The 54,616-nt window shown below is 72.7% G+C and carries 56 protein-coding genes and 2 pseudogenes (1 of these 58 cut by a window edge); 30 read left to right on the plus strand and 28 right to left on the minus strand.

Features of this window, described 5'->3' with window-relative positions; translation table 11 throughout:
* Positions 1 to 93 precede the first annotated feature (93 nt).
* Positions 94 to 726: pseudogene (locus ABZ193_RS19970) on the minus strand (alcohol dehydrogenase catalytic domain-containing protein); the annotation flags it as partial.
* 84 nt (positions 727 to 810) lie between these two features.
* Between ABZ193_RS19970 and ABZ193_RS19975 the strand changes: the two are divergent.
* Entirely contained in the window at positions 811 to 1,392 is a 582-nt protein-coding gene (locus tag ABZ193_RS19975) for a helix-turn-helix domain-containing protein (RefSeq protein WP_354710945.1), read from the plus strand.
* A gap of 15 nt (positions 1,393 to 1,407) precedes the next feature.
* Here ABZ193_RS19975 and ABZ193_RS19980 read toward each other — a convergent pair whose 3' ends face one another.
* The 4 genes and pseudogenes from ABZ193_RS19980 to ABZ193_RS19995 all read right to left on the minus strand — a co-directional run.
* On the minus strand, positions 1,408 to 2,283 hold the full coding sequence (locus ABZ193_RS19980) for a DUF5829 family protein (protein WP_354710946.1): 876 nt from the start codon (positions 2,281 to 2,283) through the stop codon (positions 1,408 to 1,410).
* Between the two features lie 81 nt (positions 2,284 to 2,364).
* The gene (locus tag ABZ193_RS19985) at positions 2,365 to 3,507 is read right to left on the minus strand and encodes an NAD(P)/FAD-dependent oxidoreductase (RefSeq protein ID WP_354710947.1); all 1,143 of its coding nucleotides are present in this window, start codon (positions 3,505 to 3,507) and stop codon (positions 2,365 to 2,367) included.
* Positions 3,508 to 3,625: 118 nt separating this feature from the next.
* On the minus strand, positions 3,626 to 3,763 hold the full coding sequence (locus ABZ193_RS19990) for a hypothetical protein (RefSeq protein ID WP_354710999.1): 138 nt from the start codon (positions 3,761 to 3,763) through the stop codon (positions 3,626 to 3,628).
* A 109-nt stretch (positions 3,764 to 3,872) separates the two neighbouring features.
* Positions 3,873 to 4,271: pseudogene (locus ABZ193_RS19995) on the minus strand (class I SAM-dependent methyltransferase); the annotation flags it as partial.
* 431 nt (positions 4,272 to 4,702) lie between these two features.
* On the opposite strand from ABZ193_RS19995, the gene ABZ193_RS20000 reads away from it, so the two are divergent.
* The 6 genes from ABZ193_RS20000 (at position 4,703) to ABZ193_RS20025 (ending at position 11,418) form a co-directional block, all read left to right on the plus strand.
* Positions 4,703 to 4,930 (plus strand): hypothetical protein, encoded by a 228-nt coding sequence (locus ABZ193_RS20000; protein WP_237336556.1) that lies wholly within the window; start codon positions 4,703 to 4,705, stop codon positions 4,928 to 4,930.
* A 298-nt stretch (positions 4,931 to 5,228) separates the two neighbouring features.
* Positions 5,229 to 6,338: an iron ABC transporter permease gene (locus ABZ193_RS20005; protein ID WP_354710948.1), complete on the plus strand. Its 1,110-nt coding sequence runs from the start codon at positions 5,229 to 5,231 to the stop codon at positions 6,336 to 6,338.
* Positions 6,335 to 7,147 carry an ABC transporter ATP-binding protein gene (locus tag ABZ193_RS20010; RefSeq protein WP_354710949.1) on the plus strand — a complete coding sequence of 271 codons (813 nt, stop codon included), beginning with the start codon at positions 6,335 to 6,337 and terminating at the stop codon, positions 7,145 to 7,147. Before ABZ193_RS20005 ends, ABZ193_RS20010 begins: the two co-directional genes overlap by 4 nt.
* The gene (locus tag ABZ193_RS20015; protein ID WP_354710950.1) at positions 7,140 to 8,135 is read left to right on the plus strand and encodes an ABC transporter substrate-binding protein; all 996 of its coding nucleotides are present in this window, start codon (positions 7,140 to 7,142) and stop codon (positions 8,133 to 8,135) included. Before ABZ193_RS20010 ends, ABZ193_RS20015 begins: the two co-directional genes overlap by 8 nt.
* On the plus strand, positions 8,132 to 9,790 hold the full coding sequence (locus ABZ193_RS20020) for an ABC transporter ATP-binding protein (protein ID WP_354710951.1): 1,659 nt from the start codon (positions 8,132 to 8,134) through the stop codon (positions 9,788 to 9,790). The genes ABZ193_RS20015 and ABZ193_RS20020 overlap by 4 nt, the downstream gene beginning before the upstream one ends.
* Entirely contained in the window at positions 9,787 to 11,418 is a 1,632-nt protein-coding gene (locus ABZ193_RS20025; RefSeq protein ID WP_354710952.1) for an ABC transporter ATP-binding protein, read from the plus strand. Before ABZ193_RS20020 ends, ABZ193_RS20025 begins: the two co-directional genes overlap by 4 nt.
* 1 nt (position 11,419) lies before the next feature.
* On the opposite strand, the gene ABZ193_RS20030 is transcribed toward ABZ193_RS20025, so the two are convergent.
* Positions 11,420 to 12,325, minus strand: coding sequence for a LysR family transcriptional regulator (locus ABZ193_RS20030; protein ID WP_354710953.1), 906 nt, complete (start codon positions 12,323 to 12,325; stop codon positions 11,420 to 11,422).
* Between the two features lie 106 nt (positions 12,326 to 12,431).
* On the opposite strand from ABZ193_RS20030, the gene ABZ193_RS20035 reads away from it, so the two are divergent.
* The 3 genes from ABZ193_RS20035 to ABZ193_RS20045 are packed head-to-tail and all read left to right on the plus strand — an operon-like array spanning position 12,432 to position 17,217.
* Entirely contained in the window at positions 12,432 to 13,520 is a 1,089-nt protein-coding gene (locus ABZ193_RS20035) for a tartrate dehydrogenase (RefSeq protein WP_354710954.1), read from the plus strand.
* Complete coding sequence (locus ABZ193_RS20040) at positions 13,517 to 15,154, plus strand: hydantoinase B/oxoprolinase family protein (protein WP_354710956.1); 1,638 nt, start codon at positions 13,517 to 13,519, stop codon at positions 15,152 to 15,154. The genes ABZ193_RS20035 and ABZ193_RS20040 overlap by 4 nt, the downstream gene beginning before the upstream one ends.
* A complete protein-coding gene (locus ABZ193_RS20045) occupies positions 15,151 to 17,217 on the plus strand; it encodes a hydantoinase/oxoprolinase family protein (protein ID WP_237336548.1) in 2,067 nt (688 codons plus the stop codon). Before ABZ193_RS20040 ends, ABZ193_RS20045 begins: the two co-directional genes overlap by 4 nt.
* 10 nt (positions 17,218 to 17,227) lie before the next feature.
* On the opposite strand, the gene ABZ193_RS20050 is transcribed toward ABZ193_RS20045, so the two are convergent.
* The gene (locus ABZ193_RS20050; RefSeq protein ID WP_020421693.1) at positions 17,228 to 17,965 is read right to left on the minus strand and encodes a GntR family transcriptional regulator; all 738 of its coding nucleotides are present in this window, start codon (positions 17,963 to 17,965) and stop codon (positions 17,228 to 17,230) included.
* 112 nt (positions 17,966 to 18,077) lie between these two features.
* On the opposite strand from ABZ193_RS20050, the gene ABZ193_RS20055 reads away from it, so the two are divergent.
* The 6 genes from ABZ193_RS20055 to ABZ193_RS20080 are packed head-to-tail and all read left to right on the plus strand — an operon-like array spanning position 18,078 to position 22,636.
* Entirely contained in the window at positions 18,078 to 19,349 is a 1,272-nt protein-coding gene (locus tag ABZ193_RS20055) for an MFS transporter (protein ID WP_020421692.1), read from the plus strand.
* A 23-nt stretch (positions 19,350 to 19,372) separates the two neighbouring features.
* The gene (locus ABZ193_RS20060; RefSeq protein ID WP_354710958.1) at positions 19,373 to 20,344 is read left to right on the plus strand and encodes an NAD(P)-dependent oxidoreductase; all 972 of its coding nucleotides are present in this window, start codon (positions 19,373 to 19,375) and stop codon (positions 20,342 to 20,344) included.
* Between the two features lie 5 nt (positions 20,345 to 20,349).
* A complete protein-coding gene (locus tag ABZ193_RS20065) occupies positions 20,350 to 21,342 on the plus strand; it encodes an acyclic terpene utilization AtuA family protein (RefSeq protein ID WP_354710959.1) in 993 nt (330 codons plus the stop codon).
* Positions 21,335 to 21,661, plus strand: coding sequence for a DUF4387 domain-containing protein (locus tag ABZ193_RS20070; RefSeq protein ID WP_354710960.1), 327 nt, complete (start codon positions 21,335 to 21,337; stop codon positions 21,659 to 21,661). Before ABZ193_RS20065 ends, ABZ193_RS20070 begins: the two co-directional genes overlap by 8 nt.
* Entirely contained in the window at positions 21,651 to 21,833 is a 183-nt protein-coding gene (locus ABZ193_RS20075) for a hypothetical protein (protein WP_354710961.1), read from the plus strand. Before ABZ193_RS20070 ends, ABZ193_RS20075 begins: the two co-directional genes overlap by 11 nt.
* On the plus strand, positions 21,830 to 22,636 hold the full coding sequence (locus ABZ193_RS20080; RefSeq protein WP_354710962.1) for an alpha/beta hydrolase: 807 nt from the start codon (positions 21,830 to 21,832) through the stop codon (positions 22,634 to 22,636). The genes ABZ193_RS20075 and ABZ193_RS20080 overlap by 4 nt, the downstream gene beginning before the upstream one ends.
* 9 nt (positions 22,637 to 22,645) lie before the next feature.
* On the opposite strand, the gene ABZ193_RS20085 is transcribed toward ABZ193_RS20080, so the two are convergent.
* From ABZ193_RS20085 to pdhA, 3 genes are read right to left on the minus strand one after another with little or no spacing between them, the layout of a single operon-like run.
* Complete coding sequence (locus ABZ193_RS20085; RefSeq protein WP_354710963.1) at positions 22,646 to 23,908, minus strand: dihydrolipoamide acetyltransferase family protein; 1,263 nt, start codon at positions 23,906 to 23,908, stop codon at positions 22,646 to 22,648.
* Positions 23,905 to 24,906, minus strand: a complete 1,002-nt coding sequence (locus ABZ193_RS20090; RefSeq protein ID WP_020421685.1) for an alpha-ketoacid dehydrogenase subunit beta — start codon at positions 24,904 to 24,906, stop codon at positions 23,905 to 23,907. The genes ABZ193_RS20085 and ABZ193_RS20090 overlap by 4 nt, the downstream gene beginning before the upstream one ends.
* Positions 24,906 to 25,994 carry a pyruvate dehydrogenase (acetyl-transferring) E1 component subunit alpha gene (gene pdhA, locus ABZ193_RS20095; RefSeq protein WP_354710965.1) on the minus strand — a complete coding sequence of 363 codons (1,089 nt, stop codon included), beginning with the start codon at positions 25,992 to 25,994 and terminating at the stop codon, positions 24,906 to 24,908. Before pdhA ends, ABZ193_RS20090 begins: the two co-directional genes overlap by 1 nt.
* Before the next feature lie 132 nt (positions 25,995 to 26,126).
* Between pdhA and ABZ193_RS20100 the strand changes: the two genes are divergently transcribed.
* The 3 genes from ABZ193_RS20100 to ABZ193_RS20110 all read left to right on the plus strand — a co-directional run bounded on the left by ABZ193_RS20100 (position 26,127) and on the right by ABZ193_RS20110 (position 27,589).
* Positions 26,127 to 26,561 carry an Lrp/AsnC family transcriptional regulator gene (locus tag ABZ193_RS20100; protein WP_354710966.1) on the plus strand — a complete coding sequence of 145 codons (435 nt, stop codon included), beginning with the start codon at positions 26,127 to 26,129 and terminating at the stop codon, positions 26,559 to 26,561.
* 62 nt (positions 26,562 to 26,623) lie between these two features.
* Positions 26,624 to 27,256: a class I SAM-dependent methyltransferase gene (locus ABZ193_RS20105; RefSeq protein ID WP_354710967.1), complete on the plus strand. Its 633-nt coding sequence runs from the start codon at positions 26,624 to 26,626 to the stop codon at positions 27,254 to 27,256.
* A gap of 204 nt (positions 27,257 to 27,460) precedes the next feature.
* The gene (locus ABZ193_RS20110; protein ID WP_354710968.1) at positions 27,461 to 27,589 is read left to right on the plus strand and encodes a hypothetical protein; all 129 of its coding nucleotides are present in this window, start codon (positions 27,461 to 27,463) and stop codon (positions 27,587 to 27,589) included.
* A 51-nt stretch (positions 27,590 to 27,640) separates the two neighbouring features.
* On the opposite strand, the gene ABZ193_RS20115 is transcribed toward ABZ193_RS20110, so the two are convergent.
* Positions 27,641 to 28,480 carry an SDR family oxidoreductase gene (locus ABZ193_RS20115; RefSeq protein ID WP_354710969.1) on the minus strand — a complete coding sequence of 280 codons (840 nt, stop codon included), beginning with the start codon at positions 28,478 to 28,480 and terminating at the stop codon, positions 27,641 to 27,643.
* A 2-nt stretch (positions 28,481 to 28,482) separates the two neighbouring features.
* Complete coding sequence (locus tag ABZ193_RS20120; protein WP_354710970.1) at positions 28,483 to 29,841, minus strand: cytochrome P450; 1,359 nt, start codon at positions 29,839 to 29,841, stop codon at positions 28,483 to 28,485.
* Positions 29,842 to 29,924: 83 nt separating this feature from the next.
* Here ABZ193_RS20120 and ABZ193_RS20125 point away from each other — a divergent pair, with 83 nt between their 5' ends.
* From ABZ193_RS20125 to ABZ193_RS20135, 3 genes are read left to right on the plus strand one after another with little or no spacing between them, the layout of a single operon-like run.
* Positions 29,925 to 30,542 (plus strand): TetR/AcrR family transcriptional regulator, encoded by a 618-nt coding sequence (locus ABZ193_RS20125; protein WP_354710971.1) that lies wholly within the window; start codon positions 29,925 to 29,927, stop codon positions 30,540 to 30,542.
* Between the two features lie 46 nt (positions 30,543 to 30,588).
* On the plus strand, positions 30,589 to 31,755 hold the full coding sequence (locus ABZ193_RS20130; RefSeq protein WP_354710972.1) for a serine hydrolase domain-containing protein: 1,167 nt from the start codon (positions 30,589 to 30,591) through the stop codon (positions 31,753 to 31,755).
* Between the two features lie 33 nt (positions 31,756 to 31,788).
* The gene (locus ABZ193_RS20135) at positions 31,789 to 32,574 is read left to right on the plus strand and encodes a MerR family transcriptional regulator (protein WP_020421676.1); all 786 of its coding nucleotides are present in this window, start codon (positions 31,789 to 31,791) and stop codon (positions 32,572 to 32,574) included.
* 30 nt (positions 32,575 to 32,604) lie between these two features.
* On the opposite strand, the gene ABZ193_RS20140 is transcribed toward ABZ193_RS20135, so the two are convergent.
* On the minus strand, positions 32,605 to 32,796 hold the full coding sequence (locus ABZ193_RS20140) for a hypothetical protein (protein WP_020421675.1): 192 nt from the start codon (positions 32,794 to 32,796) through the stop codon (positions 32,605 to 32,607).
* A gap of 109 nt (positions 32,797 to 32,905) precedes the next feature.
* Here ABZ193_RS20140 and ABZ193_RS20145 point away from each other — a divergent pair, with 109 nt between their 5' ends.
* Positions 32,906 to 33,709, plus strand: coding sequence for a LuxR C-terminal-related transcriptional regulator (locus ABZ193_RS20145; RefSeq protein ID WP_354710974.1), 804 nt, complete (start codon positions 32,906 to 32,908; stop codon positions 33,707 to 33,709).
* 56 nt (positions 33,710 to 33,765) lie between these two features.
* Here the strand turns inward: ABZ193_RS20145 and ABZ193_RS20150 are convergent, their stop codons facing one another.
* From ABZ193_RS20150 to ABZ193_RS20175, 6 genes are all read right to left on the minus strand, one after another.
* Entirely contained in the window at positions 33,766 to 34,413 is a 648-nt protein-coding gene (locus tag ABZ193_RS20150; protein WP_020421673.1) for a response regulator transcription factor, read from the minus strand.
* A gap of 105 nt (positions 34,414 to 34,518) precedes the next feature.
* The gene (locus ABZ193_RS20155) at positions 34,519 to 34,959 is read right to left on the minus strand and encodes a pyridoxamine 5'-phosphate oxidase family protein (RefSeq protein WP_354710975.1); all 441 of its coding nucleotides are present in this window, start codon (positions 34,957 to 34,959) and stop codon (positions 34,519 to 34,521) included.
* 166 nt (positions 34,960 to 35,125) lie between these two features.
* Positions 35,126 to 35,845 carry a dienelactone hydrolase family protein gene (locus ABZ193_RS20160; RefSeq protein WP_020421671.1) on the minus strand — a complete coding sequence of 240 codons (720 nt, stop codon included), beginning with the start codon at positions 35,843 to 35,845 and terminating at the stop codon, positions 35,126 to 35,128.
* On the minus strand, positions 35,842 to 36,249 hold the full coding sequence (locus tag ABZ193_RS20165; RefSeq protein WP_354710976.1) for a DUF1003 domain-containing protein: 408 nt from the start codon (positions 36,247 to 36,249) through the stop codon (positions 35,842 to 35,844). The genes ABZ193_RS20160 and ABZ193_RS20165 overlap by 4 nt, the downstream gene beginning before the upstream one ends.
* Positions 36,246 to 37,055: an SDR family NAD(P)-dependent oxidoreductase gene (locus tag ABZ193_RS20170; protein ID WP_354710978.1), complete on the minus strand. Its 810-nt coding sequence runs from the start codon at positions 37,053 to 37,055 to the stop codon at positions 36,246 to 36,248. Before ABZ193_RS20170 ends, ABZ193_RS20165 begins: the two co-directional genes overlap by 4 nt.
* A 25-nt stretch (positions 37,056 to 37,080) precedes the next feature.
* Entirely contained in the window at positions 37,081 to 37,857 is a 777-nt protein-coding gene (locus ABZ193_RS20175; protein WP_354710979.1) for an HPF/RaiA family ribosome-associated protein, read from the minus strand.
* A gap of 136 nt (positions 37,858 to 37,993) precedes the next feature.
* On the opposite strand from ABZ193_RS20175, the gene ABZ193_RS20180 reads away from it, so the two are divergent.
* The 5 genes from ABZ193_RS20180 (at position 37,994) to ABZ193_RS20200 (ending at position 41,982) form a co-directional block, all read left to right on the plus strand.
* Positions 37,994 to 38,464: a GyrI-like domain-containing protein gene (locus ABZ193_RS20180; RefSeq protein WP_237336533.1), complete on the plus strand. Its 471-nt coding sequence runs from the start codon at positions 37,994 to 37,996 to the stop codon at positions 38,462 to 38,464.
* Between the two features lie 75 nt (positions 38,465 to 38,539).
* On the plus strand, positions 38,540 to 39,937 hold the full coding sequence (locus tag ABZ193_RS20185; protein WP_237336532.1) for a fatty acid desaturase: 1,398 nt from the start codon (positions 38,540 to 38,542) through the stop codon (positions 39,935 to 39,937).
* Complete coding sequence (locus tag ABZ193_RS20190; protein ID WP_020421665.1) at positions 39,937 to 40,128, plus strand: ferredoxin; 192 nt, start codon at positions 39,937 to 39,939, stop codon at positions 40,126 to 40,128. Before ABZ193_RS20185 ends, ABZ193_RS20190 begins: the two co-directional genes overlap by 1 nt.
* Before the next feature lie 2 nt (positions 40,129 to 40,130).
* Positions 40,131 to 41,345 (plus strand): FAD-dependent oxidoreductase, encoded by a 1,215-nt coding sequence (locus ABZ193_RS20195; protein WP_020421664.1) that lies wholly within the window; start codon positions 40,131 to 40,133, stop codon positions 41,343 to 41,345.
* A gap of 1 nt (position 41,346) precedes the next feature.
* Positions 41,347 to 41,982, plus strand: a complete 636-nt coding sequence (locus tag ABZ193_RS20200; RefSeq protein WP_354710980.1) for a TetR family transcriptional regulator — start codon at positions 41,347 to 41,349, stop codon at positions 41,980 to 41,982.
* A gap of 8 nt (positions 41,983 to 41,990) precedes the next feature.
* Here ABZ193_RS20200 and cydD read toward each other — a convergent pair whose 3' ends face one another.
* From cydD to ABZ193_RS20215, 3 genes are read right to left on the minus strand one after another with little or no spacing between them, the layout of a single operon-like run.
* Positions 41,991 to 45,359, minus strand: coding sequence for a thiol reductant ABC exporter subunit CydD (gene cydD, locus ABZ193_RS20205; RefSeq protein WP_354710981.1), 3,369 nt, complete (start codon positions 45,357 to 45,359; stop codon positions 41,991 to 41,993).
* Positions 45,356 to 46,369, minus strand: a complete 1,014-nt coding sequence (cydB, locus tag ABZ193_RS20210) for a cytochrome d ubiquinol oxidase subunit II (RefSeq protein WP_020421661.1) — start codon at positions 46,367 to 46,369, stop codon at positions 45,356 to 45,358. Before cydB ends, cydD begins: the two co-directional genes overlap by 4 nt.
* Before the next feature lie 9 nt (positions 46,370 to 46,378).
* Positions 46,379 to 47,797, minus strand: coding sequence for a cytochrome ubiquinol oxidase subunit I (locus ABZ193_RS20215; RefSeq protein ID WP_354710982.1), 1,419 nt, complete (start codon positions 47,795 to 47,797; stop codon positions 46,379 to 46,381).
* Positions 47,798 to 48,035: 238 nt separating this feature from the next.
* Between ABZ193_RS20215 and ABZ193_RS20220 the strand changes: the two genes are divergently transcribed.
* A complete protein-coding gene (locus tag ABZ193_RS20220) occupies positions 48,036 to 48,608 on the plus strand; it encodes a CBS domain-containing protein (protein ID WP_020421659.1) in 573 nt (190 codons plus the stop codon).
* Between the two features lie 73 nt (positions 48,609 to 48,681).
* Here the strand turns inward: ABZ193_RS20220 and ABZ193_RS20225 are convergent, their stop codons facing one another.
* Both ABZ193_RS20225 and ABZ193_RS20230 read right to left on the minus strand, forming a co-directional pair.
* Positions 48,682 to 48,882: a hypothetical protein gene (locus ABZ193_RS20225; RefSeq protein ID WP_027936394.1), complete on the minus strand. Its 201-nt coding sequence runs from the start codon at positions 48,880 to 48,882 to the stop codon at positions 48,682 to 48,684.
* Between the two features lie 186 nt (positions 48,883 to 49,068).
* Positions 49,069 to 49,332, minus strand: coding sequence for a 2TM domain-containing protein (locus tag ABZ193_RS20230; RefSeq protein ID WP_235716258.1), 264 nt, complete (start codon positions 49,330 to 49,332; stop codon positions 49,069 to 49,071).
* A 157-nt stretch (positions 49,333 to 49,489) separates the two neighbouring features.
* On the opposite strand from ABZ193_RS20230, the gene ABZ193_RS20235 reads away from it, so the two are divergent.
* The gene (locus ABZ193_RS20235; protein ID WP_354710983.1) at positions 49,490 to 51,214 is read left to right on the plus strand and encodes a GAF domain-containing sensor histidine kinase; all 1,725 of its coding nucleotides are present in this window, start codon (positions 49,490 to 49,492) and stop codon (positions 51,212 to 51,214) included.
* Here the strand turns inward: ABZ193_RS20235 and ABZ193_RS20240 are convergent.
* The 4 genes in view from ABZ193_RS20240 to ABZ193_RS20255 are tightly spaced (at most 18 nt apart) and all read right to left on the minus strand, a layout consistent with a single transcriptional unit that may run on beyond the window.
* The gene (locus tag ABZ193_RS20240; RefSeq protein ID WP_237336524.1) at positions 51,211 to 52,134 is read right to left on the minus strand and encodes a carbamate kinase; all 924 of its coding nucleotides are present in this window, start codon (positions 52,132 to 52,134) and stop codon (positions 51,211 to 51,213) included. The genes ABZ193_RS20235 and ABZ193_RS20240 overlap by 4 nt on opposite strands.
* Positions 52,131 to 53,126, minus strand: coding sequence for an ornithine carbamoyltransferase (gene argF, locus ABZ193_RS20245; protein ID WP_354710984.1), 996 nt, complete (start codon positions 53,124 to 53,126; stop codon positions 52,131 to 52,133). The genes ABZ193_RS20240 and argF overlap by 4 nt, the downstream gene beginning before the upstream one ends.
* A gap of 15 nt (positions 53,127 to 53,141) precedes the next feature.
* Positions 53,142 to 54,362 carry an arginine deiminase gene (locus ABZ193_RS20250; protein ID WP_237336522.1) on the minus strand — a complete coding sequence of 407 codons (1,221 nt, stop codon included), beginning with the start codon at positions 54,360 to 54,362 and terminating at the stop codon, positions 53,142 to 53,144.
* Positions 54,363 to 54,380: 18 nt separating this feature from the next.
* On the minus strand, positions 54,381 to 54,616 hold the end of the coding sequence (locus ABZ193_RS20255) for an amino acid permease (RefSeq protein ID WP_237336521.1). 1,177 nt of this gene lie beyond the right edge of the window; only the last 236 of its 1,413 coding nucleotides appear in the window; the start codon falls outside the window, past its right edge — the gene reads right to left on this strand; it ends in the stop codon at positions 54,381 to 54,383.

Below are 54,616 nucleotides of genomic sequence, written 5' to 3' on the forward strand. Positions count from 1 at the left end.
AGGGCGTACCCCTCCCAGGGGATGAGTTCACGCAGCACCCGCATCGCCGTCACCGCTCGCTCACGTACCAGATCGGCCTCGACGGAATCAGCAGCCATAGGTCACCGGCTCGGCCCCCAGGGCTCGCAGGGCCTCGGCCGAGGACGCCGACCCCGTCCCGATCACCCGCGCACCCGCTCGGCGCGCGAGCTGGACAGCGAACACGCCGACCCCGCCTCCCGCGCCACCGACGAGCACCGTGTCACCCGGGCCGGGGCCGACCACGGCCAGCGCCGCGGCCGCCGTCCGGCCCGCGATGGCGAGGGTGGCGGCGGTGCGGTCGTCGACGCCCTCCGGGGTGCGGTGCGCCTCGCCGCCCACCGCGATGGTCCCCGCCTCGTCCACCACGACGTGGTCGGCGACCGCGCGGGACAGGGCGCCGCCGAACACCCGGTCGCCGACCGCGAACTCGCGCACGCCGTCGCCGACCTGGTCCACGACCCCGGCGTAGTCGGTGCCGAACCCGCACGGCAGGCTCAAGCCGAATCGCGCCGCGGTCTCCGCGTCCGAGGTCATGAACCAGTCCATCGGGTTCAGGCCGGCCGCGGCGACCCGCACGCGGATCTGCCCCGGACCGGCCACCGGCACGGGCACCTCGCGGACGGTCAGGGCCTCCGGTCCGCCGAACGACTCGAACTGAACCGCCCGGCTCGTCGTCACCGGCGTGGTGACGTTCGGTTCTGCCATGCTCACCTGTCTCCTGTCGCGGCTCAGCAAGCGGACTATGCTCCGTTTCAACACCAGGCTAGCACAAGTGGAGCGTGATCCGTTTTGGCCGCCGAGGAGACCCGCAGACCGCGCGCGGACGCGGCCCGCAACCGGCAGCAGCTGCTGGAGGTCGCGACCCGCTTGTTCGCCTCGTCGGAGACCGAGCCGTCGATGCGCGCGATCGCCAGTGCGGCCGGGGTCGGCATCGCCACGCTCTACCGGCACTTCCCGACCCGGGAGTCGCTGGTCGACGCGGTCTACCGGGACCAGGTCACGCGGCTCACCTCCGGTGCCCGTGAGCTGCTCGCCGAACTCGACCCGCCCGCGGCGCTGCGACGCTGGATGGACCTGTTCGGCGAGTGGATCGCCACCAAGAACGGGATGCTCGACACGCTGCTCGCGATGATCGAGTCGGGGGAGATCGGGCACGCCCACACCCGGACCGAGCTGCTTGGGGCCATCGACGAGATCCTGGACGCCGGTCGCGCGAGCGGGCAACTCCGTGCCGACGTCCCCGCCGAAGACATCGCCGCCGCACTGATCGGCATCTTCACCGTGGCCGGTTCGCCCGGGCACAAGGCGATGGCAGACCGGCTGCTGAACCTCCTGATGGACGGGCTCCGGCCTTCCTCGCGGCGGCGTTGATCCGCATGCGGATCCCTAGTCCCGGAACTCGAACGTCCAGTGCGCACGCGGTCCCGGCCCGACCACCAGTTCGGAGTCGCCGATCCGCTCCACGTGGCGGTGATTCACCGCCTCGCTGAGCGAGAACTCGACACTCCGCAACCCGATTTCGGCCAGTGGCACGACATCCAGCCGGATCGTGGTGCCGCCGCGCGTGGCGACCGTGCCGTGCGGGGTGGTCCGGACCGCGAAACCGCCGGCCCGCAGCAGCGGCACCGTGTCGGCGTGGTCGCCCGCGGTGATCCCGATCCGGATCGCGGTGACTTCGCGCATCAGGTGGCCGGCGTAGTCGTCCGGCAGGACGCGTTCCCGTCCCACGTCGCCCGGGTACGAGGCCGGCTCGGTGTTGCTCCGCGGGTCGGCGAAGAACTCCGGCCGGTACTCCATGCCCCACGCGCCGAAGGCGTCGTAGGTGGTGATGCCGCTGGTGAAGACCACGTCGAACCACGGGACCGGGACCCCGTCGCCGAAGTCGCGCGTCTGCAGGGACAGGACCGGTCCGTCGCCCAGTGCCCGCAGTCGCTCGGCCGCGGCCCCCAGGTCGCCGTCCCGCTCGGCCGAGACCGCCAGCCCGCCTGCGCCGAGGACACCGTTCTGGCCGGCCAGGTCGCCGACCCCGAACAGCTCCAGGTACGTTTCCCGGCCCAGCACGTAACGGGCGGTCCACGTCTGCCCACCGCCGGTGGTGGTCCGGACCTGGAAGTTGGCGAATTCGCGCAGGAACTGCGAATTTTCGACCGCGTCCGCCGTCTCGCGGTCGATCACCCCGTACGCGTGGTTGAAGTACAGCAACTGCCTGTCCCCGGCGGCGGTCGCCGTGGCGCCGGCGGTTCCGGCGAACCCCACGACCATCGCGCAAAGCATGCTGAGAATTCTTCGATGTCTCCCCATGCCGACGACAGTAGAACCGTGTTGCCGGAATCGTTCCGGCCGTCACCCGTTTTGCGCAGTACCGGTCCGGTCCTCGAACAGGGCGGCCAGGCTCTGCGGGACGCTGTCGCCGAAAACGCTTTCCAGGACGGCGCTCTCGTCGGGTGGGTTGGCGGCCCGCGTGAACATCGCCTGTTCGTACTCGGCCAGTGCGGTTTCGACGTCGTCGTGGGCGGCGAGCGCCTGGGCGAGTTCGGCGCCGTCCAGCATGGCCAGGTTCGCGCCTTCGCCGTTGGGTGCGGCGAGGTGCGCGGCGTCGCCGACGAGCGTCGCTCCCGGCACGCGCTCCCAGCGGTGCCCGGTGGGCAGGGTGTGGTGCGGGCGCAGGACCGGGGCGGTGTCGCTGTCGGTGATCAGCGCGGTCAGTTCCGGCGCCCAGCCGTCGAACTCCCGCGCGATCCGCGCGGTGGCCGCCGCGGGGTCGGCGAAGTCCACGGCGGCGAACCAGTCCAGCGGCCGGGTGAGTTCGAGGTAGCCGTGCAGGGTGTCGCCGCGCTCGCGGTGGGCGAAGATCGCCGCGTCGGGGGTGGGGCCGTGCGCGATCATCGATCCGCCGCCGACCGCCTTCGCCGTGGCGGGGTGCCGCGTGTCGGCGTCGAACAGGTACGTCTCGACGAACGCGGTGCCGGTGTACTCGGGTGTGGCGCCGGTCAGCAGCGGCCGGACCCGGGACCACGCGCCGTCGGCGCCGACCAGCAGGTCCGTGACGACGATGCGGCCGTCGGTGAAGGTCACCTCGTGCCGCCCGTCGCCGAGGGTGCGGGCGCCGCTCGCCTTGTGTCCCCAGTGGACGGTGCCGGCTGGCAGCGCGTCGAGCAGCATCCGGCGCAGCTCACCGCGCTGCACCTCGGGGCGGCCGCCGGTGCCGTCGTCGGACTTCTCGAACAGCACGGCGCCGGTCCGGTCGAGGATCCGCATCGCCTGGCGGCCCTCCAGCACGAGACCGCGGAACTCCGCCATCAGGCCGGCGGCCTGCACCGCGAGCTGACCGTTGTAGTCGTGGATGTCGAGCATCCCGCCCTGCGTGCGCGCCATCGGCGACGGCTCCGCCTCGTAGACCTCGGCCGGGATGCCGTGGACGTGCAGCACGCGGGCGAGGATGAGCCCGCCGAGGCCGGCGCCGATGATCGTGACTGGGCTGCGCATCGGGAACTTCCTCCAGTGTCGGGAACGTCGTCGTCGGCGACACTGGCGGGGTTCGCTGGCACCGGGCGCACAGCACGCTGACAGCGGGCGCACAGCACGCTGGCAGCGGCGCGTCCGCTCAGCCGGCGGACCGGCGGATGAGCAGGACGTTGTCGGTGACCGTCGCGGTCTGTCCGTCGGGCCCGGTCGCTTCGCGCTGGGGGCGGTCGGCCCGCTCGACGATCCAGGTGGCGGGCAGCCCGAGTTCGGCGTGCACTTCGGCGGGACTGGGGATGTGGGTGCCCTGGTCCTGGTTCCAGGACCAAGGGGGCGATGGACCCGTGGTCGACGACGAGGAGCCGGCCACCTGGGCGCAGGGCCTGAGCGGCGGCGCGCAGGATCGCGGCCCGGGGCAGGGCGAAGGGCGTGTGGAAGTACTGCGCCGAGACGAGGTCGAAGGAGCCGTCCGGGAAGGTGTGCGCCAGGTCGTGCCGCTCGGCGGTCACGAGGTCGCCGAGGCCGGCTTGCTGGGCGAGCCGGAGGATCTGCGCGACGGCCGTTGGGGAGATGTCCACCGCCGTGACCCGCCATCCGCGGCGGGCCAGCCACATCGTGTCCCCGCCCGCGCCGCATCCGAGGTCGAGTGCGGCGCCGGCGGGCAGATCCGCCGCCACCTCGGCGAGGCGTGGATTGACCCGCGAGCCCCAGAGTGCGGTGTCCTGGCGGCGGTCCCGGTAGAGGTTCTCCCAGAAGTACTCGGGGTGCTGGCTGAGATCGTGGGTCATGGCGTTCTCCCAACTGGCTTGAAAATGAGTCTCATTGCAGAATAGGCTCCGCGGGTGACCAAGAGGGGGAGCCGCCGCGATGGACAGCGCCGAGTTCTACGACCGGACCGGTGAGTACGTGGCGGTCCTGCTGCCACAGGCGTGGCGTGAGCCGGGGCCCGCGCTGGCAGAGGCGCTGGCCGGGCTGAATCCGGCGACCGGGGTCCTGGTCGATGTCGGGGCCGGCACGGGGATCGGGACAACGATGCTGGCGGCCGCGTTTCCGGGCGCGGAGATCGTGGCGATCGAGCCGCATCCCGGTCTGCGCACGGCGCTGCTCGCGCGGATCGTGGACGACGAGGATCTCGCGCAGCGTGTCATGGTGCCGGCTGCCGACGTGCTGACCGCGCGCGTGCCGGACCGGGTCGCCGGGCTGATCGCGAGCCGGACGCTTGTCCTACCTCCGCGCTGCCTCCGCCGAACCGGCCGGGCCGGACGCCGTCACCTGGCACATGTCCTACACGGTGTCCGACGGCGATCGCCAGGTCGCCCAGCTGAAGGCGTCGGACCACTGGCACGTCTTCACGCCCGGGCAGATGGCCGACGAACTCGCCCCGGCCGGCCTGCGGGCGGAACCGGCGGAGGGGTCGCACGGCCTGCACGTCATTACGCGCCGATGACTCCGTAACCCGTGCCCCGGAGCGTGGCGGAGGTGGTCGGCGCGGTGGACCTCGCCACCTCGCCCGCGCACTCGTCGGCCTGACGTGCCGGTTCGTCGCCGCGGGCCGCGGCTACGAGGTGACCTGCCTGCACGTCAACACCGCCGTTGACGGCCGCTCGGAGCCGCGCTCCAGTGCGGCTGTCCACTTCGAACTCCCGGCCCCCCTTGTGATCAGGCTCGCACGACATCGTTGAAAACGATTGTCGATGTCGGTTATGCTCCGTCCGTCCCCGCCACTGACCGATCGGCCCCCACTCGTGCTCGTTCGCCCGCGCCCACCCGTCGCGCTGGATCGCCGCCTGCGTGCGTCCGTCCACCGCTCCCGCCTCGCGTCGCGGATCACCGTCAGCGCCCTCGTCGTGGCGATCCTGCTGCTGGTCGTCGTGTCCGGGGCGGTCGGCACGGTCGACGTCGGGGTGACCGACGCGGCCCGGATCGTGGTGGGGCACCTGCTGCCGGGCATGCCGTGGATGTCCGACGGCAGCCTGACCCCGCTGCAGGACCAGGCGGTGTGGCAGTTCCGCCTGCCCCGCGCGCTGCTGGCCGCGCTGTCCGGCGCCGGACTCGCGCTGGCCGGGGCGATCATGCAGGTGATCGTGCGTAACCCGCTCGCCGAGCCCTACCTGCTCGGCGTGTCCTCCGGCGCCGGGGTGGGCGCGGTTCTCGTCATCACTCTCGGGTCGGCGGCGGTCGGCGGGCTGCCGCTCGGGGCCGCGGCCTTCGCCGGCGCGCTGGTGGCGAGCCTGGCCGTGGCGCTCACCGCGCGGCACCGCGGCATCCTGTCCCCGACGCGGATGATCCTCTCCGGCGTGGCCCTGGGCTCCCTGTTCAGCGCCGTCACGAGCTACCTGACGCTGACCACCGAGGCGCAGAACGTGTTCAGCGTCCTGTTCTTCCTGCTGGGCAGCGTGTCCGCCGCGTCGATGAGCTCACTGGCCGTCCCCGCGGTGGCGTTCGTGGCCGCGTGCCTCGTCGTCGGGTTGCGCACCCGGGCGATGAACGCGCTGCTCAGCGGCGACGAATCGGCCACCGCGCTCGGGGTGGACGTGAACCGGCTGCGCGCGGTCCTGCTGGTCACCGCGGCGCTGTTGACCGGCTCGATCGTGTCGGTCAGCGGCGGAATCGGCTTCGTCGGCCTGGTGGTCCCGCACGTGGCCCGGATCCTCGTCGGCGCCGACCACCGGCGGATGCTGCCGGTCGCGGTGCTCGGCGGCGCCGCGTTCCTGATGCTCGCCGACCTGCTCTCGCGCACGGTCGCCGCGCCGGCCGAGGTGCCGATCGGCATCCTCACCGCGGTGGTGGGGGCGCCGTTCTTCCTGTGGCTGATGCGCCGGGACACGGCGGCGCGGGCGGGACTCGACCGATGAGGGTGCGCCTCGACCACGTCGGTGTCAGCCTGGCGGGCCGCGCCGTGCTGCGCGACGTCAACCTGGAGGTGCCCTCCGGCCGGTTCCTCGGGCTGGTGGGCCCCAACGGCAGCGGCAAGTCGACGCTGCTGCGCACGCTCTACCGCGCGGTCGCGCCGGAGTCCGGCCGGGTGCTGCTCGGCGAGAAGGACGTGTGGCGCACCGGCCGCCGCGAGGTCGCCAGGACGGTGGCGGTCATGACCCAGGAGACCTCTACCGAGTTCGACATGACGGTCCTGGACGTCGTCCTGCTGTCCCGGGTGCCGTTCCAGCGCGGGTTCGGCCGCGACACCGACGCCGACCTGGACCTGGCGTGGACCGCGCTGGACACGGTGGGCGCCACGGACCTCGCCGACCGGCCCATCGGCCGGCTCTCCGGCGGGCAGCGCCAGCGGGTGATGCTCGCCCGCGCCCTCGCCGCCGACACCCCGGTGCTGGTCCTCGACGAGCCGACCAACCACCTCGACATCGCCTTCCAGCTGGAGCTCATGCGCCTGGCGGCCGGCCTCGGCCGCACGGTCATCGCGGCGCTGCACGACCTCAACCTCGCCGCCACCCACTGCGACGAGATCGCGGTCCTCGACGCCGGCCGCCTCGTCGCCGCCGGGCCGCCCGCCGAGGCCCTCGCCCCGCGGGTGGTCGAGGAGGTCTTCCACGTCGGGGTCACGCGCCTGACCCACCCGGGCACCGGCGGCCCGGTCCTGGTTTTCGACCATCCACACCGGACTGGTCCCTGCCCCGGTACGAACAGAGATGAGATCCATGCCTAGAACCGCGCCCCTGATCGCGCTCGCCCTCGGCGCCACCCTGGTCGCCGGGTGCGGCTCCGCGGTCACCCCGAACGCCTCGCCGGACACCGCCCAGGCGGTGACGATCACCAACTGCGATCGGCAGATCAGCGTGCCGTCGACCCCGGCCGCGGCCGTCGGGCTGAGCCCGTCCCAGACCGAGCTGCTGCTGCGGCTGGGGCTGGCGGACAAGCTCGTCGGGCAGGCGCAGACGGACACCGCGCCGCTGCCCGCCGACGTCGCCGCCCAGGCCGCCGCCGTGCCGGTGCTCAGCGAGTCCGGGCCGCCGAGCCGGGAACAGCTGCTCAACGTCAAACCGGACTTCGTGTTCTCCCCGACGATGTACGAGTTCACCGCCGAGCAGGGTTTCGCCGGCCTGGACCAGCTCGCGCAGGCCGGCGTGACCGCCTACGTCGCCACCGGCGGCTGCGCCCAGCGGCGCATGACCGGCACCGTCGAGGACATCTTCACCGACCTGGACAACCTCGGCCGGATCTTCGCCGTGCCCGACCGCGCCGGCACCCTGATCGCGCAGAGCCGCGCCAACCTGTCCGAAGTGGACGCCGCGATCGCCGGCCGCGCGAAGCCCACCGTGGCCCAGGTGTACCTGGAGGGCACCACGGTGACCGCGATCGGCGCCGGCATCGAGTACGACATCATCCGCCGGGCCGGCGGGAGCAACGTGTTCTCCCCGCAGGACCCGCGGTTCGCCAAGTTCTTCGCCGCCCAGATCACCCCGGAGGCGCTCGCCGCGGCCGACCCGCAGGCGATCGTGTTCGCCGTCAACTCGCCTGAGCACGAGCAGGCCACCCGCGACTACCTGACCCGCACGTTCCCGAACGTGACCGCGGTGCGGGAGGGCCGGCTGATCGCGATCGACGCCGCCGACACCTACCCGGGCACCCTCGGCAACGTCTCGGTGGTGCGCGAAATCGCCCAGCAGCTGCACCCGGGCGCCTTCGCGTCGTGATCCACCGCGGGCTGCTGCGCCTGGCGGGGGTCGTCGCCGGACCGGTGGCGCTGCTGGCGGCGCTGGCCGTGCTGGTGTCGGCCGCCCACGTCGCCGCGGCCGTGCTGACCGCCGCCGTCCTCGCCGACCTGACCGGCGGGGACGTCGCGGCGGTGCCGGCCACCCTCGCGGTGCTGGCCGGGGTGGTCGCCGTGCGGGCGGTGCTGGTGTGGGCGCGCGAGGTCGCCGCCGCCCGGTTCGGCATCGCGATCCGCACCCGGCTGCGGGCCACCCTGCTGCGCCGCATCGCCGAGCTGGGCCCGGCGTGGGCGCAGGGGGAGCGGGCCGGTGCGGTCGCGCACACGGTCGTCGACGGGGTGGAAGCCCTGGACGCCTACTACAGCCGCTACCTGCCCCAGCTCCTGGTTACCTGCCTGGTCCCGGCCGCGGTCACCGGGTGGCTGTTCACGGTGTCGGCGCCCGCCGCCACTGTCTTGGCCGTGGCGGTGCTGTGCGCGGTGGCGGTGCCCCGGTTCTGGGACGCCCGGCTGATGCGCACCGGACGTACCCGGTGGCGGGCCTACGAACAGCTCGCCGCCGGTTATCTGGAAGCGACCAGGGCGATCGCGGTCCTGCGGATGTTCGGCGCGGGGCGGCGCACCGGCGACCTCCTCGCCGCGCGCGGCGGGGACCTGCACCGGTCGACCATGTCGCAGCTGCGGGTGTCACTGGTGGAGGCCGGTGTCAGCGCGCTCGCGCTGCACCTGGGCACCGCCGCCACCATCGTCGTCGCCTGCGCCGGGGTGCTCGGCGGCGCGGCGCCCGCGGGTTCGGTGCTGCTGTTCCTGCTGTGCGCCAGGGAATGCTTCCGGCCCGTGCTGGACCTGTCCGCGCACTGGCACCTCGGGTACCAGGGCCTGGGCGCGGCCGCCGGGCTGGAGGAGATCCGCACGGCGCGACCGGCCGTCGCCGACACCGGAACCCGCACCGAACCGGCCCGCCCGGGCGCCGGAGTGCGGCTGCGCGAGGTCACCTACCGCTACCCGAACGGCGCCGGTGTGCACGAGGTGAGCTTCGACTGCGCGCCGGGGAGCACCACGGGGATCGCAGGCCCGTCCGGGGCGGGCAAGAGCACGCTGGCGCGGCTCCTCGTCCGGCACGCCGATCCCCAGCACGGCCGCATCGAGCTGGACGGCACCCCGCTGACCGGTTACACCCTCGCCGCGCTGCGGGCGAGCATCGCCGTCGTCGGCCAGCACACCTACCTCTTCCACGGGACCGTGGAGGAGAACCTCCGGCTCGCCCGGCCCGGCGCCACCACGGCGGAGGTCCGCACGGCCGCTCACGTCGCCGACGCGCTGGGGTTCATCGAGGCGCTGCCCGACGGGTTCGCCACGGTGCTCACCGAGAACGGGTCGCGGCTCTCCGGCGGGCAGCGGCAGCGGCTGGCCATCGCCCGCGCCGTGCTGGCCCGGACCCCGGTGCTGCTCCTCGATGAAGCGACCTCGGCGCTGGACGTCGACACCGAGCACCGCGTCCTGACCCGGCTCGCGCGACACTGCCCGGACGTCACCCGGATCGTGATCGCCCACCGGGAAACCGCGCTGCGCGACGCCACCACTCTGGTCACGATCGAATCCGGCCGCGTCGCCAGTGTCGCCGGGGTCGCGGCGTGAGCGGCCCGCTCCGGCGGCTGCTGCCGGTCATCGCCGAGCAGAAGGCCGCCTTCGCCTGGACACTGGCGGCCAACGTCGTCGTCCAGCTCGGCACGCTGTCGCTGGCGGTGGCCGGCACCTGGCTCGCCGGCCGGATCGCCGCCACCGGCTCGGCGCCGCTGACGGCCGTTGCGTTCGTCCTGTTCGGACTCGCGGTGCTGACCGCCGCGATGACCTGGCGCGAATCCTGGGTCTCCCACGACCTGGCCTACCGGTTGATCGCCACCCTGCGCGCCCGCGTGTTCGGCGCCTTCCGCGTCAGCCTGCCCGACCGCGCGAAACCGCGGCGGAGCGGGGACCTCGTGTCGGTCGCGTTCGCCGACCTCGACCGGCTGGAGTGGCTCTACGCCCACACCGCCGCCCAGGCGCTCACCTGTGCGGTGCTGATCGCCGCCACCACGACCCTGTCGTTGCTCGTCACCCCGTGGCTGCTGCTGGTGTGGGTGCCGCTGGTCGCCGTGACCGCGGCGCTGCCGTGGCTGACCGGCCGGGTGGCCACCCGGCAAGGCGCGGAGCTGACCGGCGCGGTCGCGGCGCTGAACGCCGAGCTCGTGGACACCGTTCACGGGCTCGGCGAGCTCACCGCGGCCGGGGCGCTGGAACGGCGGCTCGGGGCGCTCGGGCGGCTCACCGGCACCCTGGCCGCCGTGCAGGCCAGGATCGGCTTCCGGGCCGGGGTGGAACGCGCGGTGCACGACGCGACGGCCGCACTTGCCGGGATCGGCGCCCTCGCCGTGTGCGCGGCCAACCTCGCCACGGTCGGCCGTCCACTCGCGCCGGTCGCGACGGTCCTCGCCGTGGCGGCGATCGGGCCACTGGCCCAGATCTCCGACCTGCTGCGCAACCTCGGCACCCTGCGCGCCGCGGCGACGCGGATCACCGGCGTCCTGGACCGGCCGCCCGCCGTGGACGAACCCCGGTCGCCTCAGGCGTTGCCGCCACGCGAGCACGCGACCGGATTGGTGTTCGACGCCGTCACCTTCGGGTACGGCGACGGGCCGCCCGTGCTGCGCGACGTGTCGCTCGCCGTGCGGCCGGGGGAACGCGTCGCGCTCACCGGCCCCTCCGGCGCGGGCAAGACCACGTGCGCGCTGCTCGCCGTCCGCATGTGGGACCCCGACGGCGGTCGCATCACGCTGGACGGGGTTGCGCTGACCGACCTGGCCGACGACGACCTGCGCGACGCGATCAGCATCGTGCCCCAGGAGCCGGGACTGCTGGCCGGCACGATCGCGACGAACATCCGGCTCGGCCGCCCCTCGGCCGCCGACCACGAGGTGGCGGAAGCGGCGCGACGGGCGGGAATCCTCGACCCCCGGGCCGGCCTGCCGGACGGCCTGGACACCCCGGTCGGCGAGGCCGGGGCCGGGCTGTCCGGCGGGCAGCGGGCCCGCGTCGCGGTCGCCCGCGCGCTGCTGATGAACCCGCGCATCCTCATCCTCGACGAGGCGACGGCCAACCTCGACCCCGACGCCGACCAGGCCATCACCACCGCACTCGCCGCCACCGGGGAGGACATCGGCATCCTGGTCATCGCCCACCGCCCGGCCACGCTGGCGCGCTGTGACCGGACGATCCACTTGCCCTGACTCAGCGCGCCCCGGCGATCCGGTCCGGCAGCCGGGCCGCCAGGTGGTCGATCAGCTCGCTGACCCGCCGGGGCACGTGGACGTCGTCGGCGAGGAGGGCGTAGATGTCGGCCGGCGGGGTGGGGACTCCGGGCAGCACGCGGACGAGCTCGCCACTGTCCAAATACGACCGGACCTGCCACTCCGAGCGCATGATCACCCCGTGCCCCTGCAGCGCCCAGTCGGTGACGACGTCCCCGTCGTTGCTCGACAGGCGGCCGCGCACCCGCACCTGCCTCGGCCTGCCCGCGGTGCCGAACCGCCACAGGTCGAAGTCCCCTTCGTTCTCGCGCAGCACGATGCAGTCGTGGTCGGCCAGGTCCTCGACCCGTTCGGGCATGCCCTTGCGGTCCAAGTAGGACGGTGCGGCGCAGGGCACCCGGCGGTTGCGGGCCAGCCGCCGCATCCGCAGTGTCGAATCCGGCGGGGTGCCGACGTGGACGGCCATGTCGAACTCGCGCCGGTGCGGGCGCAGCGGCAGCGCCGTGGTGTGCAGCCGGACGTTCAGCTGGGGGTGCCGGGCGGTGAACTCGCCGAGCAGGGGCGCCACGTGCGCGCGTCCGAGCCCGAGGGTGGCCTGGACCACGACCGAGCCGCGCAGGTCGGCCGAGCGGTGCGTGATCAGGTCGTCGAGCTCGCGGACCTGGTCGAGGATCGTCTCCAGGCGGGCGGCGTAGAGCTCGCCCTCGAAGGTCAGCACCAGCCGGCGCGTGCCGCGGTGCACCAGGCGCGCGTCGAGCCGTTGTTCCAGCGCCCGCAGGCGTTTGCTGACCGCGGGCAGCGAAGACCCGAGCTCGCGCGCGGCGGCGGTGAGCGTCTCGCTCGCGGCGACCACGTGGAAGAAGCGGAGATCGTCGATCGAGCTCATCCGCGCCCCTTTCTTTCCCTGAGCGAAAGGATAGGTTGCCCGGAGAGCTCTTGTCGTGGGGTGCGGCGCCGATCAAGGTGAAGGGCCCGAGCACAAGGAGCCTGCCGTGTCCCACCGTTACCGCATCGCCGTCATCCCGGGGGATGGCATCGGACGTGAGGTCGTGCCCGAGGGCCTGCGGTGCCTGCGCGCCGCCGCCCGCGCCCACGGCTTCGGCCTCGACGTCACCGAGTTCGACTTCGCCAGCGCCGATTACTGGGTGCGCCACGGCGAAATGCTGCCGCCGGACTGGCGGGAAGTGCTCGGCGGCTTCGACGCGATCTTCTTCGGCGCCGTGGGCTGGCCCGACGTCGTGCCCGACCACGTGTCGCTGTGGGGGAGCCTCCTGCGGTTCCGGCGCGGGTTCGACCAGTACGTCAACCTCCGGCCGGTCCGGCTGCTGCGCGGGGTGCGCAGCCCGCTGCGGGACCACGGACCGGGCGACATCGACTTCGTCGTGGTCCGCGAGAACACCGAGGGCGAGTACTCCAGCATCGGCGGCCGGATCTTCGAGGGCACCGACCGCGAAACAGTGGTGCAGGAGACCGTGATGACCCGGACCGGAGTGGACCGGGTGCTGCGGTACGCGTTCGAGCTGGCCGCCGCGCGCCCGCGCAAGCACCTGACGTGGGCGACCAAGAGCAACGGCATCTCCATCACCATGCCCTACTGGGACGAGCGCGCGGCCGCGATGGCCGGGCGGTACCCCGACGTGACCGCGGACTCCGACCACATCGACATCCTCACCGCCAAGTTCGTCCTGCGGCCCCAGGACTACGACGTCGTCGTAGCCAGCAACCTGTTCGGCGACATCCTGTCCGACCTCGGCCCGGCGTGCGCCGGGACGATCGGCATCGCGCCCAGCGCCAACATCAACCCCGACCGCACCTGGCCCAGCCTGTTCGAGCCGGTGCACGGCTCGGCCCCGGACATCGCGGGGCGCGGGATCGCCAACCCGGTCGGGCAGATCTGGAGCGGCGCGATGATGCTCGACCACCTGGGGGAGCCGGCCGCGGCAGCGCAGGTCGTCGCCGCGATCGAGACCGTGCTCGACGAGCGGCCGGAGGTGCGCACTCCCGATCTCGGCGGCTCCGGGACGACCGAGAAACTCGGCGCGGCGATCGCCGACGAGATCACAGCGGCGGTGATGTCATGACCCGGCCCGTCACCGACCCGGTCGGCCTGGAGGTCCGCTGGGACCGGCTGGCCGCCGCGACCGACGAGGCAGCCTCCACCATGCTGCGCACGGCGTTCTCCACCATCATCCGCGAGTCCAACGACTACACCGTCGTGGTGATGGACCGCCGCGGGCGCACCATGGCGGAGTCGCGCGCCGGGATCCCCGGTTTCGCGGCCCTCATGAGCTCCCTGACCGGGCTGGTCCTGGACCGGTTCCCGGCCGGGGACTGGCAGGACGGCGACTGCGTCATCACGAACGACCCGTGGATCGCGACCGGGCACCTGCCCGACATCGCCATGATCACCCCGATCTTCCACCGGGGCGCGCTCGTCGGTTTCGCCGGCACCGCCGCGCATTCCCCCGACATCGGCGGCACACCGACGATGGGCGCCACCGAGCTGATCTCGGAGGGCATCCTGATCCCGCCGCTGCGGCTGTTCCGGGCCGGCCGCGTCGAGCAGGGGGTCAAGGACCTGCTGCTCGCCAACGTGCGGCTGCCCGGCGCGTTGTGGGGCGACCTCGAAGCCCAGGCCGCCGCGCACGCGGTGTGCCGTCGGCGGGCGCAGGAGTTCCTGAGCGACTTCGGCGAACCGGACTTCGAGCGGTTCGCCGCCGAGGTGCACGCGCTGGCCGACACCGCGCTGCGGACGGCCATCCGTGAGCTGCCGGACGGCGTGTACCGGGCGGGCGTGGACGCCGACGGCGTCGAGGGGCACCCGACGCACATCGAGTGCGCCGTCATCGTGAGCGGGGACCGGATCACGATCGACTACACCGGGACCTCGGCCCAGGTGCCGTTCTCGACCAACTCGACCCTGAACTACACCCGCGCCTACTCGGTGTACCCGCTGAAGATCCTCCTCGACCCGGCCACCCGCACGAACTGGGGCTCCTACCGGGCGATCAGCGTGACCGCACCGGAGGGCACGATCGTCAACCCGACGTTCCCGGCGCCCGTCGTCGCGCGCCACCTGACCGGCCACCTGCTCTCGTGCGCGATCTATCAGGCGCTCGCGCCGGTGCTGCCGGACCGGGTCGTCGCCGACAGCGGGGGCGCGCCCGCCCTGCGCGTCCGGTTCGCCGGCGTCGACGACGACGGACGTCCCTTCGCGCAGATGCTGTTCGCCAACGCCGGCATGGGCGCCTCGCAGGACAAGGACGGCCTGTCCACGACCGCCTTCCCGACCAACTCCGGCAGCGGCAGCGTCGAGGCGCTCGAAGCGACTTCCCCGCTGCGGTTCGTGCGCAAGGAGCTGCGGGCGGGCTCGGGTGGCCGGGGACGGCGCCGCGGCGGGCTGGGACAGGACATCGAGGTGCACAACCCGACCCGACGCCCGGTGCAGATGGTGCTGCTCGGCGACCGCGAGCGGCACCCGGCCCTCGGGCTGGCCGGCGGGGAGCCGGGCGCCGCCGCACACGCGGTGCTGGACACCGGCGAACGCGTGCCGCTGAAGTCGGTGTCACAGCTGGCCCCCGGGGCGTCGGTGCTCATCTCGTTCCCGGGCGGCGGCGGGTTCGGCCCGCCGGAGGACCGCGAGCCGCACCTGGCCGAAGCCGACGAACTCGGCGGCTACACCACCGCCGACGCGCGAGAGGAGACCCGTCGATGAGCCGCACGGCCCGGATCGGCGTGGACGTCGGCGGGACGTTCACCGACCTGCTCCTGCACGACCCGGCGCGCGACCTGACGTGGCCCGGCAAACTGCCCACCACCCCGTACGCGCCCAACGAGGCGATCACCGCGGGCATCGCCCGCCTGCTGGCCGAGACCGGCACCCCGGCCGGCGACGTGGCCGGGGTGGTGCACGGCACCACGCTGGTGACCAACACGCTGCTGGAACGCACCGGCGCCGTCGTCGGGCTGCTCACCACTCGCGGTTTCCGCGACACCCTGGAGATGGGCCGGGAGATCCGGTTCGACACCACCGACCTGCACGCCCGCCCGGCTCGTCCGCTGGTCCCGCGGCACCTGAGCCGCGGGGTGGCGGGCCGCATCGCGGCCGACGGCGCCGAGCTGGAGCCGCTGGACGAGGACGAGGTGCTCGCGCGGGTGCGGGAGTTCCGCGCGCAGGGGGTCGAGGCGGTGGCGGTGGCGCTGCTGCACTCCTACCGCGACGACAAGCACGAACGGCGGGTCCGGGAGCTGCTCGCGCGCGCCCACCCGGACGTGCCGGTCACCCTGTCCAGCGCGGTCGCGCCGGTGATCGGCGAGTACGAGCGGGCGAGCACCGCCTGCCTCAACGCCTACGTGCAACCGCTGATGGCGCGCTACCTCGACGCGCTGCGGGACGACCTGCTGGCGATGGGCGTCGACGCGCCGCTGCACATCATGCTCTCCGGCGGCGGGGTCACGACGCTCGACGACGCGAAGGAGTTCCCCGTCCGCCTGCTGGAATCCGGGCCGGCGGCGGGCGCGATCGCCGCCGCGGCCGTGGCCCGCCGGCTCGGTGAACCGGACGCGCTGTCGTTCGACATGGGCGGCACGACGGCCAAGATCGCGATCGTCAGCGGCGGCCGGGTGCGCCGCAAGCACGACTTCGAGGCCGGGCGGGTAGACAAGTTCAAGCCGGGTTCGGGACTGCCGGTCCGGCTGACCGTCGCCGACATGATCGAGATCGGCTCGGGCGGCGGGTCGATCGCCGCCCCGGACCCGCTGGGGCTGCTCAAGGTCGGGCCGCGCAGCGCCGGGTCCGTGCCGGGGCCCGTGGCCTACGGCCGGGGCGGCGAGCACCCGACGGTCACCGACGCCGATCTCCTGCTCGGCTACCTCGACCCGGCCACCTTCCTCGGCGGGGAGATGCGGCTGCGCACCGCCGAGGCCGGCAAGGCGGTGGACCGGGACGTGGCCGGGCCGCTCGGTCTCGACCGGACCGGCGCGGCGGCCGGCATCGTCGAGGTGGCCACGGCGAGCATGGCCGCCGCGGCGCGGATGCACCTGTCCGAGCACGGCCGCGACCCGGCCGGGTTCGCGCTCATCGCGTTCGGCGGGGCGGGCCCGGTGCACGCCTACGGCCTGGCCAAGCAGCTGAAGATCGGCCGGATCATCGTGCCGATGCGGGCCGGCGTCATGTCCGCCTACGGGTTCCTCGTCGCCGCGCCCACGGTGGACCAGGTGCGCAGCCTGCCCTCGCCCCTGGCCGAGGTCGAGTGGGGCCGGGTCGACGGCCTCTACGACGAGATGTCCGCGCACGCCACCGCGGTGCTGCGCCCGGAACACCCGGAGCTGGTCCGCTTCCGGCGGTCGGCGGACATGCGGTACGTGGGGCAGGGGTTCGACATCGAGGTCGGGCTGCCCGGGGCGGATCTCACCCGGATCGACGCCGGACGCCTGCACCGCGATTTCGAGGAGACCTACCGCGCGACGTTCGGGCGCTGCCTGGACGGCCCGGTGGAGGTCGTCAACTGGCGGCTGACGGCGCGGCTGCCCGGGCACGACGTGGTGCTGCGCTGCGACCCGGTCCCGGGTGAGTCTCGCCGCGGGGAGCGCGAGGTGTGGATTCCCGGGCACGGCCGGCTGCGGGCGGGCGTCTGGGACCGGTACCGCCTGCGGCCGGGCACCGAGATCGCCGGGCCCGCGGTGTTCGAGGAGCGCGAGTCGTCGTGTTGCTTCGGACCGGAGTGCCGCATCCGGGTGGACGCCGACCTGACGCTCCTCGTCGACGTCGGCCAGTGATCTGCGGGCGTCAGTGCTGTGCCGCGGGCATCGTCGCCGGGGCGCCGGCGAGCAGGTCACCGAGACCGCCGCGGGCGTCCTCGATCACGAGGGCCTCCGCGGCGGCCGAGTCGCGGGCCCGCAGCGCCCGCACGAGCGCGCGGTGGCTGGAGTAGCGGTCCAGCCCGAACGTGTCGTCCTGGTTGATGCGGTCGATCAGCTTGGTCCGCCGCTCCGCCCAGGAGAACACCCGGGTCTGGTCGAGCAGGCGCACGAGCACCGGGTTGCCCGCGCAGGATTCGACGACCTCGTTGAACCGCTGCATGGTGTCGAGCAGCCGGCCCAGCTGTCGGGAGATGTCCTCCCCGGCCTGGTGCCGCTGCTGGATGACGATCAGCAGGTCGTCGGCGTCGTCGAGGATGGCGTCGAGCCGGTCCAGCTGCTCCTCGGTCGCGTGGCGCGCCGCGAAGCGGGCGACCATCCCGCGCAGCGCGACCTCGACCTCGGCGAGGTCCTGCACCGCGGCGTTGGCGACCTCGGCGACCTTGACGGTGCGGGGCCCGGTCCGTTCCAGCAGGCCGTCCTGTTCGAGCCGGCGGATCGCCTCGCGCACCGGGGTCGGGCTGACCGACAGGCGCTCGGCCAGCCCGCGCTCGGTCACCTTCTGCCCCGGGCGCAGCTCGCCGGTCGTGACCGCGTCGCGGATCGCGCGGTACGCGCGGTCGGACAGCGTGTCGCTCGTCAGGCCCGTCAGCTTCTCACCCGCCATGTGATCACCCTATCTGCCATCGCACCGATCATTTGCAACTATTGACCATCTTGCTATAGCAACGTACCGTCGGGCTCGCCACAAGGCCGTGGCGACAGGGAAGGTGGTGGCGATGACGCTGGCTACGCGGCGCACGGGAACCGGTCGGCGGATCACGTTCTTCGTGGCCCTGGCGGTGTTCGCGCAGGAGTCGACGTGGAACCTCTACGAGTCGCAGGTCCCGCCGCTGCTCGGCGCGCACCTCGGCAGCGCCGCGCTGATCGGCCTGCTGATGGGCATGGACAACCTGCTCGGCATCTTCGTCCAGCCCTGGATGGGCAACCGGTCCGACAACACGCGGACCTCGTGGGGCAGGCGCATCCCGTACCTCGTCGTCGGGATGCCGGTCGCGGCCCTGCTGTTCGTCGCCATCCCGTTCACCGCGGGCTCGCTGCCGCTGCTGATCCTGGCGATGTTCAGCTACGCGCTGGTGGCGAACTCGTTCAAGCCCATCGCCGAATCCCTGCTCCCGGACTTCATCAGCCCCGCGCGCCGCAGCCGGGCCAACGCGGTCGTCAAGATCGCCGCGAGCATCACGGTGATCGTCGCGGCGCTGATCAGCATCTTCCTGGTCGACGAGCACCCGAACCTGTCGTTCGCGATCCCCGCGGTGCTGATGGTGGTCTCGGTGGCCGTGCTGGCGGCGAAGGTGCGGGACAGCCGGTCCCCGGCCTACCTCGCGGCGCTGGAAGAGGACCGCGCGGGACACGAGGAGGCGGCGGCCAAGGTGCGGGTGCGCGACATCGTGCCCGACATCGTGAAGGACCGCGACCGCAGCCGGCTGCTGATCATCGTGTCGATCTTCCTGTTCGGCGGCGCCTGGGCCGCCTCGCGCTCACTCGTCACCTCCTACGGGATGGAGGCGCTGCACCTGTCCCGCGGCGACGCGGGCGGGCTGACCCTGCCCAGCGGGGTGGCCTTCATCCTGGCCGCCTACCCGGTGGCGATGCTCGCCGAACGCTTCGGCCGGCTGCGCGTGATGATCGCCGGGATGACGGTGTTCGCGGCCGCCATGGTGCTCGGCACCGTCGTCCAGACGCCCACCGGCACGGTCGTCGCGCTGTGCGTGGCTTCCGCGGGCGCCTCCGCGTTCCTGGTCAACGCGGTGGTGGTCCTGTGGAACCTCGCGCCGTCCGACCGGGTGGTCGGGACCTACACCGGTCTCTACACCGTCGGCTGGGCCGGTGGCGGGTTCCTCGGCCCGGCGCTGGTCGGCGGCATGGTCGACCTCACCGGCTGGCCGTTGATGCTGCTCGACGTCGCGGTCGTCGCCCTCGTGTCCGTGCTGGCGGTCGCCCGCGTCTGGGCGCTGCAGCGGCGTTCCGCGACCGGCCGCGCCGTCTGACCACTCTGGAGAAAGAGGAAACCGTGCTCCGCGTCCTGATCACCACGGACTACCTCCGTCCCGGCGACGAGGTCGACCAGTTCCTGCGCCGCGCCGGGCTGGCGACCGAACACCTGCCGATGACCGGCAAGCGGGATCCCGAGCGGCTCGCGGAGGCGCTCGCCGGGGTCGACGCCGCGCTGGTGGCCAACGAGCCGATGACGGCCGACGTCCTCGCGCGGGCGCCGCGGCTGCGGGTCGTCGTGCGCACCGGCGTGGGCTACGACTCGATCGACGTGGACGCCGCGGCCCGGCTCGGCATCAGCGTGAGCAACCTGCCCGGGATCAACGCCAACGCCGTGGCCGAGTACACGATGGGACTGCTGCTCGCCGGGGCGCGGCGTCTCGTCCAGTCCGCGTCCGGCGTGGCGCGCGGTGGCTGGCCCCGCGAGGACGGGCACGAGCTGCGCGGCGCGACCCTCGGCCTCATCGGGTACGGGGCGTCGGCACGCGCCGTGGTTCCGCTGGCCCGCGCCTTCGGCATGACCGTCGTGTGCACCACCGGGGTGCCCGACCGCCTGCGGACCGACCCCGCGGTGCGGTTCGTGGAGCTGCCCGAGCTCCTCGCCGTCGCCGACTACGTCTCGGTGCACACCTCGCTCACGGAACGAACTCGCGGTCTGCTGGGGGAAAAGGCCTTCCGGCGGATGAAGCCCACGGCGCTGCTGGTCAACACCGCCCGCGGGCCGATCGTCGACGAGGACGCGCTCGCGAAGGCCGTGCGCGCCGGGGACATCGCGGGCGCCGCGCTCGACGTCGCGACCGAGGAGCCGCTGCCGCCGGACAGCCCGCTGCGCGACGTCGACGGCATCGTCGTCTACTCCCACCTGGCCGGGCAGACCGCGCAGGCGCGGGCCGCCGCGGGGCGCCAGGGGGCCGAGGAACTCGTGGCAGCGCTGCAGGGCCGGCCGCGGTTCGCCGTGAACGCCGCCCTGATCACCGAAGGAAAGAAATGAGGAGCATGGGCAACGAACCGGTGAAGTCCGTCCGCGTCCTGACACCGAGCGGCATGCTCGGCGCGGGCTGGGATCACGCCACGATCGAGCGCGGCATCGCGCTCGGCGCCGACGTGATCAGCATCGACGGCGGATCCACGGACTCCGGCCCCCACTACCTGGGGTCGGCGACGGCCAAGACGACGGCCAAGGCGGTGGCCCGCGATCTGCGCAGCCTGTTCACCGCCGCCGCGGACGCGGGCATTCCCGTGATCGTGGGCTCGTGCGGCACCAGCGGCACCGACCGCGGGGTGGACTGGGTCGCCGGCATCGCCGCCGAGGTGATGGCGGAGGAAGGCCTCGACCTGCCGGTCGCGAAGATCTACAGCGAGCAGAATCCGGCCGATCTGAAGGAACACCTCAACGCGGGCCGGGTCCACCCGTTGCCGCCGCTGGGAGAGCTGCGGGCCGAAACCCTGGAAAGCTGCACCCACATCGTCGGCGCGATGGGACACGAGCCGATCGTCGCGGCGCTGCGGGCGGGTGCCCAGGTCGTGCTCGCCGGCCGCGCCACCGACACCGCCGTGGCGGCCGCCTACCCGCTCATGATGGGCATGCCGGCCGGACCAACCTGGCACGCCGCCAAGATCGTCGAGTGCGGCGGGCAGTGCACCACCAACCCGCGCGGCGAGTACGCCTTCGACCTGCGCCTCTACGGGCACAACGCGGTGCTGGACGACCTCGAGCCGGAGAGCGGGCCGCCGCGCGAGGTGGGGGTGATGCTGCTGGTCAACGCGCCCGACCAGGCCACCGCCACGGCCGTGGCGAAGGTGGCCAACCCGTTGATGCTGCACCTGCCCGCGCCCGGGATGGACTACCTGCCCAGCTTCGCGTTCGCGTCCTCGCCCGCCGAGGTCGAGCGCGGCGCGGCCTACGAGTTCGTGCTCAACCACGTCGTCGACTGCGACGACCCGCTGAGCCTGTTCCGCATCGAACTGGGGGAGAACACCCGTGCCTGACACCACTCTCGCCGACCTGGCTCACGAGGTCCGGTCCAAGAACGCCGGCCCGTTCTGGGTGACCATGGAGGTCTTTCTGCGCGACGCCGAGGGCTACCGGATCGCCGCCGACGAGTCGTTCCTCAACGAGCGGGTGATCGCGCAGCTGTACCGCGTCGAGGAGAGCACCGTCCAGATCTTCTGCATCCCCTCGCTGAACGTCGTGAAGATCTCCTTCCCACGCCCGGTCAGCCAGGGCTCGCTGCGGGACCGCGACATGCACGCGGGCCAGCACCACGTCCCGCTGGCCCGCATGCCGGTCGGACGCGATGATCGCTGACGACCTCGGCGCCTGCCACGCCGAGCGCAGCCGGGCGGCCCGGCGGCTGGCGCGGGCCCTTCCGCCGGGACCGTCCACTGTGCTCGGCACGATCTGGCACATCGATGCGGCCCCGACCGTCACCTCGCTCACCCAAGCCATCGTCCTGCCGTCCGCAAGGGAGAAACCGTGATCCGCGTCGAAGACCTGCCCGCCGCGCACCCCGGCCGCCGGCTGCTGACCGGCCGCACCCCGTTCTTCGCCGCGCCCACCGAGCCGCGCTGCAGCTACTGCGCCTACGTGCCGCGGACCTGGACGCCCGAGGCGCGGATGCCGGTGCTGGTGGCCGTGCACGGCACCGGGCGCAACGTCGGGGCGTTGCGGGAAGGGCTGATCCCGTTCGCCGACCGGCACGACGTCATCGTCGTGACGCCCCTGTTTCCGGCCGGCATCGACGATCCCGACGACGTGCACAACTACAAGACCCTCGACGCCTTCGGCATCCGGTTCGACCTGGTGCTGCTGGAGATCCTGGACCAGGTCCGGGAGCGGTGGAGCGCGCGGGTGGACACGGTGATGCTGTGCGGGCACTCCGGCGGTGGCCAGTTCGCCCACCGGTTCCTCTACCTGCACCCGGAGCGGGTCGAGGCGGTCGCCGTGAGCGCACCGGGCAGCGTGACCGTGCTCGACTCCGCACTCGCCTGGCCGGAAGGCACCGCCGACACCCGCGACCGGTTCGGGTCCACTGTGGACCCGGCCGCGATCGCGCGGGTGCCGGTGCTGCTGGTCATCGGCGCCGACGACGACGGGCGCGCCGACCTGGCCGCGATGGGTGAACCCGGCCGCAGCCGCCCCGCCGAGCTGGCCCGCCTCGCCGTGAGCCTGCGAGCGCACGGCGCCGCGGTGCGGACAGTCGAGGTGCCCGGGGTGGGCCACAGCGCCGCCGGGACGCAACCGTCGATCACCGCGTTCTTCGACGACCTGCTGACCGGCTGAGGGCGCCGCTCACAGGTCGGCCATCGCCGAGGTCGGGGATTCGATCGCGTCGGCGACGTAGCGGAGGAACCCGCCCGCGGTGCCGCCGTCGCACACCCGGTGGTCGAACACCAGGGACAGCTGCACGATCTGCCGGACGACGACCTCACCGCCGACGACCCACGGCCGCGGGATGATGCGGCCCATCCCGAGGATGGCGACCTCCGGGTGGTTGATGATCGCCGCGCTGCCGTCGACGCCGAGCACCCCGTAGTTGTTGAGCGTGAACGAGCTGGAGCTGAGCTCGGCCGCGGTGGCGGTGCCCGCGCGGGCCGCCGCGGTGAGCCTGCGGATCTCGGCGTCCAGGCCGCGCATGCCGAGCCGGTGGGCACCGGCGATCGCCGGGACGACGAGCCCGCGATCGGTCTGCGCGGCCAGGCCGAGGTTGACGCCGTCGAGGTGGGCGATCTCGCCGCGCTGGGTGTCCACGCGGGCGTTGAGCTCGGGGAACCGGGCCAGGCCGGCGATCACGAAGCGGGCGACCATGGCGAGGATGCCCGGCGCCTGCCCGGTTTCCGCGAGCTGGGCCCGCAGGTCGAGCAGCGCCGTCGCGTCGACGTCCACCCAGGTGGTGGCCTCCGGGATCTCCGCGCGGCTGCGGCTGAGGGTTTCGGCGACCGCCTTGCGCAGGCCCTTCAGCGGCACCCGGGTGCGGATCGGCAGCCCCGTCCGGCGGTCCACATCGCCTGCCGCCTGCTCGTCCGCGGCGGCCGGGGCGCCCGCTGCCGCCTCCACGTCCCGGCGGGTGATCAGGCCGTCGGGCCCGCTGCCGGTGAGCGCTTCCAGATCGACGCCGGTGCGGCGGGCGAGCTGGCGGACGATCGGCGACACCACGGCCGGCCGGTCCCCGTCGCGCCGGGGCGACGGCCCGGCTTTGGCCGGACGGCGCCTGCGTCGTGACGGTGCGGCGTCACTGGTGCCGTAGCCGATCAGGACGTTGCCGGACCCGGCTCGCTCTTCCTCCACATAGGAGGCCGCCGCGCCCACGTCTGTGTTGGGAGCGACCGAGATCAGCGGCTCGCCGACGGTGAGGGTGGCGCCCTCCTCGCCGTGCAGCGCGGCGACCACGCCCGCGTACGGGGAGGGCACCTCGACCGCGGCCTTGGCCGTTTCGACCTCGGCGACCGGCGCGTCGACGGCGACCGGGTCGCCGACCTTGACCAGCCAGCGCACGAGTTCGGCTTCGGTGAGACCCTCGCCGAGATCGGGAAGGGTGAAGACCTGCACGCTCACGCGGTGACCTCCCAGGAGTCCTGCCACTGCAGGGTGTCGACGGCGTCGAGGATCCGGTCGGTGCCGGGCAGGAAGTGGTGTTCCAGCTTCGGCGCCGGGTAGGGCACGTCGAACCCGGTCACCCGGCGCACCGGGGCCTCCAGGTGGTGGAAGCAGCGTTCGGTCACCCGGGCGGCGATTTCCGAGGCCACGGACGCGAAACCGGGCGCCTCGGCGATCACGACGGCGCGCCCGGTCCGGCGGACCTCGGCGCAGACGGTGTCGTCGTCGAACGGGACGATCGACCGCAGGTCGACCACGCCCAGGTCGCGGCCCTCGGTGGCGGCCTGCTCGGCCGCGGCGAGCGCGACGGGCACCGACGGGCCGTAGGCGATCAGGGTGGCGTCCCGGCCGGGCTTGCGCACGACCGCCCGCCCGATCGGCGGGACGGCCTCGGCGACGTCGACCTCTTCCTTGGCGAAGTAGCGCTTCTTCGGTTCGAGGAACACCACCGGGTCGGGGCTGTCGATCGACGCGCGCAGCAGGCCGTAGGCGTCGGCGTTGGTGGCCGGGGTGACCACGGTCAGGCCGGGGGTGTGGGCGTAGTAGGCCTCGGAGGAGTCGCAGTGGTGCTCGACCCCGCCGATGCCGCCGGCGTAGGGGATGCGGATGACCATCGGCAGCCGCACGCGGCCGCGGGTGCGGTTGCCCAGCTTGGCGACGTGGCTGGCGATCTGCTCGAACGCGGGGTAGGCGAACGCGTCGAACTGCATCTCCACGACCGGGCGCATCCCGTTCATCGCCATTCCGACGGCGAGGCCGACGATGCCGGATTCGGCGAGCGGCGTGTCGAAGCAGCGTGCCTCGCCGAAGTCGCGGTGCAGCCCGTCGGTCACCCGGAACACGCCGCCCAGCTGCCCGACGTCCTCGCCGAAGACGACGACCCGGTCGTCGGCGGTCATGGCGTCGCGCAGGGCGGTGTTGATCGCCTGGGCCATGGTCATCTTGGTCGCCGGCATCAGGCCTCCTCGAACTCGAGCTCGGCGCGCAGGGCGGCGCGCTGCTCGGCCAGTTGCGGGGTGGGGGTCGCGTAGACGTGGGCGAACAGCTCTTCCGGGTCCACCGGGGTCTCGGCCCCGAGCCCGGCTCGCACGTGCGCGGCCATCTCCTCGGCCGCGGCGGCGAACTCGGCCTCGCGTTCCTCGCCGAGGGCACCGGTTTCCGCCAGGTGCGTGCGCAGGCGGGTCAGCGGGTCGCGTTGCACCCACCCGGCGACCTCGTCCTCGGTGCGGTACCGGGCGGCGTCGTCGGCGTTGGTGTGGGCGTCCATGCGGTAGGTGTCGGCTTCGACGAGCGTCGGCCCGCCACCGGCGCGTGCCCGGGCGACCGCCTCGCCGAGCACCACGGTGAGGGCGGCGAAGTCGTTGCCGTCGACCAGGACGCCGGGCATGCCGTAGCCGACCGCCTTGGCCGCCAGGGACGGCGCCACCGACTGGCGGGCCAGCGGCACGGAGATCGCGTACTTGTTGTTCTGCACGAAGAACACCACCGGCGCGCGGAAGACGGCGGCGAAGTTGCAGGCCTCGTGGAAGTCGCCCTCGCTGGTCGCGCCGTCCCCGCACAGCGCCATCACCACGGTGTCCTCGCCCTTGAGCCGGGCCGCGTGCGCGACGCCGACGGCGTGCAGCAGCTGGGTCGCGAGCGGGGTGGCCTGCGGGGCCACGCGGTGGGCCACCGGGTCGTAGCCGCAGTGCCAGTCGCCGCGCAGCATGCTCAGCACCTCGACCGGGTCCACGCCGCGGGCGGCGACCGCGGCGGTGTCGCGGTAGGTCGGGAACAGCCAGTCGCCCTGGGCGAGCACCTGGGCGCTGGCGACCTGGCAGGCCTCCTGGCCGCGCGAGGACGGGTACACCGCGAGCCGTCCCTGCCGGACCAGCGCGCCGGCCTGCTCGTTGAGGCGGCGGGCCAGCAGCAGCCCGCGGTACCCGGCGACGAGCTCGGCGACGGGCGGCAACGGGTGCTCGCCGACGTGCGTGCCGCGCTCGTCGATCAATCGGACCGGGGCGGCTGCCGCGTCCGGAACTCCTGTGCTGGCGATGGACGACATGACAGGATGGTCCCGTCATCGTGTGCAGTTTGACCAGAACCACGAGAAGAGTCGAGACAATCGGCCACCCGGGGCGCGGAATCGGATCGGTTCTCTCCGGGACGGCGGTCTCGGCGCCGGGAAGTGAGACGGATGGACACCCTGGACGACGTCGACCGCCGGATCGTCGCCGAGCTGCGCGCGGACGGGCGGCTGTCGGTGCGCGCCCTCGCCGAGCGGGTGCGGATCTCGCGCGCGAACGCCTACGCCCGCCTGGAACGCCTCACGACGCGGGGCGTCATCACCGGCTTCACCACCACCGTGGACCCGGTGAAGATCGGGTTGACCACCTCGGCGTACGTGAGCCTCACCGTGCGGCAGAACGGCTGGCGAGACCTCAAGGAGCGGCTGCGCACCATCCCGGAGGTCCGGCACATGGCCCTGACCGGCGGTGAGTTCGACGTGATGCTGCTGGTGCGCGCCGCGGACAACGACGCGCTGCGCCGCGTCGTGCTCGAGCAGCTGCAGGCCATACCCGAGGTGCTCGGCACCCGCACGTTCCTGATCTTCGAGGACTCGGCGAACTGACTCCTGCGGGTGCGTCGTCGTTACGGGGCAGGGCGTCGCGATATCGGGCTACTGTGCCACCCATGACCGACGACTGGCTTTCCGCTACTCGCTCGTCGTACGACACCGACGCCTCCGGATACGCCGAGAAGGTACGCGGACTGCTCGACGAGATGCCGTATCTGCGCGCGAGCCTGACGTTGTTCGCCGAGCTGGCACAGGGTGCCGGCGGCGGGCCGGTGGCCGATGTCAGCTGCGGGACCGGATACGTCACCGGCTATCTGCACGACGCCGGGATGGACGTGTTCGGCATCGATCTCTCGCCAGAGATGATCGCCATCGCGCGGCGCGACCATCCAGACCTGCGCTTCGAGGTCGGCACGATGACCGGCCTCGATCTGGCGGACGACTCGGTCGCCGGCATAGTCGCGTTCTGGTCGGTGATCCACGTGCCGGACGACGCCATGCCGGGCGTGTGCGATGAGTTCCGTCGGGTGCTGCGACCACACGGAGTGTTGCTGGTCGGCTTCCATGTCGGTGACGAGACTCGGCACACGTCCGAAGGTCATACCGGTCGTCCGATCAATGTGGACAGTCACCATCGTCCGCCGAGCAGAGTCAGGGGCTGGCTTCGTGACGCGGGATTCACGATCGAGGCCGAACTGGTCCTCAGGCCGGACGAGGACGTCCCGGGAGCCGTGATCTTCGCGCGTTGAAGCGCCGAGCCGTTTCCTCGGCTGAGCCAGAACACTGGGCAAGGAAGGAAACGCGATGTCCGTTCGCTACCAGCTGGTGATCGACTGCGCCTATCCCGACCGCCAGGCGCGCTTCTAGGGCTGCCGCGCTGGGCTACGAGCTCGCGCCGCCCCCGGCCGGTTTCGACACCTGGGACGACCAGGTGGTCCAAGCGGAAGGAGCGGGTGGACGCCGAAGCCGACCGCCTGGCGGGCCTGGGCGCCACCATCACCTGCGTCCTGCGGCAGGACGGGCTCGACCACTACGCGGTCGGGATGAAGAACCCCGAAGGAAACGAGTTCGACATCAACTGACCGGCTGCCGGAATCGAGTGGCAGCCGGTCAGTGCCGTCCGCTTCACTCGTTCACCGCGTGGCGCGGGCGCGTTCTTCGTAGGCGCGGCGGTGTTCGGTGTCCACTTTGGATGTGAACGCCTCGTACATGCCGCCGAGCCGGAAGACGGCGTCGTTGACGCGGCGGGGGAGGTAGCGCTGGCTCGCCGACATCAGGCCGGCCGCGCGGGTGACGCGGACTTCCGGCCGTGGCTTGGTGATCAGGGCGGCGATCGCTTCGGCGATGTCCTCGGGGGCGGCGTTGCGCATGCCGCGGGTGCCGGGTGTGCCCGCGGACAGTTCGGTGTCGGTGAAGGTCGGCAGGACCGCGGAGAAGCAGACCCCGGACCGCCGCAGTTCGCGGCGTGCCGATTCGGTGAACCCGACCACCGCGGCCTTGCTCCCGCTGTAGGTGGCCAGCCCCGGCAGGAAGGTTTCCCCGGCCAGCGAAGCGATGTTGATGACGTGCCCGCGCCGCCGGGGCGCCATGCGCCGCGCGGCGAGGCGGCTGCCCACGATCACGCCGAAGACGTTGATGTCCAGGATGCGCCGGGTGACCTCGTCGGGTTCGTCGGTCAGTTGCCCGACCGGCATGATGCCGGCGTTGTTGACCAGGACGTCGAGCGGTCCGAGTTCGCGTTCGACCCGGTCGAGGAACTCCTCGAAGGACCGGGGATCGGTGACGTCGAGCCGGCTGTGCACGGTCAGCCCGAGGTCCTCGCCCGCGGCCTTCACCCGGGGTTCGTCGATGTCGCCGATGGCGACCGTCGCGCCAAGGCGGGTCAGCCGGGTGGCGGTGGACAGCCCGATGCCGCGGGCGCCGCCGGTGATCGCGACGACCTTGCCGCGCAGATCGATGGTCTTCCTGGCCATGGTCATCCTTCCGCGCGCCGGTGGCGCAGGTCGATCGGCTGTCCGTCCTTGGGGTAGGGCAGGCAGGTGTAGTCCAGCGGCGCCCGGTAATCCGGGTCGACCGTCCACTCGAAACGGTGCAGCAGGTGGTGCAGGACGATCTTGATTTCGACCCCGGAGAAGTGCATGCCCAGGCACTTGTGGACCCCGCCGCCGAAGGGCACCCAGGCGTAGCGGTGCACCTTGTCCTCGCGCCGCTCGGGGGAGAAGCGGCCGGGGTCGAACCGGCCTGGCTCGGGCCAGTACTCCGGCAGGTGGTGGTTGAGGTGCGGGGACATCGCCACGGTGGTGCCCGCCGGGATGAAGTGTCCCAGGACCTCGGTGTCGGTCACCGTGTGGCGCACCATCGTGGGCAGCGGGGCGACCAGGCGCAGGCACTCCTTCATGACCAGGTCCAGCGACGTGAGCCGGTCCAGGTCGCCGAAGCCCACGGAGGCGCCCACCGCGAGGGACTCCTCGCGGCAGCGCTGCTGCCACCGCGGGTGCTGCCCGAGGTACTGCAGCATGGTGGACAGCGTGATGGTGGAGGTGTCGTGCGCCGCCATCAGCAGGAAGATCATGTGGTTGACGACGTCGTCGTCGCTGAACCGCTCGCCGTCGCTTTCCACCCGGCACAGCACGGAGAACAGGTCGTCCCCGTCGCCGGCGCGCCGGGCGGGCAGGTAGCCGCGCAGGAACTGTTCGAGGTCACGGCGTCCCCGAAGTCCGCGCCACCAGCGCCCGCCCGGAACCGGCACCCGGACGAGTGCGGTGGCTGCCTGCACGCTGTCGATGAACGCCCGGTTGACCTGGTTCATCCTGGCCGCGGTGGCGCCTTCGGCTCCGCCCATGAAGATCGCGGTGGCGAGGTCGAGGGTGAGGGTTTTCAGCGCCGGGTAGGCGCGGAAGCCGGTCCGCGGCGCCCACTCGCCGAGCCGTTCCGCGACGGCGGTGTCGAGCGCCGCCGCGTACCGCGTCAACCGGTCGCGGGTGAACGCCTCCTGCATCAGCCGGCGGTGCCGCAAGTGCTCGTCGAAGTCGAGCAGCATCAGGCCGCGGTCGAAGAACGGCCCGATGAGCTGCCGCCACGCGGGCCCGTTGGCGAAGGCCCGGTCGCGGTTGGCGAGGCCGGCCTCGGTGGCGTCCGGGCCGAGCAGGGCGACGTTGCGCCGCCCGAAGGAACTGAACCACGAAACCGGTCCGTAGCGCCGGTACCGGTCGGTCCACATCGCGAGCGGGTCGCGGATGTACCGGAGCGTGTGGCCGAGGACGGGAATGCCGCTGTCGCCGCGCACCGGCAGCAACGTGCCGGGCGGCGGTACCGGAGTGAGCAGGTCGTTCATCGACACCTCCACCAACTGACAGGACGCTCTGTCAGATTCGGCCAGTGTGGATTTCGACAGGCGGCTCTGTCAAGATTCGCTCCATGTCATCCGCCGCGCGCCCCTACCGCGGGATCAGTGCCGAGGACCGCAAGGCGCAGCGGCGCCGGAAGCTGATCGACGCCGCGTTGGACCTGATGGGCACGGTCGGCACCGACCAGGCCACGATGACCGCGATCTGCGTGCGGGCCGGCCTGACCGAGCGGTACTTCTACGAGAACTTCACCCGGCGGGACGATCTGCTGATCGCCGTGGTCGACCGGATGGCCGACGAGGTGCGGGAAACCGTGCTGTCCACCCTGCGCGCGACCGACGGCGACGCGGCGGAGCGGGCGCGGGTCGCGATCGAGGCGTTCGTCCGCCTCCTCACCGACGATCCCCGCAAGGGCCGGGCGGCGATCCTCGAATCGTCGGCGCTGCCCGCACTGCGCAGCCGCCGCCACGAGCTGCTGCGCATGTTCGCCGGGCTCGTCGTGACGCAGGCCCGCGCGCTGTTCGGCGACGAGGCGGTGCCCGCGCCGCGGGACGAGCTCAACGCGCTGATGCTCGTCGGCGGGCTCGCCGAACTGCTCGCCACCTGGCTCGGCGGGGAGATGGACACGCCGGTGGAGGACATCATCGACGTGGCCACGCGCTGGTTCGTCACCGGCATGCGCGCCTGAAGATCGTCCTTGACCCCGCCCCTGGGGCAGGCCGGAGTCTGGCCCCATGAGGAACAACATCACTTCCGCACAGGCTTCCCGGCGAGTGGCGGTCACCGCGCTGGCGGTCACGCTGCTGGCCGGAGCGGCCGCACCCGGAGTGGCCGCCGCCCAGCAGGACCGCCCGGCGCTGCAGGAAGCCATCCAGGGGTTCGTCGACGCCGGTTTCGCCGGGATGCAGGCGCGCGTGCACGATCAGCGGGGCGAGTGGGTCGGCACCGCCGGGGTGCGCAAGCTGGGCGAGAGCGCGAAGCCGCCGGCGAACGGGCGGTTCCGGATCGGCAGCAACACCAAGACCTTCGTCGCGACAGTGGTGCTGCAACTGGTGGCCGAGGGCAAGGTCGGACTCGACAGTCCGGCGGCCGACTACCTGCCGCGGTTCGGTCTGGACCGGCGGATCACGGTGCGGATGCTGCTGCAGCACACCAGCGGGGTGTTCAACCACACCGGCGACTACTACGACGGGACGGTCCTGCCGGGGCTCCCCTCGACCGGCCAGGAATGGGTGGACAACCGGTTCCACACCTACCAGCCGGAGGAGCTGGTGCGGTTCGCGTTGTCCAAGCCGGCGCTGTTCGCGCCGGGGACGGACTGGAACTACTCCAACACCGGCTACACGCTGGCCGCACTGCTGATCGAGCAGGTCACCGGCCACTCGTACGCCGAGGAGATGCAGCGGCGGATCCTGCGGCCGCTCGGGCTGCGGGACACCATGGTGCCGGGAGCCCGGACGGGCATTCCCGGGCCGCACGCCCATGCCTACTACCGCTACCAGGACGCCGGCCAGTGGAAGACGGTCGACGTCACCCGCCAGAACCCCTCCCTGATCTTCGGCGCCGGGGACATGATCTCGACCACCCGGGACCTCCAGACGTTCTTCTCCGCGCTGATGAGCGGCAAGCTCCTCCCGGCGCCGCTGCTGGCCGAGATGCGCACGCCGCACCCGAAGAGCGGCTACGGCCTCGGGCTGTACGTGGAGCAGACCACCTGCGGGGTCCCGGTCCTGCGGCACAACGGCAGCACCATCGGCTACGGGGCGTTGATGTACAGCACGCCCGACGGCAGCAAGACCCTGACCGCCTCCATCACTCTCGGGGATGCCGACGTCGATGTGGCCGTGGAGTACCCGAAGGCGTTGGACAAGCTCCTCGGGGAGGTGTTCTGCGCGGGTTGACCTTGACCCAGGGGCAGGCTGGACACTCGTCGCATGGCTCCCTCGACCAACGGTGTCACGATCGGCCAGGCGGCGGCGTTCGCCGGGGTCACGGTGAAGACCGTGCGGCACTACCACCAGCACGGGCTGCTCGACGAACCACGGCGCGACAGCTCCGGCTACCGGCGGTACGGATCGGCCGACCTGCTGCGGCTGGTCCAGGTCCGGACCCTGGCCGCCGCCGGGGTGCCCCTGGCCGAGGTCGGGCCGCTGCTCGACGCCGACGCCGAGCAGTTCGCCGCCGCGCTCGTCGACGTCGAGCGGCGCCTCACCGAGCGGATCGCCGACCTGATCGCCCGGCGCGACAGGCTGCGGCAGTTCGCCGACGGCGACCGGCTCCTGCTGCCCGGCCGCGCCGTCGCGGTCCTGGACCGGCTCGCCGGTCTCGGCTTCGATCCCGACTACGTGGCCGGCCAGCGGGAAGCCATGGTGCTGGCGAGGGCACTGGCGCCGGAGTTCTTCGACGTCTTCCTGACCCAGCTCGAACACCGGCTCGACGACCCCGCGTTCGTCGACCTGACCAAACGCGGCTGGGACGCGCGGTCCTGGGACCCGGACGACCCGCGGATCGACGAGCTGGCGTGCGCGCTGGCCGACAACCTGCTGGCCGACCCCGAGCGGCTGACGTCGGTGCCGGCGGGCTTCCAGCCCTCGCCCGACGCCGCCACCCGGTACGGGCTGATCAACCACCACCGCGAAGACCAGCGGACCTGGGCCCGGCTGAACGCGCTCGTCGAGGCCAAACTGCGTGCCCGGGGCGTGCCGATCCCGCACCAATGACGGCGGTGAGTGGTCCCGGCGGTCTCCCGGTCAGCACGGCACGTGCGGGCGGCAGTGCTGGGCGGGGACGGTGAGCTCCGCGGAACCGCTGCCGGGCGTGGTGCCGGCCGGGTCGGCGGCGAAGGACACGGCGGTCGCCGTCGCCGCGACCAGCACGGCGGCCAGGAACAGCACGACGATGTGGTACCGCCGGATGACGCTGGAAATCGGTGCTGCGGTCATGATTGCACGCTCCCTTCGGGTCGTCATCGAGAATCCGCAACCCGGTCCGGTTCCGCTATTCGCTTTCCGGCGTATTTCTCGGGGCGGCGTGCGGGCGTAACGTCGGGGGATGGCCGAAACCGTCTCGGAAAACGATCTGCGTGCGTTGTTGGCCGTGGTCGAGGACGGCCGCCGGGATGAGCCGAACAACGCGCTTCCGTGGGCGACGCTCGACGCGCTCGCCCACCTTGTTCCCTGTGATGAGCTGGACTTCGCCGAACTCGACCGTGCGCACCGGCGCATCATCATTTCCCAGGCCGACGACGGCGGGGGCCGGGAACTGGAATTCGACGTCGCGGAATCACCGGGTTCCGTGATGTACTGGGAACATTCGCCGGGTTTTCTGCCCTGCGCGTACACGCTGCGCGGCGGGAACCACACCCGGGTCGTCCGCTGGTCGGATTTTTACACGCAAACCGAACTGCGCAACACGCCGTTGTACGCGGAGTACTACCGGCCCCTGGGCGGCGGGAAGCACTGCCTGATCACGACACTGCCCGCGGCGCCCGGCCACACGCGGCGTGTCCTGATGTACCGGGACTCCGGTCACGACTTCACCGACCGCGAAGTGCTGATGCTGCAACTGTTGCGGCCGCACCTGTACGAGGTCTACCTCGACGCGCAGCGGCGCCGGAACGGGGTGCCGCGGCTGAGCCGCCGGGAACTCCAGGTGCTCCAGCTCGCCGCGCAGGCCCTCAGCAACGCCGACATCGCCCGCGAGCTGTTCATCTCGGTGGCGACCGTGCGCAAGCACCTCGAGCACATCTACGACCGCACCGGCGTCCGTGCCGCCGCGGCCGCGCTGGTCCTCCCGCAGGTGGAGCGCGCGGGAAACGCGCCCGCGGCGGCGCCGGAGGGCACAATCCACCCGTGACCCGCAGGGCGTGGAGGGACAGGTCGGCCGAGTGCCTCGCCGGGGCGAAGCGGCCATCACTCCGTCGCGCGCCGGCCGTCGCGGAGCTTCGTCGCCAGCACGGCCGCTTGCGTGCGCCGTTCCATGCCGAGTTTGGACAGCAGGCGGGAGACGTAGTTCTTCACGGTCTTCTCGGCCAGGAACATGCGCTGCGCGATCTGCCGGTTGGTCAGCCCCTCGCCGATCAGGTCGAGCAGGGTGCGCTCGGTGTCGGTGAGGTCAGCCAGCGGGCCCTTCGGGGCCGCGTTCGCGCGGATCTTCGCCATCAGGGCGGCGGCCGCCCGGTTGTCCAGCAGCGACCGCCCGGCGCCGACCTCGCGGACGGCGGAGACCAGCTGCAGGCTCTGCACGTCCTTGATCACGTAGCCGCCTGCGCCGGCGAGGATGGCGTTGAGCATGGCCTCCTCGTCGGTGAACGAGGTGAGCATCAGGACGTTGAGCTCGGGCAACCGGGACCGCAGGTCACGGCACAGTTCGATGCCGTTGCCGTCGGGCAGGCGCACGTCGAGCACCGCCACGTCCGGCTTCACGGCCGGGATCCGCGTCAGCGCCTGGGCGGCGGTGCCGGCTTCGCCCACGACGGTGACGTCCGGTGCCGAGTCGAGCAGGGCTGCCACCCCGCGGCGCACCACCTCGTGATCGTCGACCAGGAACGCCGTGACCACAGATTTCACCCTCCTCGTCCGCGTCGCTCCGGTCTCAGGCTTGCCCGTCAGCCGCCCGTTCACACCAGCGACGCCGGCTCGCTGTGATCACTCTAGCGGCGCGATTCACGTGGCGACGAGTTCATCGGCGCAGCCGGCCGCGGGCAACCGGGTGGGCCCGAGGCGGTGACCAGTGATGTCCTCGATGTCGATGGCGAGGAAGGCCTCGCCGGGCTCGGGTGGCCAGGGCACGTCGGTGAAGCCGGGCAGTTCGGCGAGCTGCGACCGCCCGAGCACGCGGGCCCGCCCGAGCACCAGGATCGTCCACCCCGTCCGGTTCTCCGGGTCGATCGAATCGGTCTCGAACCCGACGATGACCCCGTCCAGGCGGTCGGCCCAGCTGTCGCGGGTGCACCGGACGAGAACATGACCGTCCGGCACGGTGAACACCGCCGGACGGACCGCGGGCAGGGCGTGGCGGGTGTAGACGACCCGCCCGATCGGCGCCGACCGCAGCAGGCGGAGGCATTCGGCCACGGTGAGGGCGCTGAATTTCTGGGTGGGCATTGGACGTTCTCCTGGGAGTGGGGGATGTCTTGCACCATCCACCTTTCCCGCCACCGCCGGGCGTGTGCAGTGGCCGAAGGTCCCCGGGCGGACGCCGACAGTCCACACGGGTAGCGCCACTTCGAAACCTTCCCGTCGTGGGCGGGAAAGGGGCGAAAGTCCCTCGTCAGCGCAGGTGCTCGCGGAAGAAGGCGGCGATCCGCCGTCGCGCGTCGGCGGTCGCGGCCGGGTCGTACCGGGTGCCGGACACCCGCCCCAGCACGCGCAGCAGGGGAGTCAGGTCGGCCGGGTCGTGGTCGTTCATGAACCCGTGGCCTGCGCCGGGGTAGATCTTGACGTCGTGGGGCACCCCGAGGCGGGTGAGGACCTCGTCGAGGCGGCGTCCGGCCTTGGCGCCCAGCGGGGACCGGTCCGCGCCGCCGAAGCTGCCGACGACCGGGCAGGCCCCGGACAGCCACGACTCGGCGTCGGCGGGGCAGCCGCCGTAGTTGACGGCCGCGGCCGCGTAACCGCGGTCCGGCGCCAGCGCGAGGGCGTACCCGCCGCCCATGCAGAACCCGATCACCCCGACCGCCCCGGTGCACCGGTCGTCCGCGGCGAGCAGGCTGCGGGCGGCCTCGATGTCGTCGAACGTCCGCCCCCGCCGGGCGCCGATGTCCCGCATGATCGTCCGCAGGCAGCCCAGCCTGCTGCCCCAGTAGTAGAGGTCCGGGGCGACGGTGAGGAACCCTTCGCCCGCGAGCCAGTCGGCCTGGGCCCGCAGGTCGTGGCTCATCCCGGTGAAGTCGTGGACCACCACCACACCCGGCCACGGCGGGGCCGTCGGCGGGACGGCCAGGTGAGCGGGCATCCGCCCGTGCGGCGTGGTGATCGTCAGCTCCGTCACGACGGAGTCCGGTCACCGGCCACCAATCGCCGGTGCAGCTCGGCCGTCATGGCGTGGATGGACCGGGTCAGTTCGGTGTTGGTCTTGAGTTCCAGTTCCTGCTGGACGAAATCGTGGTCGGCCTTCATCTGCTGGAATGCCGCCTGCCGGTTCTGCCCGATCATCACGAACGTGGACAGGAAGATCGCCTCGAGCGCCACGACCAGGGTGAGGGTGGGCCACGGACTGCGTTCGAACACGAGCATCCAGGCCGCGAACCCGATCGCGTGCAGGTAGACGAACCACATCGAGCCCGCGAACCGGGTGATCGAGTCGGCGAGCCGCAGCTGCGCGTCGCCGGTGCGGTGGGCGCGGTGGGCGATCACCGCGGGGTGGTGCTGCGGCTCGCCGCTCGGCTGGGTCACGACAACAGCGCTCCGCCGTCCGCGACGATCTGGGTGCCCGTCGTGTACGAGGACAGCTCCGAGGCGAGGAACAACGCGGCCCTGCCGATCTCGTCCGGGTCGCCGAGGCGCTTCATCGGGATCCTGGCCAGGAACCCCTCGAGCATGGCCGCCATGTCGACCCCCGCCGGAGGCGCCGACTGCGCCGCGGCCACACCCGGCGTGGCGATGCCGCCGGGCGCGATGGCGTTCACCCAGATGCCGTGCGGCGCCAGTTCCAGGGCGACGTTCTTGGTGAACCCCCACGCGCCGTGCTTGGACGCGTCGTAGTGCGCCAGTCCGGCCGTCGAGGGGTGCAGCGCGTCGATCGAGGTGATGTTGATGATCCGCCCGCCTCGGCCGCGCTCGATCATGTGCCGTGCCACGTGCTGCGTGCACAGGAACAGCCCGTGCAGGTTGACCCGGAGCACGCGCTCGAAGTCTGCGGCCGTCATGTCCATCACGAGCTGGTTCGGGTAGATCCCGGCGTTGTTGACCAGGATGTCGATGGCGCCGTGCGCGCCGATCGCCGTGTCCGCGAGCCGCGCGACGTCGGACTCGTCGGCGACGTCGGCGCGCACGGCCGTCACCGGGAACCCGGCCGCTCCGAGCTGCTCGGCGGCCGCCTTCGCCTGCACCTCGTCGACGTCGGCGATCACGACGTTCGCGCCGGCGTCAGCGAGGCGGGCGGCGATGCCGTAGCCGATGCCGACGGCGCCGCCGGTCACGATCGCGGTCTTCCCGCCCAGCCGGATCAGCTCCTGGCTGGGCCGCAGTGCTGTCGTCATGCGGTGTTCCTCCCTCGTTGTGGTGTCATTCGGCGGGGCTGAGCAGGCCGTAGTGCCCGTCGTATCGGTGGTAGAGCACGCATCCGCGATCCCGGCCGGCGTCGACGAAGAACAGGAACGGCAGGCCGAGCAGTCCGAGCCGGTCGCGGGCCTGGGCCGGCGTCAGCACTGGCGCCGGGTGGGGGCTGACCGTCACCGGGAGCGACCCCGCGGGCGCGTCGGCCGGCGGCACGGTCTGCGCCAGGCGGTAGCCGGTGTCCCCGGCGCGGTAGAGCACGCTGTCGCGGCCCGTGGCGGCCTCAGTGAACAGGTGGAAGTCGTAGCCGAGCTGGTTCATCTCGGCCGCGGCGTCGTCGATGGTGGTGCGGGTGAGGCCGAGGGTCTTGTGCCGGACGATTTCGCGCTCGTCCTCGGGCCGCCGGTCGCGCCCGCGGGCGAGGATCGGCTCGGCCGCGTGGCGCCACTCCTGCGGCGGCACCGTGTCGCGGTGGACGAGCCGGTGCGGCGCCAGCTTGTCCAGCCGGTGGCGCAGGACGTCGGCGAGCAGATCGATCGCCTCGTGGGCCGAGGCGGCCTCGACCTGGGCCCGCACCAGCCGACCGTTGACGTCCAGGTTGCCCTGCGCGACGACGGGCCGGGCCCGGTCGCCGTGCCGGCTCAGCCGCACCCGGGCGGACAGCACCGGCCGGTGCGCGAGGTGCGCGAGGCGGCCGATCTTGTCGCGGGCGTAGTCGGCCGCGCGGGCCGGGATGTGCCGTCCGGTGGTCACGTGGACCTCGGTGGTGGCCTGTGCAGAGTGCATGGGGGTCGGTCTCCTCCGTCGAAGCGATGAGCCGAGTCTCGGGCCGGGGCGCCGGCCGCCGCGAGGGACGACCGGCCCGGTTCGCCGGGACTTCGGTCCCTGTCGCGGCCACGCGGAGCGGCGGATCGTGCGGGGGATGGACATCGAGAACACGACGCGCCGCGAGCAACCGACCGCGTGCGCCACCGCGCACCTGACCGTGGACGAGATCGGCCCGTGGATTTCGGCCACCTACCAGGCGGTGATGCGGACGGTCGCCGAGCAGGGCAGCTCACTGGCCGGGCCGCCGTACGGCCGCTACCACCAGCTGGACGACCGGCTGCTCGCGGTGGAGGCCGGTTTCCCGGTCACCACCCCGATCACCGCCAGCGGAGACGTGCGCCCCTCGGCGCTGCCGGGCGGGCCAGTCGCCACGACCATCCACATTGGATCGTACGACAAGATGGAGCCTGCCTACCGCGCGCTGGCCGAGTGGATCGGCGAACACGGCGGCGAACCCGCCGGGGACGCGTGGGAGAACTACTTCAGCGACCCGGTGAGCCAGCCCGATCCGGAGACCTGGCGCACCGAGATCGTGCAGCCCTACCGGGACCGGACTGGACTCTGATTTACAAAGAAGCGACACTTGTACATCTCGCTCTACATCCTCTATGGTTTTGTAAACCTCGCTGAGGAGGATGCGATGAGCGACGACAAGGCAACGGTGCCCGTCGGCTCGACCGAGCAGTGGACCGATCGCAAGCGCTACCTGTGGCTGATCGGCCTGGTCGTGCCGTCGTTGGTGTTCCTGGCGATCGGGTTGCACGCGGCGACCGGCTGGGGCGTGTGGTTCTGGATCGGGCCGATCGTGATCCTGGTCGTGGTCCCCCTGATCGACCTGGTCGCCGGCCTGGACCGCAGCAACCCGCCGGACGACGTGATCGAACGGCTCGAGAACGACCGGTACTACCGGTGGATCACCTACGCGTTCCTGCCCATCCAGTACGCCGGGTTCGTGGCCGCGCTGTGGTTGATCGCCCGCGGCGGGCTGTCCGTCGTGGACGAGGTGGGCCTGGCGATCACGGTCGGGTGCGTCGGCGGGATCGGCATCAACACCGCGCACGAGCTGGGGCACAAGAAGGAGAGCCACGAGCGGTGGCTGTCGAAGATCGCGCTCGCCCAGAGTTTCTACGGCCACTTCTACATCGAGCACAACCGCGGGCACCACGTGCGGGTCGCGACTCCGGAGGACCCGGCCAGCAGCCGGGTCGGTGAGAGCTTCTACCGGTTCTGGCCGCGGACCGTGTTCGGCTCCCTGCGCTCGGCCTGGCGCCTGGAACGCAACCGGTACGCCCGGCGGAACCAGCACCCGTTCCGGATCGGCAACGACGTGCTCAACGCGTGGCTGATGTCGGCGCTGCTGTGGGCGGTGATGATCGCCTGGCTTGGCGCCGGCGTCCTGCCCTACCTGCTGATCCAGGCCGTGGTCGGGTTCTCGCTGCTGGAGATCGTCAACTACATGGAGCACTACGGCATGCGGCGGCGGCAGGTGGGCACGCCCGAGCGGCGCCGGTACGAGCGGGTCGATCCCAGCCACAGCTGGAACTCCAACAACATCGCCACCAACGTCCTGCTCTACCACCTGCAGCGGCACAGCGATCACCACGCCAACCCGACCCGCCGCTACCAGACACTGCGCGACTTCGCGGAATCGCCGGTCCTGCCCACCGGGTACGCCGGGATGATCGTGCTCGCCCTGATCCCGCCGCTGTGGCGCCGCGTGATGGACCGGCGCGTGCTCGCCCACTTCGGTGGCGACATGAGCCGCGCCAACATCCATCCGGCCAAGCGGGCGAAGGTGCTCGCCCGGTACGGGCGCGCGGAGTCCCCGGAACCGGTCGCGGCCGACACCCGCGGCGACGCGACGGACGGCGGGATGTGTCCCGGCTGCGGCTACGTCTACGACGAGAGGACCGGCGACCCGCGGGAGGGCTTCCCGGCGGGCACCCCGTGGTCGGCGATCCCGGACTCCTGGTGCTGCCCCGACTGCGGGGTCCGGGAGAAGGTCGACTTCGTGGCCCCGGGGCGGGTGAGCGCGTGATGCGGATCGAGGCGGACCGGGCCAAGTGCGACGGCCTGGGGATGTGCGAGGCGATGGCGCCGGACTTCTTCGAGGTCGGCGCGGACGGGACCGTGGCGGTGCTCGACGAGCACCCCGGTGAGGAACACCGCCAGGACGTCGCAGCCGCGGTCGACGCCTGCCCGGTCCTGGCCTTGAAGCTGCGGGGCTGACCGTGACACTGGTGGTCGCCGGCGCCTCGCTGGCCGGCCTGCGCGCGGTGGAATCGGCGCGGCGCGGCGGCTACCGGGGCCGGATCGTGCTGATCGGCGCCGAGGAGCACCCGCCCTACGACCGGCCCCCGCTGTCCAAGTCCTTCCTCGCCCCGCACGCCCCGGCGCGGGTGGCGCCGTTCCGGTCCGCGGCGGAGCTGCGGGAGGACCTGGGGGTCGACCTGCTGCTGGGCGCCCCGGCGACGGGCCTGGACACCGGCGCCCGCACTGTTCGGGTGGGTGAGCGGGAGATCGGCTACGACGCGCTCGTGATCGCCACCGGCGCCACGCCGCGGCGGCTCCGCGGGGCCGCCGGGCTCACCGGGGTGCACACCCTGCGCACCGCCGAGGACGCTTTGGCCATCCGCGCCGCGCTGGACCGCGGCGCGCGCACGGTCGTCGTCGGGGCGGGCTTCATCGGATCGGAGGTCGCCTCGGCGGCCCGCGCCCGCGGGCTGCCGGTGACCATCGTGGAAGCGCTGGACGTGCCGCTCACCCGCTCAATCGGCCCGCAGGCCGGCGCCGTCTGCGCGGATCTGCACCGCGCGGCCGGCACCGGACTGCGGTTGTCCACGGCGGTCGAGGGGCTGGAGTCCGCAGCCGGAGCCGTGACCGGCGTCCGGCTCGCCACGGGCGAGGTCCTGCCGGCCGACCTGGTGGTCGCCGGGATCGGGGTCGCCCCGGCCACGGGCTGGCTGGAAGGCAGCGGCGTGCCGCTGCACGAACGCGACCGGGGCGTGGTCTGCGACGCCACACTGGCCACCGGAGTGCCCGGTGTGTACGCGGCGGGCGACGTCGCCCACGTGGCGAACCCGTTGTTCGGCGGGGAGCTCATGCGCCTGGAGCACTGGACCGGCGCCGCCGAACAGGGCGCGGCGGCCGCTCGTCACGCGCTCGATCCGGCTGCGGCGCGCCCGCTGACCCCGGTGCCCTACTTCTGGTCGGACTGGTACGGCCACCGCATCCAGTTCGTCGGCACGCCGCACGGGGACGAGGTGCTGGTCGCGGTGCCCGCCGAGGAGGGGTTCACCGCGCTCTACCGCCGCGGCGACCGGATCACCGGCGCGCTCACCGTCGACCGCCCGCGGGAGATCATGAAGTACCGGCGGTTGATCGCCGCGGCGGCGCCGTGGCCGGACGCGGTCGTCTTCGCCGCTGCCACCAGGGCCGCCGCCTAGAATGGCGATCATGGGCGACACTCTCCCGGGCCGGTCGGCTGCCGGCGGCCAGCACCGGCAGCCGATCATCGCCGCGGCGATCGAGCTGACCGCCCGGGAGGGCTGGTCGGCGGTCACCATGGCCCGGCTGGCCGAGGCCACCGGGGTCAGCCGCCAGACCGTCTACAACGAGGTCGGCTCGAAGACCGCGCTGGCCGAAGCCATGGTCGTCCACGAGCTCGACCGGTTCCTCGCCGTGGTCCGCGACGCGTTCGACCGTCATCCCGGCGACCTCGTGGAGGCGATCTACGACGCGGTGCGCAACGTCCTCGAACTCGCCAGTGACAACGTCCTGCTGCGCGCCGTCGCGACGGCCACGCACGGCGCGGACACCGAACTGCTGCCGCTGTTGACCACCCGGGCGGACACCCTGATCACCGAGGCGAAGGTGATCCTCCTCCGGCGCGTGGAGTCCTACCGGCCCGGGCTGACCGCCGACCAGATCGGCGTGGTGGTCGATGCGCTCGTCCGCGCCGTCCTCAGCCACGTCATGCAGCCCTCGGACACCCCGGCCCGCACGGCCGACGGACTGGCCTGGCTGGCGGCCCGCGTGCTCGACGACCGCGCGCGGACGCCCCTGCGCTACAGCGGGCGCTGACCCGGGGGTCAGACCCGGCTGGGCGCCACCGATCCCGCGCCCACCTCCACCACCGGCAGCCCGGGGAACTCCGCGGGCCGGTGGGTGACGATCACCGCCGGACGGGACGCCACCAGTGCCCGCAGGTCGGCGGCGAGCCCGGCGGCCGTCGCGCCGTCCAGGTGGGCCGTCGGCTCGTCGAGGAGCACCACGGGCCGGTCGGCCAGCAGGGCGCGGGCCACGCCGATCCGCTGCCGTTCCCCGCCGGAGAGCGTGGTGCCGTGCGCGCCGAGCGGTGTGTCCAGGCCTTCCGGCAGCGCCGCGAGCACGGCGCCGAGCCGGGCCCGCCGCAGGCACTCCCGCAGTTCGTCGTCGGAGGCGCCTGGCCTGGCCAGCAGCAGGTTCTCCCGCAGCGTGCTGTCGAACAGGTGCGTGTCCGGTCCGCACCACGCGAACCCGGCGCGGACGTCGTCGGAGGTGTTCGTCCGCGTGTCGGTGCCGGCGATCCGGACGGCGCCGCCGGATGGGTCCAGGTTGCGCATCACCGCGGCCAGCGCGGTGCTCTTGCCCGACCCGGACGGTCCGGTGAGGACGACCGGGCCGTAGCCGGTGCTCAGGTCGAGGCCGCGCACCGCGTCCACCGCGGCGCCCGGCCAGCGCACCGACAACCCGTCCAGCTCCAGCGGCCCGCGTCCGGCGGCCACCGGCGCGGCCGGTTCCGCGACCGGCGAGGGCAGGGTGTCGAGCTCGGCCAGCCGCCGGGCGCCCAGGCGCGCCGCCAGCAGCCGCTGCGCGGCTTCCGGCAACGCGGCCACCAGTTCGGTCACGGCCAGCGGCGTCAGCGCGAGAACCGCGAGCGCCGGGCCGTCCAGCCGTCCGGCGCGCAGCGCGGCGACGCCGGCCACCAGGCAGCCGATCATGGTCATCCCGATGGACAACGTGCTCAACCCCGCGCCGAGCCCGCGCGCGGCGGCGGAGCGGCGCAGTGCCGCGGTGAGCTGGGAAGCCCTGTGCCGCAGCGCGTCCTGACGGCGAGGCGCGGCGCCGAACGCGATCAGGTCGGGCGCGGCCTGCAGCAGTTCGACCGTCCCGGCGGTCACCGCCGCGCGCGTCGTGCTCGTGTCGCGTTCGGACTTCGCCGAGGCCAGCGCCGACAGCGCGGGCGCGGCCACTCCGGCGCACAGCAGCCCGGCGGCCATGATCACGCCCGCCTCCGGCAGCAGCAGGCCGAACCCGGCCGCCGCGCCGAGACCGACCACGGCGGCCGACACCCCGGGCACGACCACGCGCACCAGCAGGTCCTGCTGGCTGTCCACATCGGACATCAGCCGGTTCAGCAGGTCGCCGCGGCGCCGGCGGGCGGTCACCGCGGGGCCGAGCCGGACCAGGGTGGTCCACACCCGCACCCGCAGGTCGGCCACCGCCCGCAACGCCACGTCGTGCGACAGCAGCCGCTCGGCGTACCGCAGGACGCCCTTGGCGAGGCCGAACGCGCGCACCGCGACGATCGCCACCATCAGGGACAGCACCGGCGGGCGCAGCGCGGCGCTGGAGATCAGCCACCCCGACGCCGCGGTCAGCGCCACGCCGCTGCCGAGCGCGGCCGCGCCGGCGGCGCAGGCCAGCGCCAGCCGCCACCGGTAGGGCCGGATCGCGGTCCGGAGCCACTGCCAGGTGCCCGCGCCGGTCGCCGGCTCCTCCCCGGTCGCGGTGGTGACCGGGGCGGGCGCGGACGCGGGACGCGCGGCGGGGCGGCTGGGCGCGGCCGGAGCGGCGGTAGCCGCGGGCGACCGCAGCTCGATCACCCGGTCACACGCGCGCAGCACGGCTTCGCGGTGGCTGACGATCACGGCCGTGCGCCCGGCCAGCATCGCGGGCAGCCTGTCCAGGATGGCGTTCTCGGTGTCCGCGTCGACGCCCTCGGTGGGTTCGTCGAGCAGCAGCAGCGGACGGCCGGTCAGCAGGGCGCGGGCCAGCGCGACACGGCGCTGCTGCCCGGTGGACAGGCCCGATCCGAGCTCGCCGACCGGGGTGTCCGGCGGCAGGTCGAGCCCAGCCGCCTCCGCGGCGCGGGCCACCTCGTCGTCGCCGGCGTCCGGCCGTCCGAGCCGGATGTTGCCCGCCACGGTCCCGGCCAGCAGGCACGGCTTCTGCGGCACCCACGCCACGCGTTCCTGCCAGGCGGCGCGGTCGACCTCGGCGAGGTCGACGCCGTCGGCGAACACGCGCCCGGCGTCCGGGGTGAACCAGCCGAGCAGCAGGTCGAGCAGGGTGCTCTTGCCCGCGCCGCTCGGCCCGCTGATGCCGACGATTTCGCCCGGCTCGACGCGCAGGCTCAGCTCGTCGAGCACCGGGCCGGAGCGCCCGTTGACGCGCACCCGCTCCAGCCGCAGCGGCACCCGTGCCGGGTTGGGCGCGGGACGGCGGCCACCGGTCGTGTCCGGTTCGTCTTCGAGCACCGCGAACAGGTCCTCGGCGGCCGCGATGCCCTCGGTGCTGTCGTGGAACCGGGCCCCGACCGCGCGCAGCGGCAGGTACACCTCGGGCGCCAGGATCAGCACGACCAGGGCAGTGTGCAGGTCGAGTTCACCGGCGAGCAGCCGCAGCCCGATCGACACCGCGATCAGCGCGACCGACAGCGTGGCCAGCAGCTCCAGCGCCAGCGCGGACAGGAACGCCACGCGCAGCGTCCGCATGGTCTCCAGCCGGTGCCGCCGGGTGATCTCACGCAGCCCTCGCCGCTGGGCCTTGGCGCGGCCGAACGCGGTCAGCACCGCCAGGCCCGCGACCAGGTCGAGGAAGTGGTTGCCCAGCACGGCGAGCGTGCGCCACTGGCGGTTCACCGCGCGCTGGGTGTAGAGCCCGATGAGGATCATGAAGACCGGGATCAGCGGCACCGTCACGCCGAGGATCACCGCGGCGACCCAGTCGGACAGCAGGATCCGCAGCCCGACGACGGCGGGCACGACCGCGGCGAGCAGCAGTTGCGGCAGGTACCGCGCGAAGTAGCCGTCCAGCCGGTCCACGCCGCGGGTCGCGAGGGTCGCCAGGTCGGCGGGGGACCGGCCGCCGAAGCGTCGCGGCCCGGCGCGCAGCACGTGCGTGACGAGGGCGGCGCGCAGCTGGTCGAGCACCGCGGCGGATGCCCGGTGCGCCAGCGTTTCGGACAGCCAGGCGATGCCGGAGCGGCCCAGCACCACCACGACGAGCAGGAGCACCGGCACGGTCAGCGCGGCCAGTGTGGTCCCGTCGAGGAAGGCGCCGGTGATCGCCGTGGCGAGCAGGTCCGCCTGGACCAGGACGAGCAGCGCGGTCGCCACCCCCAGCGCCGCGCACCCGAGGACGAACGGGCGCGCGGCGCGGGCGTGCCGCAGCAGGCGCGGGTCGAGCGGCCTCATACCGGCAGGCCCTGCGAGTCCGGAATGGACGCGCGGGTGACGCGCTTGCGGAACACCCAGTAGGTCCAGCCCTGGTAGAGCAGGACGATCGGGGTGAACACCACGGCGACCCACGTCATGATCTTGAGCGTGTACGGCGTGGACGCGGCGTTGGTGGTGGTCAGGCTGTTCGCGGCATCCGTGGTGGACGGCAGCACGTCCGGGTAGAGCGAGCCGAACAGCGTGGCCGTCGTCGCCACGATCGCCAGCGCCGTCAGGGTGAACGCCCAGCCGTCGCGTCGCAGGTCGGTCATCGCGATCGCGCCCGCCAGGCCGAGCGCGGCCACCGCGGTGCTGGCCCAGGTCCAGCCGTGGCCGTGCGCCAGCTGCGTCCACAGCAGGAACGCCCCGGCCGGCACGATCGCGACGACGCCGAGGCCGCGGACGAGGCGGCGGGCCCGCTCGGCGACGTCCCCGTCGGTCTTGAGGGCGAGGAACACCGCGCCGTGCAGCGCGAACACCGACAGCGTGGTGACGCCGCCGAGCAGCGCGTAGGGGTTGAGCAGGTCGAAGAACGAGCCGGTGAAGTGGTGCTCGGCGTCGAGCGGGACGCCGCGGACGATGTTGCCGAACGCCACGCCCCACAGCAGCGCGGGCACCGCCGATCCGGCGAAGATCGCGACGTCCCAGCCGCGCCGCCATCCCGTGCTGTCCAGTTTGCCGCGGAACTCGAACGCGACGCCGCGCACGATCAGCGCCACCAGGATGATCAGCAGTGGCAGGTAGAACCCGGAGAACAGGTTGGCGTACCAGAGCGGGAAGGCGGCGAAGGTGGCGCCGCCCGCGACCAGCAGCCACACCTCGTTGCCGTCCCACACCGGGCCGATCGAGTTGATCATGACCCGGCGGTCGGTGTTGTCCCGGCCGAGGAAGGGCAGCAGGATCCCGACGCCGAAGTCGAAGCCCTCCAGGACGAAGTAGCCGGTCCACAGGACGGCGATGAGCAGGAACCAGATGTCGGTGAGCGGCATGGGATTCTCCTAGTAGGTGAACACCGGCGGACGGGCCTCGGTGTCCTCATCGGACTTCCCGGCGTCCTGCTCGGGCTCCGGATCGGGAACGTGCTGGGCGTAGCGGTACATCAGCGTGCCGTCGATCGCGGCGAGCGCGCCGTAGAGGATCGTGAAGACGATCATCGAGGTGAGCACGCTCCCGGCAGCCACCGTGGGGGAGACGCCGTCGGCGGTCTTGAGCACCCCGAACACCACCCACGGCTGGCGGCCCATCTCGGTGAAGATCCAGCCCAGCGCGCTGGCCGCGAACGGCAGGGCCAGGCAGGCGATGGCCGACCGGTAGAACCACGGCGAGCGCGGGGTCCGGCCCCGGCGGAACACCCACAGCCCGATCAGCGACAGCAGTCCCATGAGGAACCCGAACCCGATCATCAGCCGGAACGTCCAGTAGGTGACCGGCACGTTGGGCGTGTAGTCGCCGGCGCCGTAGGTCTGCTCGGCCTGCGCCTGCAGGTCGTTGATGCCCTCGACCTCGCCGTCGAAGGACCCGGTCGCCATGAACGACAGCACCCGCGGCACCCGGATGCTGAACACCTCCTCCGATCCGTCCAGCGAGCCGATCGTGAACAGCGAGAACGACGCCGGCGCGACGGTGTCGTAGAGCGCTTCGGCGGCGGCCATCTTCATCGGCTGCTGCTCGGTCATGATGCGGGCCTGGATGTCGCCGGTGACGACGACGCCGGCGCTGGCGATGAGCACCGTCACCAGCGCGGCGCGCATCGACGGGCGGAACACCTCGGGGGCGCGCTTCTTCTTCAGCTGCCACGCGCTGATCGCCACCACGAACACGCCGCCGGTGACGAAGCACGCCGTGATGGTGTGGGCGAAGGCGCCCATCGCGGTGGAGTTGGTGAGCACGGCGGCGAAGTCGTTGAGCTCGGCGCGGCCGGTCTGCGGGTTCACGCGGTAGCCGACCGGGTGCTGCATCCAGGAGTTCGCCGCCAGGATGAAGTAGGAGGACAGCAGCGTCCCGGTCGCGGCGAGCCAGATCGTGGCCAGGTGCAGCCGCTTGGGCAGCCGGTTCCAGCCGAAGATCCACAGCCCGAGGAACGTCGACTCCAGGAAGAACGCGAGCAGGCCCTCGATGGCCAGCGGCGCGCCGAAGATGTCGCCGACGAAGGCGCTGTAGTCGCTCCAGTTCATGCCGAACTGGAACTCCTGCACGATGCCGGTCACCACGCCCATGGCGAAGTTGATGAGGAAGAGCTTCCCCCAGAACTTCGTCATGCGGAGGTAGTGCTCCTTGCCCGTGCGGACCCACGCGGTCTGCATCCCGGCGACCAGGAACGACAGCCCGATCGTCAGGGGCACGAAGATGAAGTGGTACACGGTGGTGATCCCGAACTGCCACCGCGCCAGGTCCAGCGCGTTCATCGCCTCTCCCATCACCAGCTCCCGGGCGGAGCAAGATCGGGTCCAGCGTCGTCGGCGCGGAGCGCGCGCGGGCAGGGCCGTTGGTCATCTTCGCCGGGGACCGCGGTCCCATCCGGACTCGTGCGCCGCCGCCGGGCCGGCGCGGGGAGCGCCGAAGGTCCCTGGGCGCGGTGCCGTTAGGCCCTGCTTTTCCGGCCCGCCCGGGACGAGCCTGACGGCAACAGGTCAAGCGACGAACGAGGAGCACGTCATGCACGCGTGGGAGATCATGAGCAAGCCGGTGGTCCGGGTGCTGCCCTCGGCCACCGTCCGGGAGGCGGCCGCGTCGCTGGTGGAGCACGGGTTCGCCGGGATGCCGGTGGTCGACGACGGTGAGCGGGTGATCGGCATGTTCACCGAGGCCGACGCGCTGCGCGCGACGATGGCCGGCGCGAACGGGCGCGCCACGGTGGCGGAGTACATGACCACGCCGGTGGAGGTCGCGACCATGGCGACCGAGATCGAGGGCATCGCCCGTCGGATGCTGGCCGACCGGCTCCGGTGCGTGCCCATCACCGAGGAGGGCGTCCTCGTCGGCGTCGTGAGCCGTCGCGACCTGCTCCGCCCGCTGGTGTCCTCGGACGACACCGTCGCCACCGTCCTGCGCGCGGTGCTGACCGACTACTCCGGGCACCGCGGCGAATGGCGGGTGGAGATCAGCGACGGCGAGGCCGTCATCAGCGGCGAGTTCGCCGACGAGGCGGAGCGGCGCGTGGTCGGCGCGCTGGCGCGGTCGGTGCGCGGCGTGACCGGGGTGACGCTGAAGTCGGTCCCGCGAACCTGACCGAACCCTTTGACGGCGACCACCGTGCCGGGATCTCCGCTCCCGGTGCGGTGGTCGCGCCGCGTCCGGCGCTTCACCCGGCGATCGCCGCGCGGCGCAGTGCGGCGCCGGCGAGGAGGCGTTCCCGCGCGGCGATCGCCGGTTCGCGAGACTCCAGCGCGAGGTGCTGGTGCAGCAGCGCCTTGTCCCGGTACCACGCGGCGACCTCGTCCGGGGGCGCGGTGGCCGATGGCCGGTGCGCAGCCAGGTGCTGCAGCTCGATCAGGGTGTTCATCGTCGTCACCGCCCTTGCCCTCAGGTGTGTTCAGCCTGTCCGGACCGCCTCGCGGGGACGAGAGCCCCGGGGCCCCGGATCACGGGACCTGGGGCCCCTGGCCACGAGGCCCTTCGGCAGGGGCGCGCACGACGAAAAAGACGACCGCCCCGGCCGGAACCGGGGCGGTCGTCGCGGAACGCCGGCTCAGGCCATCCGGTCCATTTCCCGCCGGATGCGCCGCTCGCTGGGCGAGTTCGGCGAGAACGTGTCCCAGGTGTGCATGATCAGCCCGACGCCCCAGGCGCCGAGCGGGAAGACCGGCCAGAAGAAGTCCGCGCCCGTCAGCGCCCACACCCCGATCAGGAAACCGTTGATGAGGACGAAGACGGCCACGTGCTGGTAGTAGTCGCGTTTCTGCTTGAGCCGTGCCACGGCGTGCTCGCGCCGGTCGGCTTCCGTGTCGGTCACGGTGACCACCTCCTTGTTCCCATCAGCGTCAGCCCTTCCGGGAGCCCGCACTACGGGCCCTGGTCACCTGGCGGCGGGGACCTTCGCCCTCTGCCGTGCGTCGGGCTGACTTCACGATGGGTGACGGGAGGCTGCCCGGTGGGGCACGATGGTCGGCATGGCGGGCGAGGACCAGCGTGACCTGGCGGGACAGGAACGGCCGTTGCGCGAAACGTTGTCGCAGCTGCGGCTGCGGGAACTGCTGCGCGAGGTGCAGGACCGCATCGAGGAGCTGGTGCAGTCGCGCGACCAGATGGACGGGCTGCTGGAGGCGATGCTCGCCGTCGCGAGCGGGCTCGAACTGGACGCCACCCTGCGGCGCATCGTGCACTCGGCGATCGACCTCGTTGACTGCCGCTACGGCGCGCTGGGGGTGCTGACCCAGGACCGCGAGTCGCTGGCGGAGTTCGTCTACGAGGGCATCGACGAGGCGACCCGCCGGGAGATCGGGGACCTGCCGACCGGGCACGGCCTGCTGGGCCTGCTGATCGAGCAGCCGAAGCCGATCCGGCTGGACGACCTGTCCCAGCACGTCGCCTCGTCCGGGTTCCCGGCGCACCACCCGCCGATGAAGACCTTCCTCGGCGTGCCCGTGCGGGTGCGGGACGAGGTGTTCGGCAACCTCTACCTCACCGAGAAGAACAACGGCCAGCCCTTCACCGAGGACGACGAGGTGGTCGTGCAGGCGCTCGCCGCGGCCGCGGGCATCGCGGTGGAGAACGCGCGCCTGTTCGAGCAGGCCCGGCTGCGGCAGCAGTGGCAGGAGGCCACCAGCGAGGTCCGCGCCGAACTGCTTGCCGCCGCAGATCCGGCCGACGTTCTCACGCTCATCGCGACCCGCGCGCTGACGCTGGCGCGTGCGGACTACGCGCTGATCGCGCAACCCGAGGATCCGGACATGCCCCTGGAGGACGTCACGGAGCTGGTCGTCACCGTGCACGCCGGCCTGGATCCCGGCCGGCTGACCGAGCGGAAGATCCCGGTCGAGGGGTCCACCTGCGGGGCGGCGTTCCGGGACGCGCAGCCGCGGCGGGTGGACAGCCTGGAGTTCGAGGTGTCCGCGGAGTTCGGTCCCGCGCTGGTGCTGCCGCTGCGAGCGTCTCGCACCTCGGTCTCCGGCGTGCTGGTGGTGGCCCGGCGCACGGGCGACGCGGCCTTCGACAGCGCGCACCTGCCGTTGGCGGCGGCCTTCGCCGACCAGGCCGCGCTGGCGCTGCAGCTGGCGGAGGACCAGCGTTCGATCAGCGAACTCAAGGTGGTCTCCGACCGCGACCGGATCGCTCGTGACCTGCACGACCACGTGATCCAGCGGCTGTTCGCCCACGGGCTGGCGTTGCAGAGCACGCACATGCGTTCCCGCAACCCGGAGATCCAGCGGCGGCTGGCCGACATGATCGACGACGTGCAGAGCATCGTTGCGGAAATCCGCACGGCGATCTTCGATCTGCACGGCGGCCTGCACGGCACCGGGCAGCTGCGCAAGCGGCTCGACGACGTCATCGCGGAGATCACCGGCGACACCGGGCTGCGCACCACCGTGCGCATGTCCGGTCCGGTCGGCGTGGCCGGTCCGGAGCTGGCCGAGCACGCTGAGGCGGTGCTGCGCGAGGCGCTGTCCAACGCCGTGCGCCACGCCAAGGCCACGTCGCTGATGGTCACCGTCTCCGCCAGTGACGAGCTGGTCATCGAGGTGGCCGACGACGGGATCGGCATCCCGGACACCGTGGCCCGCAGCGGCCTGCACAACCTGCGCGAACGTGCTGACCAGGCGGGCGGCAGCCTCTCCGTCACGGCGGCCGAGGACGGCGGCACGCGGTTGACCTGGGCGGCGCCCGTCTCCTAACCGCGCCTGGCCGGCGCGACCGGCGAGACCGTTGTGCCGGCGCGCCCGGCCAGGACCGCTGCCGCTTCTTCGAGGCGGCCGATCGCCGCCAGCGCGCCGCCTGACTCCACGAACCGGCAGGCGGCGTCCACCTTGGGCCCCATCGACCCGGCCGGGAAGGTGCGGGCCCGCAGGCCGGCCGGATGGGCGTGGCGGATGGGGCGTGCGGCGGCGGTGCCGTGGCCGTCCTCGACCGCGGCGACGTCGGTGAGCAGCAGCAGGGCGTCCGCCTGCAGCGCGCTGGCCAGCAGCGCCGCGGTGAGGTCCTTGTCGACCACCGCTTCCACGCCGTGCAGCTGCCCGTCTTCGTCGGCCACAACCGGCACCCCGCCGCCTCCGCCACAGACGACGGTCGTGCCGCTGTCCGCGATGAGCCGGATCAGGGGCAGTTCGACCACGTCGGCGGGCTCGGGGGACGGCACGACCCGCCGCCACGCGGAGCCGTCCCGGCGCACCTGCCAGCCGTTGCGGCCGGCGAGCCGCCGCGCGGTCTCCTCGTCGTAGACCGGTCCGATGAACTTGGCAGGCTGCCGCAGCGCCGGGTCGTCCGCCCGCACCAGGGTCCGGGTGAGCACCGCGGCGGCGGGCAGGCCGGCGCGGTTGTGCAGCGCTTGCGCCAGCCAGTAGCCGATCATGCCCTGGGTCTGCGCGCCGAGCACGTCGAACGGGTAGGGCGCGGTGAGCGCCGGGTCGCCGGCGGTCTCCAGGGCGAGCAGGCCGACCTGGGGGCCGTTGCCATGGGTGACGATCAGCCGGTGCCGCCGGGCCAGCGGCGCCAGCGCGTCGGCGGCCGCCTGGACGTGCTTCTCCTGGATGCCGGCGTCCGGGGTCTCGCCCCGGCGCAGCAGGGCGTTCCCGCCGAGGGCGACGACGATCCTCATCGCCGCACCGTCGCGACCATCAGCGCCTTGATGGTGTGCATCCGGTTCTCGGCCTGGTCGTAGACGACCGAGGCGGGGGAGCGGAACACCTCGTCGGTCACCTCGAGCGCGGCGACCCCGTGCGCGGCGGCCAGCCGGCGGCCGAGGCCGGTGTCGCGGCTGTGCAGGGACGGCAGGCAGTGCAGGAACTTCACCCGCGGGTTCCCGGTCGCACCGAGCAGCTTGGCGTCCACCTGGTAGGGCAGCAGCTGCTGGATCCGGTCGTCCCAGGTCTCCTCCGGCTCGCCCATGGACAGCCAGACGTCGGTGTAGACGAAGTCCGCGCCCCGCACCCCGGCGCGGGGGTCGTCGGTGACGGCGAGGTCCGCGCCCGACCCAGCCGCCAGCCCGGTGGCCAGCTCGCGGACCGCGGGGGACGGCCACAGCTCGCGCGGCGCGCAGATGCGGACCGACATGCCCAGCAGGGCTCCGGTGACCAGCAGCGAGTTCGCCGTGTTGTTGCGGCCATCACCCACATAGGCGAGCGTCAGGCGCTCCAGCGGCCCGGCGACGTGGTCCCGCATGGTGAGCACGTCGGCGAGCATCTGCGTGGGGTGCCAGAGGTCGGTGAGCCCGTTCCAGACGGGCACGCCGGCGTGAGCAGCCAGGACGTCGACGGTTTCCTGTGCCGACCCGCGGTACTCGATGCCGTCGTACATCCGGCCGAGCACGTGCGCGGTGTCCTCGACCGACTCCTTGTGGCCGAGGTGGGTCTCGCCGGGGCCGAGGTAGGTGACGGCGGCGCCTTCGTCGTGGGCGGCGACCTCGAAGGCGCACCGGGTTCGGGTGGAGCTCTTCTCGAAGATCAGCGCGATGTTGCGGCCGGCGAGCCGCTGTTCCCGCACGCCCGCGCGCTTCTCGTGCCGCAGCCGGGCGGCGAGGTCAACGAGGTGCGTGAACTCCTCGCGGGTCAGGTCGGTGGCCGTGAGCAGGTTGCGCCCCTGCAGGTCCATGGTGGTCTCCTCGGGTCAGGCGGGATCGCGTTCGAGGGGGCAGGTCATGCAGCGCGGGCCGCCGCGGCCGCGGCCGAGCTCGCCGCCCGGCACGGTGACGACCTCGATGCCGTGCTTGCGCAGCATGGTGTTGGTGGCGATGTTGCGGTCGTAGCCGACCACCACGCCCGGGGCGACGGCGAGGTAGTTGTTCCCGTCGTCCCACTGCTCCCGCTCGGCGGCGCGCACGTCCTCGTCGGTGCGGAGCACGGTGATCTCGGGGACGCCGAGCACACCCGCGAGCGTGGTCCACAGGCTGTCGTTGCCCCGGACGTCGAGCTCGCCCGGCCGGCCGCCGGGCCGCACGGTCCACGACCGCAGGTGCGGGTCGAAGTAGGGGTAGAGCACGAAGGTGGACTCGTCGACCATCGTCATCAGCGTGTCCAGGTGCATCATGGCGTGCGACCGGGGCAGCTCGACGGCGACCACGGTGTGCGCCTGGCCGCTGTCGAACAGGGCGCGGGCCAGCGCCTCGACACCCGTGGCCGAGGTGCGCTCGCCCATGCCGACGAGCACCGCGCCGTTGCCGACGACGTGCACGTCACCACCCTCCACCGTGGCCGGGAAGTGCGCGACGTCGTCCTGGCCGGAGTAGACCGGGAAACCGGCCTCGGCGAACAGCGGGTGGTAGCGGTAGATCGCCTGCGCGTGCAGCGTTTCCCGCCGCCGGGCCGGTTTCGCCATCGAGTTGACGGACACTCCACCGTAGATCCAGCACGAGTTGTCCCGGGGGAACAGGTGGTTGGGCAGCGGGCGGAGCACGAAGTCGTCGGGCTGCAGCGTGTTCCAGTGCAGGCTGCCCGAGCGGACGTGCGGCAGGTCGGCCTTGAGCACCCCGCCGATGAGCAGGGCCGCCAGCTCGCCGCCGCTCATGCCCTCGAAGAGCCCGCGCAGCTCCTCCACCAGTGCGGCGCCGAGCATGTCCGGCGTGCACACCCGGTCCAGCACGAACGCGCGCCCGCCGGGCAGGTCGAGGGACTCGGCGAGCAGGCGCTCGAAGTAGTGGACCTGGACCCCCTTCTCGCGCAGGGCCTCGGCGAACACGTCGTGCTCCTCCTTGGCCTTCTTCGCCCACATCACGTCGTCGAACAGCAGCTCGCCGATGTTGCGCGGGGTGAGCCGGGCCAGCTCGCCGCCGGGGCGGTGCACGACCACTTGGCGCAGCTTGCCCACTTCGGAGGCGACTCCGAACGTCATCTCGTCGTCCTTTCCGGGTCAGGCCGCGTCGTGCCGGATCGACGGGGTGGTCTCGGCGCGGCGGACCGCCTGGCGCTGCCGCCGCCCGGCGAGGACCGCGTAGCCGACGACGCCGATGAGCACCATCGCGAGGGCCTGGTAGACCGCGGCGTAGCCGGCGGCGAAGGTCACCCACAGCGAAAACAGGACGGCGACACCGGCGATGAGCAGGTCACGGGCCAGCAGCAGCGGCCGGACGCGGCGCCGTCCCACGA

The organism is Amycolatopsis sp. NPDC006125, from assembly GCF_040614195.1.
GTDB lineage: Bacteria > Actinomycetota > Actinomycetes > Mycobacteriales > Pseudonocardiaceae > Amycolatopsis_E > Amycolatopsis_E tucumanensis.

Excerpts from the sequence above, each read along its gene's own strand:
- ABZ193_RS20030 (WP_354710953.1), bottom strand. The coding sequence starts at position 12,325 with ATGAGCTCGATCGACGATCTCCGCTTCTTCCACGTGGTCGCCGCGAGC.
- ABZ193_RS20040 (WP_354710956.1), top strand. The coding sequence starts at position 13,517 with ATGACCCGGCCCGTCACCGACCCGGTCGGCCTGGAGGTCCGCTGGGAC.
- ABZ193_RS20090 (WP_020421685.1), bottom strand. The coding sequence starts at position 24,906 with ATGCCGGCGACCAAGATGACCATGGCCCAGGCGATCAACACCGCCCTG.
- ABZ193_RS20115 (WP_354710969.1), bottom strand. The coding sequence starts at position 28,480 with ATGGCCAGGAAGACCATCGATCTGCGCGGCAAGGTCGTCGCGATCACC.
- ABZ193_RS20140 (WP_020421675.1), bottom strand. The coding sequence starts at position 32,796 with ATGACCGCAGCACCGATTTCCAGCGTCATCCGGCGGTACCACATCGTC.
- cydD (WP_354710981.1), bottom strand. The coding sequence starts at position 45,359 with ATGAGGCCGCTCGACCCGCGCCTGCTGCGGCACGCCCGCGCCGCGCGC.
- ABZ193_RS20220 (WP_020421659.1), top strand. The coding sequence starts at position 48,036 with ATGCACGCGTGGGAGATCATGAGCAAGCCGGTGGTCCGGGTGCTGCCC.
- ABZ193_RS20050 (WP_020421693.1), bottom strand. The coding sequence starts at position 17,965 with ATGGCGGGTGAGAAGCTGACGGGCCTGACGAGCGACACGCTGTCCGAC.
- ABZ193_RS20215 (WP_354710982.1), bottom strand. The coding sequence starts at position 47,797 with ATGGGAGAGGCGATGAACGCGCTGGACCTGGCGCGGTGGCAGTTCGGG.
- ABZ193_RS19980 (WP_354710946.1), bottom strand. The coding sequence starts at position 2,283 with ATGGTCGTGGGGTTCGCCGGAACCGCCGGCGCCACGGCGACCGCCGCC.
- ABZ193_RS20015 (WP_354710950.1), top strand. The coding sequence starts at position 7,140 with ATGCCTAGAACCGCGCCCCTGATCGCGCTCGCCCTCGGCGCCACCCTG.
- cydB (WP_020421661.1), bottom strand. The coding sequence starts at position 46,369 with ATGCCGCTCACCGACATCTGGTTCCTGCTCATCGCCGTCCTGTGGACC.
- ABZ193_RS20185 (WP_237336532.1), top strand. The coding sequence starts at position 38,540 with ATGAGCGACGACAAGGCAACGGTGCCCGTCGGCTCGACCGAGCAGTGG.
- argF (WP_354710984.1), bottom strand. The coding sequence starts at position 53,126 with ATGGACCTGCAGGGGCGCAACCTGCTCACGGCCACCGACCTGACCCGC.
- ABZ193_RS20010 (WP_354710949.1), top strand. The coding sequence starts at position 6,335 with ATGAGGGTGCGCCTCGACCACGTCGGTGTCAGCCTGGCGGGCCGCGCC.
- ABZ193_RS20250 (WP_237336522.1), bottom strand. The coding sequence starts at position 54,362 with ATGACGTTCGGAGTCGCCTCCGAAGTGGGCAAGCTGCGCCAAGTGGTC.
- ABZ193_RS20225 (WP_027936394.1), bottom strand. The coding sequence starts at position 48,882 with ATGAACACCCTGATCGAGCTGCAGCACCTGGCTGCGCACCGGCCATCG.
- ABZ193_RS20170 (WP_354710978.1), bottom strand. The coding sequence starts at position 37,055 with ATGACGACAGCACTGCGGCCCAGCCAGGAGCTGATCCGGCTGGGCGGG.
- ABZ193_RS20235 (WP_354710983.1), top strand. The coding sequence starts at position 49,490 with ATGGCGGGCGAGGACCAGCGTGACCTGGCGGGACAGGAACGGCCGTTG.
- ABZ193_RS20105 (WP_354710967.1), top strand. The coding sequence starts at position 26,624 with ATGACCGACGACTGGCTTTCCGCTACTCGCTCGTCGTACGACACCGAC.
- ABZ193_RS20065 (WP_354710959.1), top strand. The coding sequence starts at position 20,350 with ATGGGCAACGAACCGGTGAAGTCCGTCCGCGTCCTGACACCGAGCGGC.
- pdhA (WP_354710965.1), bottom strand. The coding sequence starts at position 25,994 with ATGTCGTCCATCGCCAGCACAGGAGTTCCGGACGCGGCAGCCGCCCCG.
- ABZ193_RS19985 (WP_354710947.1), bottom strand. The coding sequence starts at position 3,507 with ATGCGCAGCCCAGTCACGATCATCGGCGCCGGCCTCGGCGGGCTCATC.
- ABZ193_RS20200 (WP_354710980.1), top strand. The coding sequence starts at position 41,347 with ATGGCGATCATGGGCGACACTCTCCCGGGCCGGTCGGCTGCCGGCGGC.
- ABZ193_RS20190 (WP_020421665.1), top strand. The coding sequence starts at position 39,937 with ATGCGGATCGAGGCGGACCGGGCCAAGTGCGACGGCCTGGGGATGTGC.
- ABZ193_RS20120 (WP_354710970.1), bottom strand. The coding sequence starts at position 29,841 with ATGAACGACCTGCTCACTCCGGTACCGCCGCCCGGCACGTTGCTGCCG.
- ABZ193_RS20055 (WP_020421692.1), top strand. The coding sequence starts at position 18,078 with ATGACGCTGGCTACGCGGCGCACGGGAACCGGTCGGCGGATCACGTTC.
- ABZ193_RS20135 (WP_020421676.1), top strand. The coding sequence starts at position 31,789 with ATGGCTCCCTCGACCAACGGTGTCACGATCGGCCAGGCGGCGGCGTTC.
- ABZ193_RS20125 (WP_354710971.1), top strand. The coding sequence starts at position 29,925 with ATGTCATCCGCCGCGCGCCCCTACCGCGGGATCAGTGCCGAGGACCGC.
- ABZ193_RS20240 (WP_237336524.1), bottom strand. The coding sequence starts at position 52,134 with ATGAGGATCGTCGTCGCCCTCGGCGGGAACGCCCTGCTGCGCCGGGGC.
- ABZ193_RS20155 (WP_354710975.1), bottom strand. The coding sequence starts at position 34,959 with ATGCCCACCCAGAAATTCAGCGCCCTCACCGTGGCCGAATGCCTCCGC.
- ABZ193_RS20180 (WP_237336533.1), top strand. The coding sequence starts at position 37,994 with ATGGACATCGAGAACACGACGCGCCGCGAGCAACCGACCGCGTGCGCC.
- ABZ193_RS20130 (WP_354710972.1), top strand. The coding sequence starts at position 30,589 with ATGAGGAACAACATCACTTCCGCACAGGCTTCCCGGCGAGTGGCGGTC.
- ABZ193_RS20145 (WP_354710974.1), top strand. The coding sequence starts at position 32,906 with ATGGCCGAAACCGTCTCGGAAAACGATCTGCGTGCGTTGTTGGCCGTG.
- ABZ193_RS20100 (WP_354710966.1), top strand. The coding sequence starts at position 26,127 with ATGGACACCCTGGACGACGTCGACCGCCGGATCGTCGCCGAGCTGCGC.
- ABZ193_RS20075 (WP_354710961.1), top strand. The coding sequence starts at position 21,651 with ATGATCGCTGACGACCTCGGCGCCTGCCACGCCGAGCGCAGCCGGGCG.
- ABZ193_RS20175 (WP_354710979.1), bottom strand. The coding sequence starts at position 37,857 with ATGCACTCTGCACAGGCCACCACCGAGGTCCACGTGACCACCGGACGG.
- ABZ193_RS20045 (WP_237336548.1), top strand. The coding sequence starts at position 15,151 with ATGAGCCGCACGGCCCGGATCGGCGTGGACGTCGGCGGGACGTTCACC.